The organism is Actinomycetota bacterium (genome assembly GCA_035640355.1).
GTDB lineage: Bacteria > Actinomycetota > UBA4738 > UBA4738 > HRBIN12 > CALGFI01.
On the sequence record DASQWI010000009.1, the window covers coordinates 115,344 to 173,014 of the forward strand.

A 57,671-nucleotide genomic window follows, 5' to 3' on the forward strand; every position below is an offset into this window, starting at 1 on the left:
CAGCGCCAGGACCAGTCCCAGCGCGCCTCTAGAGTCGCCACGCTGCTCACGCAGGAGCAGAACGCGGCGCTCGGAACCGACTTCAATCTGCTGCTTTGCGACGACCCTGACGATTTAATGTTCGATCAGGACAAGAACCAGTGTGCTGACGTGGACCAGGTTTCGGTGAGCGGAACACTCAAGTCCAACCTACGCCAGCTAATCAACGAGACCCAGAGCGCTTCGGGGTCACCGAGCGTGACCCAGGTCCAAGGAACGGCACCGACGACGGGCGGTCAGAACGGAACCGTTGACCATCTCAGTTCTGGCCTGGCGGCGAACGTCGCGGACGAGGACATGTTCCAGAGTCAAACGGCGGCCGGCGCCACGACGCTCTCCCAGACCAAGTTCACCGGTGACCCGCGATGCTGTCAGACACAGGGGACGAATACGGGCGACACATCGAGCATCGACCAGACGACGAATCAGTTCGCTTCCGATCCTGATGCGTTACAGAACGCGACATTGTCAAGCCACTGCGTCACGACTGGGAACTGCGACGTGATGCAGTCCTCCACGATCAACGGAGTGACCAATACGGAAGAGTGCACGGGATCCGTCTGTGAGGAGACGCTCACCTGCACGCAGGCCGGAGGCGAGGGCGGCTGCTCCACAACCGAACCGTCGCCGGGGCCCGACCTCACGTAGAAGATCGGTACACGAGGGGGCCGGCTCAGCCGGTCCCCTCGCCGTACGCGACGGCAGCCGCGTCGGCGAGAGCGATCAGGGTCCGGGCCTCCGTTCCTTGAAGGGAGGCCCGGACGTCGTTGAAGTGACGCCTCGCCTCGTCGGCCCGCCCCTGCTTGCCGAGGATCCTTGCGCACGAGATGCGAGCCTCGGCCAGCTCGATGGGCACGCTCTGTTCCGCCATGAGCTCGAGCGCTTGAGCCATCTTCGCAGTCGCCGATTCGTCGCCTTCCGCTGCGGAGATCAGAGCGGCCGACAGGAGCGACTCGGCCCTTGCGAACGCGTCTTCCTCGGGGACGGCTTCGGCCGCGACCGAAGCAGCAGCCCACGCGGCGTCCAACTCTCCGTCGAGCAACAAGACCTCGACGAGATACCGGTTGGTCTCGACGAGCAACCAGCCACCCACGTCGACAGCCATTGGTACTGCCTCCCGGATCCATCGCGCCGCCTCGTCAAGTGCGCCGCGGGTGAGCGTGAGCCTGCCGAGCAGCAGCAGGTTCTGGATCTGGAAGTACCGGTCGCCGGTGCGTTCGAGCCATTCGGCCGCGCGGGCCGCGAGCGGCTCGGCGTCCACCGGCCGACCGAGATAGTTCCTTACGTAGGCCAGGAGGTACGCAGCTCGAGCGTCGTCGCGAAGGCTGCCCGTCTGTTCGGCCAGCCGAGCGCATCGTTCGAGGTGGGCCTCTGCGTCGCGGAGCCTTCCCGCCGTCGCCAGGATCGTTCCGATCCGGAGGTGGCCCTCGATGCGAAGCGAGAGGTCGCCCAACTCGTCCGCGGTCTCGAGGCCCGACGAGAGATCGCCGACGGCGCCATCGACCTCACCTTCGAAATCTGCTCGGATCGCGGCGGACTCGTACGCGGTCCGGACCTTCAGCCATGGATCTGCGATCGCGTCGGCGATCGCGGCGGCCTCCGATACATGACCGCGGGCCTGCGTGGCCTGGCCGCGCTTCTGAGCCACGTTGGCCAGGCCGACCAGCGCACGACCTTGCAGGTCGAGACGACCGAACGAGACGGCCTCGTCGGCGACGCGGAGGAGGACTTCCGTCGCCTCCTTCGACTGACCGAGGGCGATGAGCGTTCGGGACCGGCGCAGACGAAGTTCGGTCACCGCTTCCTCGTGTTCCTCGCCGACCAGGTCGAGGGCTCGAGCGAAGAAGCGATCGGCTTCGGCGGTTCCCTCGCGACGCTCGGCTTTCTCAGCAGCCCGGGACAGCGCCTCCGCGGCGCGCCGGCGTGATTCCGCGGGTGCTCCCGGCCCAAGCTCTCGTGCCAGCGTGCACGCCGACTCGAGGTGGTACGCGACGATCTCGATCAGTTCGTCGTCGGTCCCCGAGAGCCGGGAGACCCAGTCGGCGCATCTGGCGTGGAGCTCCGATCGCCTCTTCTTCGGCAGTCGGCTGTACGCGACGTCCCGGATGAGTGCGTGCTTGAACGCGAACTCTCGTTCGTCGGCGATGCTCGACTCCGGATGCGGACGCACGAGATCGCGCGCCTCCAACCGGCCGATGGCGTCGAGGACGTCGCCGCCACCCCGCAGATCGCTCACCAGCCCAGACCAGAACACCAACCCCACCACAGAGGAAAGTTGCGCGACGCGACGGTCGTCGTCCGGCAGGAGATCCAGACGCGAGCCGATGAGTCCGTGGATGCTCCCGGGCACTGGCACGCTCTCCTCGAGATGAAGACCGCGTTCGTCGAGCAGCCCGGCGTCCGCGAGCATCCCCACCATCTCCTCGAGGAAGAGCGGGTTGCCCGCGGCAGCACGAAGGACCGCGTTGAGCGGCTCCCGCCCACTCACTCCCGCCGGGAGAAGCGTCCCGATCAACGACTCGCTCTCCTCGGTCGAGAGCGCGTCGAGCAGGATCAGCCGTCGATCTCCGTTGGCCCGGGCCGAGCTCCATGAGTCCGCGAGCTCCGGGCGTCCCGACCCGAGAACGAGGATGGCTCCGGTGGCATCGTCGGTCACGAGATCCAGCAGCTCGAGCAACGTCGGCTCCGCCCAGTGAAGGTCCTCGAACAGGAGGACGAGCGGGGACGCGGATGCCTTCAGCTCGAACAGCCGGCGGATCCCCCAATGAAGCTCACCGCGCGTGATCGTCGCGGCGCGATACGTGCCCCTTGGCGTCGCCGGAACCGCCAGCAACGACGAGAGCGCGGTGGCGATGGTCTGCAGTTCGTCGCGGTCCGTCGTCCGAAGCGCCTGGACGAGGCGCCCGAGCTTCGCCGACGTCGTGGCCTCGTCGTCGTCGTGCAGGATGCCGGCCGAGCCCATCACCATCTCGATGACCGGCCAGTACGTGATGCCCTCCCCGTACGGCAGGCAACGCCCGCGCAGCAGGCCGGCAGCCGTGCCCATCCGGTCGACGAACTCACCGAGCAGACGCGTCTTCCCGATGCCAGGAGGGCCGAGCACCAGCGCTCGAGCAGGCCGGGCTTTTCGCCGCACGCCGCTCCACAGATCCATGAGTTCGCCCAGCTCGGAGACCCGGCCGATGAGCGGGGTCGTGCCGATCGGTCGCTCCGTCGGAAGCGGCGAGACCTCGACGACCTCCCAGACAGTCAGGGGTTCGGACTTCCCCTTCGCCGTGACCGGGTCGGCAGGACGGCTCACGACGGCATTACGCGTGGCGCGGTACGTCTCCTTCGCCATGTAGATGAAGCCCGCCGGCGCGGCGCTCATGAGCCGCGCTGCGGTATTGGTCGTATCCCCCATGGCCGTGTAGTCGCGGGCCTCGTCCGGTCCGATCAGACCGGCCATCGTCTCGCCGGTGTTGATGCCAACGTGGAGCTCGAGTCTCTTCGGAGCTCCCTCGACTGCGGCGATGCGCTGCCGCATCGCGACGGCCGCTCGAACCGCGCGCTCGGGGTCGTCCTCGTGAGCGATTGGCGCTCCGAAGAGCGCCATGATCGCGTCACCCATCACGCTGGAAACGGTGCCACCGAACCGACGCACTTCCGCGCTCATCAGTCCGGCGCAGTGCTCTGCCAACGCTTTCACGGCTTCGGGATCCATGCCCTCGGACATCGAGGTGAACCCCGCGAGGTCGGCGAAGAGAACCGTCACCAGTCGCCGTTCCTCCTCCGCACGGGAAGGTGTCGTGGCGCCGACCGTGGCCGGCTGCATGCGGTCGGCCCGCGCGCCATCGTCGAGCTGAGCCCCGCACTGGCCGCAGAAGCGCTCGTCCGCCTCGTTCGAAGTGCCACAAACGGAGCAAAGGAGCGAGAGCGCCGCTCCGCAGCCCGAGCAGAACTTTCGACCGTCGCGGTTGTCCGTACCGCAGCTCGAGCAACGCATCACGGCCGCACCATAGCCTCATCGACCATCCCGTCTAGCGGCTACGCTTCGCCTCAGCCATGGAGCGTGACCGGTGACCGAGCTGCGTGTCGTCAGAGCCGAGGGCGATCCAAACGCGCGTGGGGTACGCATCGGCCGCGAGCTCCGGGACCTGATCAACGAGTCGCTCGACTTCTACCACGGCTACTTCGCCCGCCGAGGGGTCAGCTCGCGCGAGCTCCAGGAGCTGCTCACGCCGTTCCTTGTCGCCGCCGAGACGCAATTCCCGAACCACGTCGCCACGCTCAAGGGGATGGCCGCGGGCGCGACCGTCCCCGTGCTCGAGCTGTTCGCGGTCAACGCGTTCGAGGAGCTCGAGCCGATGCTGGAGACGCCGGAAGGCGGCATGCCGTTCCTTCAGAGGAAGGAGGGGCACGTGGTCGCGCCAAAGCGATCGAGTGGAACACCGGACCGATGCACGAGCTTCGCGGTGTGCACGCCGGAAGCGACGTTCGTCGCGCACAGCGAGCACTGGCTGGCCGGCGATCTTGGAAACGTGGCGGTTGTGATCGCCGTACCCAACGACCGGCCCGTGCGCGTCGCGTCGCCGACCGTCGCATGCTGCCTCCCCGCTGTCGGCGTCAACAGCCATCGCGCCGGTGTCGGAGTCACGTCGCTAACAGCTAATGACGACGGCATCGGCGTGCCGCGCGTGTTGGCGTCCCGTCACGTGCTCGACTCGGCGGACCGTTTGGACGCGATCGCCAGAGCCGACCTTCCGGGTCGGTCGGGCGGCTACGGATACACGTTCGCCTTCGCCGGCGGTGATGCGTTCACGCTCGAGACAACCGCGACAAGGATCTCGGTGCTCGAAGAGCGAACGCACACGAACCACTACGTCGACGCCGAGCTCGCGTCGATCGGCGCCGAGCCGTCGGCCGGCAGCCGCGCACGGCTCGACCGTGTCACGGAGCTCCTCGCCACCGACCCGAGAACGGTCGAAGACATCATGGAGATCCTTCGCGATCACGGATCGTCGCCGCAGGCGATCTGCCTCCACCCTGACCCGGCCGAGGGCGACGAGGCATCCGCGGTCATGTTCGCCATGGTCGCCGAGCTCGAACGGGGAAGGATGTGGGTCGCGCAGGGCAACCCGTGCCAGAACGACTTCGAGGAGATCGATATGGACGGAGTGCTCACGGGAGGGGCATGACCTGATGGCGTGGACGACTCCCCTTCTGTACGAGCGGCTCACGTGGCCCGAAGTGCGGCGCGCGGTCGACGAGGACCGCGTCTGCCTCATCCCGGCGGGGACCCTCGAGGATCACGGCCCGCACCTGCCGATCGACTGCGATACGCGCATCGCGTCCGAGATCTGCCTTCGAGCGGCTTCGGAGATCCCCGACGAGGTCGTCCTATTACCGCCGGTGACGCACGGCTACACGCCGCACCACATGGACTTCCCCGGCCCGATCACGATCGGCTGGGAGACCTTTACGAAGTACTGCGTCGACATCGGCACGTCGCTCGCGCGCCACGGGTTCAAGCGCATCCTGTTCCTGAACGGCCACGGCTCGAACATCCCGCTCGTGAACATGGCCGCGCGGCTGATCGGCCTCCAACACGCGGACGTGCTCGCCGCGGCGGCGTTCTACTTGACGAGCGCCGAGGGGGGTCGCGTCATCGCCGACGTCCGCGAGTCCGAGCAGGGTGGCATGGGCCACGCGTGCGAGCTGGAGACGTCGATCTACCTCGCCCTCGACCCGGACGCCGTATTCATGGACAAAGCCGTGGACGAGAACTCGTTCCCGGAGGGTCCTCACGCGTGGATGGACTGGTCCGACGGCCCGCTGCAAATCATGCCGTGGTGGAACGCGATCTCCAGGACCGGGGTGCACGGCGACGCAACGAAGGCAACCGCCGAGAAGGGGGCGCTTCTGCTCGACGCCGCTGTGAAGGAGTGCGTCGAGTTCGTCCGGGAGCTCCGCGAGAAGCCGCTCCCCGTTCGCTGGGAGCCGTCCGAGCGGCCACCCTCAGCGCTCTGAGGCTCGGGCGCTTGCCTTTCGCTCCCGCCGAGCACCGTGCTAGCGTTCGGCCAAGCTGAACCGCTGGTCAAATACATCATCTCGATGACCAAGGAGGGCGCGATGCGGCGCTGGCTCAGGCTCTTGGCGGCGACAACTGCGATCGCCGTGGCGGCGGGCATCGCCACGGCCGTTGGGGCGTTTGCGCAAGAGGAGTCGCCGTCCGGCGCGCAAGAGAAGGTGACGTTCACGGTCGGTTCGACCAACGACGCGATCACGTTCAACCCGATGTTCATGATCGAGACCCCCGAGTACAACACCGCGGACCTCGTCTACGACAAGCTCCTCAGCTGGTCGCAGGAGGACTTCAGCACGGTGCCCGATCTGGCGACGGACTGGGAGCAGAGCGACGACGGACTCACGTGGACGTTCACGATCCGCGACGACGCCACGTGGCATGACGGGACGCCGCTCACTGCTCGCGACATTGCGTTCACGTTCAACTGGATCATCGGGGAAGGCGCCGGCAACCTCCTCAGCTATTTCCCTTTCACAGAGGCGGGCGACATCACCGCGCCTGACGACACGACGCTCGTCTGGACGACCTCGACGCCAACGAGCGCGCCGGCTTACCCGCCGTACGTCTACGTGCTGCCTGAATCCGTCCTCAGCCAGTACGAGGACAAGGCCGACTTCCGGACATGGAAGGGCTTCCCGGACCCGGTCGGTTCCGGACCGTTCAAGCTCGTCGAGTGGCGGCGCGGTGACTTCTGGCGCCTGCAAGCCAACCCCGACTACTACGGCGGCGCACCGCACATCGATGAGTTCATCTTTCGCGTCTTCCAGAACGAAGACGCGATGATCGAGGCTCTCAAACAGGGCGAGATCGACTTCGCCGACGACGTCAGTTCGAACTTCTTCGAGTCGATCCAGAACGAACCCAACATCGCGACGAATGTCGGGAATCCAACGCGCTTCGTGCAGATGAGCTTCAACCAGTGCACGAACGAGGTGGATTACTGCCGTAGCGAGGGGTTCAACCATCACCCAGCGACGACCGATCCACAGTTCAGGCTGGCCGTCGAGTACGCGATCGATCGGGAGGCGCTGGTCGAGCGGGTCAAGCTCGGCTATGCCTCACCGAGCGTGACCGTGATTCTGGCACCGAAGTGGCATCACGATCCGCCCGAAGTCATCACGTACGACCCCGATGAAGCGAATCGGATCCTCGACGAGGCCGGTTACATCGATACGGACAACGACGGGATTCGCGAGACGCCTGACGGTCAACCGCTCGAGCTTCGGTTCATCGTCAGAACGGAGTCGCCGGAGACGATCACTGCCGGTGAGTTCATCGTCGAATGGCTCCGCGACGTCGGGATCCGTCTGAACACGGAGGCGATCAACGACAACAAGCTGACCGACGTCTGGTATGCCAACGATTACGACATGTACATCTGGGGGTGGGGCGTCGAGCCGGACCCGGACTTCCAGCTCTCGACGTACGCGACTTTCCAGTGCGGCGTGTGGAGTGACACGTGCTACTCCAATCCCCAATACGACCAGCTGTACAAGGACCAGCAGCGAGCGACATCCATCGAGGAGCGGGCACAGATCGTCGATCAGATGCAGCAGATCATCTATGAGGACCGCCCCGAGCTCGTCCTGTGGTACGACAACTACCTGCAGGCTTATCGACGCGATCTGTGGACGGGCTTCGTGAAGCAGCCCACCGAGGGCGGCTCGATCCTCTTCCAGTACGGCCACTACTCGGACCTGAACGTCCGGCCGACCTCAGCGGCGGCGGGCGGAGGAGATGAGGGCGGCGTCCCGGCCCTCGTGTGGATCGCTGTCGCCGCGGTCGTCCTCGTGGTCGTCGGCGTGGTCTTCAGTCGACGCCGGCGCGCCGAGGAGGAGGTCGCCTAGAAGGAGCCTGGTCGCGAGCGGTGGGAACACGGCAGTACGTCCTGCTGAAGATCGTCCAAGCGTTCATCACGCTGGTCGCGATCCTCGTGTTCAACTTCTTCTTGTTCCGCGTGTGGTCCCCTGGCGACCCGGTGTCGTTTCTCACCCGCGGCCAGGGCTTCAACATCTCGGTCGACGAACGAGCCGAGCTCATCCGGGAGTACGGTCTGGATAAGTCCACATGGGGTCAGTTCACCGAGTACATGACGGACACGTTCACGGGAAAGCTCGGCGCCTCGAGCTTCTACCAGGGCGAGGCGGTGAGGTCCGTCATCCTTCGATTTCTTCCACCAACCCTGCTGCTCGTCGGCATCTCCACCATCCTCTCGATGATCCTCGGGATCTGGATGGGGATCCGGTCCGGCTGGCGGCGTGGAAGCGCGTTCGACCGCGTCTCCATGTTCTCCTCGCTCGTGCTGTACTCGATGCCGGAGTTCTGGCTTGGCATGCTGCTTCTGCTGCTCTTCTCGACGGCGCTCGGATGGTTCCCAGTTGGTGGTCGGATCTCAACGAACGTCAGCGAGCTCGGAACACTCCAGTACGTCCTCGACGTGGCCGAACACCTCTTCCTTCCCGTGTTGACGCTGACGCTCGCGTATCTCGGCGAGTTCTATCTCGTGATGCGGTCGTCGCTTCTGGATGTCCTGGGCGAGGACTACATCACGACGGCTCGCGCGAAGGGGGTACCGGAGCGCCACGTTCTCAACCGGCACGCGGTCCGCAACGCGCTCCTGCCGACCGTCACGCTCGTCGCCCTGTCGTTCGGCTATGTCATCGGAGGCGCAATCACCGTCGAGGTCGTCTTCTCCTACCAGGGAGTCGGCCTGCTGACGTACACGGCGATCGTCGCGAAGGACTATTGGTTGCTCCAGTCGCTATTCCTGTTACTGACACTCGCCGTGATCGTGTTCAATCTCATCTCCGATCTCGTGTACGCCTATCTGGACCCGAGGGTCCGGGAAGCCTAGTCCGATGCAGACTCCACCGCTCCACGTCGGTGCCGAGGCACCGGTCGCGCCCGAGGAGGAGATCGGCCGGCCGCCGATCGGCTCACCCCGCCGCATCAAGTGGGACCGGCGCCGCCGATCGTTCCGCAGGTTCTGGAAGGCGTATCGGCGCGACCGGATGGGATTGGCTGGCCTCTTCATCCTCGGATTCTTCGTCGCTGTCGCGACCTTCGCGATCTTCGCGAACGACAGCGGGACGCGCATCACTGAGGCGACCGGACCCCGACTAGCATCTCCGAGCGCGGACTATCCGCTCGGTACGGACGACCAAGGGCGCTCGGTTCTTACGCTGACCATCCACGGCGCCCAGGTGTCCTTGCTCGTCGGCCTGACCGCCACCGCTATCACCATGGTGATCGGATCGGCGATCGGGCTCGTCGCGGGTTTCCGCGGCGGGTGGGTCGATCAGCTCCTCATGCGGATCACCGACTGGGGCTTGGTCATCCCTTGGTTGGTGTTGGCCATCTCGCTTGCGTCGATCTTTGGGCAATCGCTCTTCGTCATCATTCTGGTGATCGGTTTGACGACGTGGCCGAGCACCGCACGCCTCGTTCGCTCGCAAACGCTCTCTGTGAAGGAGCGGCCATACGTCGAACGAGCCCGCGCGCTCGGCGCGAGCAGCTGGCACCTCGTCACTCGCCACATCCTGCCGAACGTGATGCCGGTCATCATGGCGAACACGGTTCTGATCGTGGCGATCGCGATCCTGTCCGAAACGGCGCTGTCCTTTCTCGGCCTGGGAGATCCCTTCAGCATCTCGTGGGGTCAGATCCTCGAACAGGCGTCGAACGGCGGCGCCGCCACGCAGGGCGCGTGGTGGTGGTTGGGCGCGCCGGGCGTTTGCATCGTCCTCGTGGTCTTGGCGTTCACGATGATCGGGTTCGCGCTCGACGAAATCATCAACCCAAAGATCCGCGAGCGATGAGCGTTCTCGAAGCTCGATGAGCGTTCTCGAGGTCCGCGACCTCCACGTCACGTACCGGACGCAGGGCGGGGACGTCCCCGCCGTGCGGGGGGTCGACCTCGACGTCGCGCGCGGCGAGGTGCTCGGGCTGGCCGGCGAATCGGGGTGCGGAAAAACGACGATCGCCGGCGCGATTCTCCGCTTGCTCCCGAAGCGAACGAAGACCGAAGGGACGATCTCGCTCGATGGCGAGAACGTCCTCGAGATGAAGGCCAAGCGCCTTCGAGCGGTCCGATGGACAGGTGCGTCGATCATCTTCCAGGGGGCGATGCACGCGCTGAACCCGGTCCGGCGCGTGGGCGACCAGATCGCGGAGGCGATCGTCATGCACCAGCAGTCGAGCGAGCAGGACGCGATCGTCCGCGTCGGGTCGCTCCTCGAGGAGGTGGGACTGCCGCCCAGGAGGCTGCGCGACTATCCGCACGAGCTGTCGGGGGGTCAGCGTCAACGCGTGATGATCGCCATGGCCCTCGCGTGCGGCCCGAACCTCGTCATCGCCGATGAGCCGACGACGGCGCTCGACGTGATGGTGCAGGCCCAGGTCCTGGCGTTGCTCAAGAATCTCCAGCGAGAGCTCGGCCTGGCGATGCTGTTCATCACGCACGACCTGTCGGTCCTCGTCGAGGTTTCCGACCGTCTAGCGGTCATGTATGCGGGCAAGGTCGTCGAGCAGGGACCGTCGCGAGCGGTATTCCATGATCCGGCCCACCCGTACACCCGGGCGCTTTCCGCGGCGTTCCCCACGATCGGTGACGCGCGGTTCCGCCGGAACCCGTCGGGGCTCGGCGGGGATCCACCGGACCCGCAGGCGATCCCATCCGGGTGCCCGTTCCACCCGCGCTGTCCCGTGGCGTTCGATGCCTGCCCGACGATCGTTCCGGACCTCTACCCAGCCGGCGAGGGGCGGCGGGCGGCGTGCCTGCTCGTCGAGGGCGCGCTCGTCGACGCGCCCGGAGCAGTGGAATGAGCGTCGTCAAGGAGACTGGGACTATCGAGGGCGTCGTCCTGGAGATCCGCGACCTCGCGGTCACCTTCCAGGGCCGCGTCGGTGTCATCGGCGGCCTCTTCGGCAAGAAGGGGAGCGACGCGCGTGCCGTCGACGGCGTGAGCTTCGACCTTCGCAGAGGCGAGGTGCTCGCGCTCGCCGGCGAGTCCGGCTGCGGGAAGACGACGACGGCCCGGGCAATCATGGGTCTTCTCACGCCACAGCGCGGCCAGATCCTGTTCGAGGGCAAGCCCGTTCGAAACGTCCGGAAGTTCCGACGGCGCGTGCAGATGGTGTTCCAGGATCCGATGGGGTCGCTCAATCCGCGTCAAACCATCTACGAGATCGTCGCCGAGGCTCTGCGCATCCACGGGATCCATCGCGGATCTGGGGGCGAGTCCGAGGAGGAACTGGTGGCCCGCGCGCTCTCCCGCGCGGGGATGCGGCCGCCCGAGCGGTTCTTCCTGCTCTACCCGCACGAGCTGTCGGGTGGGCAGCGCCAACGTGTGGTGATCGCCGGTGCGCTGGTTCTGGAACCCGAAATCATCGTCGCGGACGAGCCCGTCTCCAACCTCGACGCGTCCGTGCGCGGCGAGATCCTGAGCCTGCTGATGCGGCTCCGCGAACGCGACCGCATCTCGATCATCGTCGTCACGCACGACCTCGGGCTCGCGTGGACGGTCGCCGACCGCGTCGCGGTGATGTACCTCGGGCGGATCGTGGAGATCGGCCCAGCCGAAGACGTGCTGACGAAACCGTTGCACCCGTACACACAGGCGCTGCTGAACGTCGTACCGGAGGCCGAAGGGATCGACCGGCCGATCCTGGCCGGTGAGCCGCCCGACCCGACGCGCATCCCACCGGGGTGCCGATTCCACCCACGGTGTCCGGAGCTAACGTCTGGAAGATCGGCGCAGCTCGGCGTGGAGCACAAATGCAGGGCTGACGATCTGGGGCTTCTCGAGCTACGGCCGGGTCACGCCGCCGCCTGTCACGTCGCGAACGTGATCCACGCGGGAACCGCTGTTCCGGCGCCGCCGCCGACCGCGGCACCAGCGCGTTAGAACGCCCGTTCAGAGTCCCCCGTCGCCGGTACGGCCTCGTCGTGTTCGGGTCGCTCCGGCGATCGAGCGCTCTCGCCGCTATCGCTGGGGGGTTCGCCTCCGCCCTTGAGAACGCCGAGGATGGCCTCCATCTCGGTGTCGCCGACCGGAGCGTCGCGGCTGGCGCCTTTCGCCGCCGTGAGAAGCGTTCGAAGGTTGCTCTCGGCCATCTCGGCGCGGGCCTCGAGCTCCTTGACCCGCGAGGCCAGCGTCGAAGCGCGCCGTTCAGCGCCGTCGCGGGCGGCCTGCGCGTCTCGTGCCTCCTCGCGGGCGGTTCGGACCGCGCCTCGAAGCGTCCCTACCTCCCGCCCCAGCTCGACAAGGCGCTCGACCGTCTCCCTACCGATATCCGAGTAGGTCGTCCGCCTGGACGTGGACGGCTCTGCAGTGGTGCCGGCACGGGGCCGCCCCCGCTTGATCCGGCGCGGCCGCGGGACCTGCTCCCGTTCGCCCACCTCGATCGGGCGTGGGTCGAGCAGCCGGTACCTGCCGTCGACCGCCTCGAGACGCCGGCGCGCCAACAGCGCGCGGATCGCCCTCGCCGCGGCCAGCGGCTCGTTCACGCCGATCTCACGCCCCAGCTCGGCCGGCGAGAGGTCGATCAGGTCACCTTCGCCCGCGCGAGACGCGACGGCCGCAAGGAACGCGTTCGCCCGCTCCAGGCTCTCCTGGTTCATGCCTCCCTATCGTGCTGTATCCGGCGATCCATTGCCACCCGACGTGTACACGTCCAGTTGCGTCGGCGGGAAAGAGCCACAAGACGCCGCTTCCGATTTGACCGCTCGGCCGCGATGGTGTTGGATGCTCAGTGGCGCCGCTGGAACCCTCGGGTTCTGGCGGCGCCGCTCTTTCACGTCACCGTGGGGAGGTAGCGGCTGGGCGGCCCATCCACGTCGAGGGAGCGGGTCGAACCCGAACCGACGGGTCTCCCCCTCGCCGGTATCCGAATCGCGGACTTTTCCCGCGTCCTCGCCGGACCGCTTGCGACGATGCTCCTCGCCGATCTCGGCGCCGACGTCGTCAAGTTGGAGCGCCCCGGCACCGGAGACGACACCCGCGGTTGGGGCCCGCCGTTCGTCGGCAGCGACGCCGCGTACTTCCTCTCGTTGAACCGGAACAAGCGGTCGGTTGTCGTCGACCTCGCGACGGACGAAGGCCGTGGCGTCGCACGGCGTCTCGCGCTCTCGTCGGACGTCGTCGTCGAGAACTTCCGGCCCGGGTTGATGGAGACGTTCGGACTCGACCACGCATCGCTCGTAGCGGCGCGCCCGGAACTCGTTTACTGCTCGCTCACGACGTTTCGTGACGAGGCGGATCGGCGACCGGGCTACGACATCATCGTGCAGGCGCTGTCGGGCCTGATGAGCTTCACCGGCCATCCCGGACGCGAGCCGACCAAGGTCGGCGTCGCGCTGCTCGACGTGATCTGCGGGTTGTACGCCGCGAACGCGATCCAATCGGCGCTCATTGCGCGGGCAGAGACGGGACGAGGCTCGCGTGTTTCGATCTCGCTGTTCGACGCGAGCGTCGCCGCCCTCGTGAATCAGGCGGCGAACTACCTGATCGGCGGCGTCGTTCCCCAACCACTGGGGAACGCGCACCCGAACATCGTCCCGTACCAGCTGTTCCACGCGTCGGATCGACCGTTCATCCTCGCGGCGGGCAACGACCGTCTCTTCCTTCGAACGTGCGAGACCCTCGGTCGCCGGGAGCTCGCGACCGACGACCGGTTCGCGACGAACGCGGCACGCGTTCGCAACCGGGACGTCATCGTCGCGGAGCTCGGCGAGGCCTTCGCCACGCGAACCGCCGCGCAATGGATCGCCGCGCTCGAGGCTGCGGGGGTGCCCTGCGCGCCGGTCCGAGCGCTCGACGAGGTGTTCGCTTCGGCGGAAGGTGCATCCGCGATCCAGACCGTCGACGATCCCCAACGCGGCGCGCTGCGTCTCGTCGTGTCGCCCATCCGGATCAACGGGGTGACGCCGTCGGTTCGGCGGCCGCCGCCGCTGCTCGGAGAGCACACTGAAGAGATCCTTCGCGAGCTGGAGCGGTGAGCTCGTCGCAGCCGGACCACCTGTTCGAGCGGTGGAGGCGTGAGCTCGACGGCTGGGGCATCCCCGCCGAGATCTTGGCTATGGCGCCCGAGTCGCCTTGGAGCTTCCCCGTCGAGCTCTTCCGCGTGCGAGAGGGGACCGCCGGGGAGGGGGAAACGTCGCCGTCGACGGCACGGGCGCGCGAGGCACTCCCGAAAGGCGGCTCCGTGCTCGACGTCGGCGTCGGCGGTGGCGCCGCGTCGTTACCGCTTGCCGACGGGGCGGGCCTCATCGTGGGGGTGGACCGCTCCGAGGAGATGCTCGCGTCGTTCCGCGATGCCGCGCTCGAGCGCGGCATCGCGGCCGAACAGATACTCGGCGGGTGGCCGGACGTCGAAGCGGATACGCCGGCCTGCGACGTCGTCGTGTGTCACCACGTCCTCTATAACGGGACCGATCTGGAACGCTTCGTGCCTCCTCTCGACGCGCACGCGGGCCGTCGGGTCGTCATCGAGATGACGCCGACACATCCGCTCGTGTGGATGGCCGACCTGTGGCTACGGTTCCACGGGCTCGAGCGGCCATCGGGGCCGACGGCCGATGACGCGCTGGAAGGGATCCGCTTGCTCGGATTCGACGCGGATCGCCAGGACCACGAAGTCGAAACGACAACCGGGTTCGCGCGCCGAGAGGACGCGATCGCGCTCGTCCGCCGACGCTTGTGCCTGCCGAAAGAGCGCGACAACGAGATCGCGGAGGCGATCGGCGGCCGGCTCGTCGAGCGCGACGGTCTGTGGTCGACGGGTCCTCCGCGAGAGACGCTCGTGACGATCTGGTGGAACGCCGCGCGATGAAGTTCGGTCAGCGCGGCCGCCGCGCGACGTAGTCGCGCAAGACGAAGTCCCCGATCTCGCGATCGTCCATCAGGAAGATCCGTCCCGCGGTGAGCTCCGCGAGCCGCTCCATGAACCGGATCAACCCCGGAGAGTCCTCGAGCATGAAGACGTTCAGCGTCACATCGCTCTTCGCGAGCTTCATCGCCTCGGCCAGCGTGAGGCGGATCGTCTCCGGAACGGGCGGCCAACTGAACTGCGCGTGCTCGCCTTCGAGATGCGCGGTCGGCTCGCCGTCGGTGACCATGATGACCTGCCGGGTCGAGCGCGGGTGCTGGGACAGGAGCCTCCCCGCCAGGTTGAACGCGTGCTGCATGTTCGTCCCGTAGACGCGCTCCCATCCGGCGGCCGTGAGGTCCTGCGGCTCCATGCGGCGGGCGTAATCGCTGAACCCGATCATGTACAGCCGGTCGTGGGGATATCGGCCCTCGATCAGCGCGTGCAACGCGAGGGCCATGCGCTTCGCGTGAACGAAATGTCCACGAAGCGGCATCGAGAACGACAGGTCGAGCAAGAGCGCCGTCGCCGTCTCCGTTCGCTGTTCCGCTTCGACCAGCTCGAAATCGTCGGGTCGCAGCCGAACGGCCTGCCCAGGCTCGCCTCTGACGACGGCGTTGAATACGGTGCGCTGCACGGCGATCTGACCGGCGTCTCCGAACCGCCACGGGCGCGTCGCGCCTGTCGGCTCGGCGAGTCCTCCGGCGTCGCGAGCGTCGTGCGCTCCCTCCCGGTCGCGTCGGAGCTCCTCGAACACCCGGACCAGCGCGCGCTCGCCGAGCTTTCGCGCGCCCTTCGGGGTCACGTCGAGGCGTCCGTCGCGACGCGAGACGAGACCGGCCTCCTCGAGCATGCGCTCGATCTGCTTCAGACGACGGAGATCGCGGACGGCGTCCTCACCGAGCGTATTCCGCAACGCCTCCTCGTCGACGTCGTCGATCGATGCGCCGGCGTAGTCGCCGCGGAGCGACCGGTCGAGCTCCTCGTAGTCGTGAAGTCGCTCCATCGCGTCGACGGTCGCCGACAGCGGCATGGCGTCCTCGCCGCCGGCGAGCGCCGGCTCACCCCACGGCATCTCGGGAAACATCGAGGAGAGGTTCGAGCCCAACCGATCGACCTCGAACGCGAGATCCATGTCCTGCATGACCTGCTCGGCCAGCGCCTGGAGCTCGGCGCGCTGCTCCGCCGACATCGAGGCGAGCAGGCGCGACATCGCAGCCATGCGCCGGGCCATCTGCTCGAGCAGCTCGTCCAGCGTTCGCGGCCGTTCCGGGAAGAAGTCGCCGTACCGGTCCATGAATCCGTCGAAGTCGTACGGCCCGCCGCGGTCGCGGCGCTCGATCATGTCGTTCAGCTCCGCGAGCATGTCGCGGAAGCGGGCCAGCTCCTCGCCGGACAGGCTCCGCATGCCCTGCGCCACGTTCCGGAAGTACGCGCCCATGACCTCCTCGCGCAGGCGATCCATCAAGGCGTCGAAGTCCTGCTGCGCGCGCCCGTCGACGAACCGATAGTCCGTGAGCTCCTTGACCTTGCCGGGCACGTCCGGAGGGAGCGCATCGAGGAACGTTTCACGCATCCGTGCGTCGTCGCCCGGCTCGAACGAGAGCGTGGTGCGTTCGCGCTCGATGATCTCCTCGAGCTGCTCCCGGATCTCTTCGAGCGGCCCCTGGAGGTTCAATGCGCCCTGCTCGCGGCGACGGCGTTCGCGAAGCCTCGCCCGGAGTGAGTCGAGCCCACTGAACCGTCCCTGCATTCCGCGGCGCATCAGTCTCGAAAGCGCGCCCTCCGCCCCCGCGCCGGAAAGGATGTCGTCAGAAAGCTCCTCGAGCAGCTCGGCTGCAGGGACGTCGGCGCCGAACGGATCCTGCGTGTCGTCCCAGCGCGAGTAGCGGAACCGCCGCATCGACTCAGCGTACGCGCCTCGCGACGAAAGACCGCGGGCGGGCTACCCGACGCCGAGGCCGGTCATGAGGGCGCGCAGGGTGAGTCCGAACGAGATGAACGACGCCCACGCGAACGGAACCCACGGCGCGATGCGACGCTCGGCCGCGAACCCGAGCATCGATGCGTTCCCCGCCCTGGCGATCACGTGCGCGACCACGAACAACAGGATCGGGAGCAGCCCGTAGACGTAGTGCAGGACGCCACCGAGCGCCCCGTCGGCTTCGACCGTCCGGCCGAGCAGCAAGAGAATGATCCCGAACACCGCCTGCAGCCCGGCGACGACCTGCGCCACAGGGAGCCACACCGCCCAGTACGCGTTGCCGGGGCCGCGGCGGGCGATCCACGCCCCGAGACCCCACAGCCATCCGATGGCAAAAATGCCGACGACGGCGAATCCGACGTAACCGTGGAGTTCGGACACCCCTTACGGGGCGGCGCCGCGATACCGGTACGCGCCGGTGCGACCGGTCTCGTCCTTGTTCAGCCGACGCGACAGGTGAAGCCCGTCGAGCGCGAACTCGACGGCCGACGCCGCGGCGCCCGGACTCTCTTCCTCGACGCCGAGCCGCTCGAGGAGCTTCGACAGCCCGGGCAACTCCCCGAACTGCGCGAGCAGCGCTGACGCCGGCATCAGGTCGGACGTCTCCGCCTCGAATCCCTCGGCGAACCGCGACAGGATCGGCTGGAAGTCGTAGCCGGAGAGCCGGCGGCGGAACACCTCGAGCTCGGCGGTCTTCGCGGCGCGGGCCAGGATCTCCTCCTCGCGACCTTCCTCGATCGTGTCGAACTCCACGCGTCCGAGGCTCGACGCCAAGACGGCTGGCAAGTCGCACACCCGCGGAACGGCCTCCGGCTCGCCTGTCCGCACCGAGCGACGAACCGCAGCCGCGGCCAGCGTCTCGAGGTTCCCGATCGAGTAGCGGACGCTGACGCCGCTGCGATGGTTCACGTGAGGCGACCGACGGAGCTCCGCGGTGAGCGCCGCGAGCAGCTCCTTCATGTACACCGGCACTCGGAGCGGAACGTCGCCCGCGGCGGAGCGCGCCTCCTGTTCCATGATCGCGATCTCGTCTGCGAGCGTTTCCGGATAGTGCGTTCGAACCTGCGTCCCGAATCGGTCCTTCAGCGGAGACACGATCCGGCCTCGATGCGTGTAATCGTCCGGGTTCGCCGTGACGACCAGCAGCAAGTCGAGTGGCAGACGGATGCGGTAGCCGCGGATCTGCACGTCGCGTTCCTCGAGGATGTTGAACAGCGCGACCTGGATCCGCTCGGGCAGGTCGGGCAGCTCGTTGATGGCGACGACCCCTCGGTTCGTCCGCGGGATGAGGCCGTAATGGATCGTAAGCTCATCGCCCAGATACCGGCCCTCGGCGACTCGGATCGGATCGACGTCCCCGATGAGGTCCGCGACGCTCGTATCGGGCGTCGCGAGCTTCTCCGCGTACCGCTCGTCTCGATCGATCCAGCGGATCGGCACGGCATCTCCGTCGTCGGCCACGAGCGCCCGGCACCTGGCGCAGATCGGTCGGTAGGGGTGATCGTTCACCTCGCACCCGGCGATCACCGGCGTCGTCTCGTCGAGGAGGTCCACGACACGACGGATCAGCCGGGTCTTCGCTTGTCCCCGTTCGCCGAGCAGGATGAGGTCGTGACCGGCCAGGATGCCGCGCTCGAGGCTCGGAAGCACGGTGTCGTCGAAGCCGACGATCGTGTCGAACAGCGCCTCGCGGCGTCCGAGCTTGGCGAGGAGGTTCGCTCGCAGCTCCTCCTTCACCGTGAGGTCGGGATATCGCGCGGCGTGAAGCTCGCCGATCGTGGTGGGCGCCGTCACGCGCTCAAGACTATCGAGGTTCTCGGATACGCCTATGCCAGGCCGCGCGACGCGAACGCCTCGCCGTAGCGGCTGGCGGTCACGCGGCGGGTGATCTCGGCCGTCAACACCAAAAGCAGCGAGGCGAAGAAGATCACCGAGGAGACCGCGACGAGCTGCGGCAGCTGGCTCGGCACGCGGAGCTGACCGAACAGGAACACCGGCCAGGTGGCCTGCGTACCGGCGAGGAACGAGGCGATCGCGTACTCGTCGAACGACAACGTGAACGCGATCAGGAACGACGAGAACAGCGCGGGCGTCAGCAGCGGAAGCGTGACCCGCCGGAACTTGTCCCACGGCCCCGCGCCGAGGTCCTGTGCCGCCTCCTCCAGGGAGATCGAAAGCCGTTCGAGCAGCGGGATGATCGTCAGCGCCGTATAGGGGAGTGACACCACGACGTGGCCGATCACGACCGCATGCAGCCCGAGACCGATCACGTAACCCGTCGAGTCGGCGAGGAACCGGTCGAACGCGGTCAGGAGCACCAGCAACGAGATCCCGAACACGAGATAGGGAACGACGAGCGGTGAGAAGAACAGCGCGGACGCGACCGACTTGCCGACGAATCGCCGCCGGACCAGCGCGAACGCCACCAACGTACCGAGCGCGACGGCGATCGCGCTCGACGTCGTCGCCACGATCGCGCTCCGCCGAAGGGCCGCGAGCAACGACGGGTTCGACAGGGACCGTGAGTACCACTCGGTCGTGAACCCCTGCAGGGGGAACGTGACGTCCCCGTCGTTGAACGAGAGAACCGCGAGGATCGCGATGGGAAGGTAGAGGAACAGCGCGAGGAACAAGAAGAACACGGTGAGGGCTCGGCGGGCGGAGGTGGAAGTGGCGACCTCCATGGCGCCTCAGCCGGCCGCGACGTTGCGGACCTGCAGGAATCGACCGAACAGCGCCATCAACCCGGCGACGACGGTCAGCATGAACAGGGCAAGCACGGATCCCGTCTGCCAGTCGAGCGCCCCCGTGAACAGGTTGTTGATCGCGTTCCCGAACATGTAGCCGCTCGGCCCGCCGACCAGGAGCGGCGTGACGAACTCGCCGATCGTGGGGATGAACACGAACAGGAACGCGGCCAACACTCCCGGAAGGCTGAGGGGCAACGTCACTCGGACGAACGTGCGCCAGCGGCTCGCGCCGAGATCGCCGGCGGCCTCGAGGACGCTGCGGTCGAGGTTCTCCAGACTGACGAAGATCGGCAGGGCGACGAACGGAACCCAGACGTACGCGAGCACCAACATCACCGCGAACTGCCCGTATAGCAGCCACGTTATGGGATCGTCCGGGCTACGCACGTGCGACCACGACAGGAACGAGTTCAAGACGCCCTGCTCGCCGAGGATCACCTTCCACGCGAGAACGCGGAGAAGGAAGCTCGTCAGGAACGGGGCGATGATCAGGAGCAGCAGCACGTACTTCCGTCGCCCGACGCACAGCGCAAGGTAGTACCCGACGGGGTACGCCAGCAGCACGACGACGAGCGACACAGTGAGGGAGATCCGGATCGACTTCCAGAACAGCCCCATGTAGATCGACCCTCCCCCGAGGAAATGCCCCCACTCCTGCAGGGAGAGCACGCCGCTGTCGGTGGGGAAGAGCGACACGGCGCCGACGCTGTACGCCGCGATGAACCCGACGGGGATGACGAAGAACAGCACCAGCCACACGAGCGGCCCCGACAGCAGCCCGAGCGTCGCGCGGCCGTCGCCACGGCGCGCGCGGACGGCGACCGGGCTGCCGGCCCCCTCCAGGGTGGCCACGGATCTAGTCAGCCGCCGGACGGATCAGGCGGCCAACACCTCCTGCCAGTACTGGTCGTAGACGTCCCGCCTGGGGATGTACGACTCGGGGATCGACCGCGGTGGCTCGAGGATGGACGGGTCGTCGAGGTACAGCGCCTCGACGACGCCCTCGGGCAGCTTCGACAGATCGATCTCCTCGTTCGTGTGGCCGTAGTAGTAGTAGGCCATCAGGAACTCTGCCGCCTTCTCGCTCGCCCACGAGTCCACGTACGCGTGCGAGTGGTGGTAGTTCTGCGTGTCGGCCGCGAGTCCCATGCCGCAGACCCACGTCACGAGCCCTTCCTTCGGCTCCATGTAGAGATAGTTCATGCCGCGGTTGGCCGCGTAGCCCACGGTGTCCGGCCACGCGTAGCCGATCCACACCTCTTCGGACTTGAAGGCCTGCCAGAAGTCGAACGATTGGTTCCACATGAACCGCACGAGGGGCTTCTTCGCGATGAGGAAGTCTCGCATCTCCCCGAGCTCGTCGTCGGTCATGTCGAACGGATCGGATACCTGGTGGTAGATCCCCGCGATGTAGAGCATGTTGACCGTATCGACCCACGAGATGCGACCGCCATACCGCTCGTCGAACAGGATCCCGAAGGACTGCTCGTTCGGCTCGACGTGATCGAGGTTCACCAGCGGCGCGATGAACCCCCAGTCCACCGGGACGAAGTATTGCTGACCGTCGACGACTCCCTGCTCCATGAGACTGGGGTTCAGCGCCGAGAAGTTTGGGATCAGCGAGGTGTCGAACGGCTGCACTAGCCCAGCGTCGACCCAATCCCGGTAGCGGTAGCCACACGGGTGGACGACATCGAACGACGTCCCCGAGACGGCCTTGGTGAACCCGGCGCTGTCGTTCTCGAACAGGATGAACTCGGGCGTGTCGCCCGTCTCGCGCTGGTACTGACTCCACAGGAACTGCTTCTCTTCCCGGGGGTAGTAGTCGCCGTTGCCGTAACCCGACCAGTCGAAGACCTGGAGGTTGCCCGGCTCTTCCTCGATCGAGGGACGCTCTCCGCCGGTGGCCCTTGGGCCGCCAGCGTCCTCCGCACGACGGCACGCGGCAAGAAGCGCAGCGCCCACGCCGCTCGCACCGGCAAGGCGGATGAACCCCCGGCGATTGAACCGTTCGGCCAACAGGCGATCCAAGTCCTGCATGCGCTCCCCCCTGACCAGCGGAATCGATCTCGAAGCCGCCGTATTATGCGCTGCGCGCCGCGACTCCGAAAGGTACGGGGAGGCACAACGCTCAGGGCACGCCTGGTGTACGGGGCGATCGTTCTGACACTGGCCGGGTGCGCCGGCTCGTCGCTGACACCTCCCGCCGAGCCGCCCTCCAACGTCGGGGGCCTGACGCCGACGACGACGACGCTCGTCACCGCCGAGGACGTGGCGGCGGAGGCCGTGGACGCGCAGGCGCTCTCCGGCATCCTTGACGTCGCCGGCTTCCAGGCCGGAGTCCGGCGCGCGTACGCCGGTGATGGTCGGGCGATCCGCCGCATAGACGTCGGTGTCTTCAGCTTCGACTCGAACGAGGGCGCGTCCACCTACCTCGCGTGGCTCCGAGCGAACGTCGCCGACCTCATCGGTGAGGTGCGGGGCCCGGACAAGACCCTCTTCGGCGACGTTCCGCTGGTCGTGCACCTACCCGACGGCTGCTGTCCTCGCGAACCGGCGGTCGCACTCGCGGCGTGGAGCCGGGGGCCGCAGGTCGTCCGCGTCCTGGTCGCCGGCGCGGCGGCGGACGGCCGGAAGGCGATTCGTCTTATTCGTGAGGTCCACAGCTCGACGTTTCCGAAATCCGATGCTTGAAGCGTTCGTGACCATCGCGACCGACCTCGACCATCCCGAATGTGTGGCCCTTGGGCCCGACGGCGCCCTCTACGCAGGTGGCGAAGCCGGCCAGATCTAAGGATCGACGGCGACGGGTCCGTGCGCGAGCTCGCCTCCACCGGCGGCTTCATCTACGGCGTGACGCTCGACCGCTCGGGGAACGTCTACGCGTGCGACTACGGAAACGCATCCGTGAAACGCATCTCGCCGAACGGAGACGTGACGACGTACACACCGGGAACGCCCGACCGGCCCATGCGGGTCCCGAACTTCGCAGCCTTCGACGATGCCGGATGGCTCTACGTCACGGACTCGGGCGAATGGGGAGACGACGACGGGGTCATCTATCGCGTGGCCCCCGGCGGTTCGACGACGTTGTGGACGGACCTCGCGCCGCGGTTTCCGAACGGCTGCTGCCTCGATCGAGACGGCTCCGCGCTCCTCGTCGTCGAGTCGCACGGCCGAGTGATCGTTCGGATCCCCATCGAGGACGACGGCGCGGCCGGTAAGCCGGTCGATATCGCGGACCTCACCGGCTCACAGCCGGACGGGCTCGCGCTCGCCGAGGACGGATCGATGTTCGTCGGCTGTTACCGGCCCGATCGCATCTACCGCGTGCAGCCCGACGGCAGCGCTGACGTCATCGCCGAGGATCCCGATGGAGTGGTCCTCAACCAGCCGACGAACCTCGCCTTTGCAGGCGACGATCTCCAGCGGCTGGTCGTCTCGAGTCTCGGGGGCTGGAGCCTCGTCGCGGCGAACGCCGGCATACGGGGGCTTCCCCTCCGCTACCCGACCACCTGAGACAGAGGCCGTTCGGCCATGAGGGCCAGGTTGTTCCCCTCTGGATCCGTGAAGAACGCCATCCAGAGCTCGGACGATTCCGTCTTGTTGATCAGGTGCGGCGCCCCCCGGAACGAGACACCTCGCTCGCGAAGCTCTGCGTATGCGGCGTCGATATCTTCGACGCTGAAATAGATCGTCGATCTCGAGCGGAACTCCTCGCTCTCCGGCACGCCGAGGTACAGGCGAACGCCGTCGCAGTCGAAGAAGGCCATCTGCTGGCCCGGAACGGCAAACAGGAACGAGACTCCCAGAACGTCTCGGTAGAAGGTGACCGAGCGGTCGACGTCGGCCACGCTGAGATGGATCTGTCCGATCTTGCCGAGGCCCTTGAACGCCACTGCAATCCCCCCTCTTAGGACAGGCGGGCGACGACGAGCGCGGTCGCAATAAGGGGCATCGCGAGCGAAAGCCACCGCAACGCTCGCTCGGGCGCGTCACGGATGGCCGACGCGTCGATCCGCTCGCGCGTGCCGTCGTTGAGCTCGACCTCGCCGCTGACGCCGACGACGTTCCGTCGAAGGCGACGAACGGGCGTCGACAGCGTTCGTTGCGCCGCCGAGATCGCTGCACACGACGCGGCCGCCAGCACCGCTTCGACACGGACCACCGCCGTTTGCGCGAAGTAGGCGGTTAGCACCGGGAACGCGCCCCAGGCCAGCGCGAACCACAGGTCCGAGTGGACCACTCCCCCGAACAGCTCCATGTTGTACGCGACGACGAGGAACGCGCCGGCCGCGATGAACGCCCACAGCCACGGCGAGACCTCGATCACTCCATGCACACCGAACGCGATCGCCCCACCCAGGCCGACGACGGCGATGGCGATCAGGACGCCGCCGGGGATGCGGGTTCGAAGCGGCCGCCCGTTGAGCTCGTCCAGGGCGTGGGCTGCCAGGCCCATCGCCAAGAAGAAGGCTGCGAGCGTCTCCAGGAGCCACCCGACGTGGAGGTCGGGAGCCAGCGCGGCCCCGATCGCGACGTACGAAAGGTGCCACACCGTGTACGGCGGATGCAGGAGCGACCAATAGTCGCGCCACCCGCCTGAGGGGAGCACGTAGAACGCGGGGCGTTGTCGAACATCAGTCATCGGTGAGCGGGTTGGCCTTGATCCCCCACGTTACGATGGCCGATCCCAGCGTCAGCTGCTTCGTTCGAACGCGCCGGATCCCGGCCTCCTGCCACATCCGCACCTGAACCGGAACCGGATAGCGCCGGTAGAACTCGCTGATGCTCGGGCCGAGGAACCGTCCCGTCCGATACCACGCGTTCGATACCGCGCCGCCGATCAGCGGGAGCGCGCCGCGCGTGTACGCGAACCAACCCGCCTGCACCCAGGAGTCCTGCGGCACGTGGAACTCGAGCGAGGCCATCACACTTCCCGGTCGGAGGACGCGGGCGAGCTCGCGAAGGGTCGCGGCCGGGTCATCGACGTAGCGGAGCAGGTACGTGAACGTGAGCGCGTCGAACGTCTCGTCCGGGAACGGCAGGGTCTGCGCCTGTGCCAGCACGAACCGAATGCGTTCGGCGAGGCCGTCACGTCGAACCGCGGCTTGGCCGCGCCTGAGCATCGCCGGGCTTTGATCGGCTCCCACGACACGGACGTTCCTCGCCGCGAGCTCGCGCGCGACGAGTCCGGTTCCCGTCGCCACGTCGAGCACCCATGAGCCCGGGATCGCGTTCACCCGCGAGACGAGAAACCGGCGCCATGAGGGATCTCGTCCGAAGGACAACACCGAGCCCATGCGGTCGTACTCGGGCGCGATGCCGGCGAAGAGCGCTCGCGCATGGCGCGTGCGTTCCGGGTCCATGAGGCGACGAGCCTACGACGTTCACGTGAGCGGGAACGGTGACTGCCACCACCAGGGCGTAGAGCTCACCTCGATGCGCTCGACCCACTTCACCCACCAGAACCCACGGCGCCCCGGCGCCACGAGTCGCAGTGGATGGCCGTGGCCCGGCGAGAGCATCTCATCGCCAACTCGCGTGGCCAGCCACATGTCGTGAACGTCTGCGATCGGGAAACGACGCGCGTATCCGGTAGCGGAGACCACGAGCACGCTGCGAACCTCCTCATGGGTCCCCTCGATCAGACGGTCGATACGGACGCCGGACCAGATCTGTTCGGCGAACCACCCTCCCGTGCAGTCGAGCGTGGTCCGTACCCGATCGTCGAACGCGTCGAGCTCCTCGAACGACAACGCGCTGCCCACGCCGTCGTTCTCGACGGCGCGAACGGCGAGCCGCCACGTCGACGAATCGATGACCGGAACCTCGTCGTCGAGCCACTGGGTCACGGGCATCTCGTCGGGCTCGAACGATCCACGCTCGTACGAACCGGTGAACCGCCGCTCCGAACCCCGCAGACCGGCAATCCGCACCAGGCCCTCCATGGCGCCGAGCGTCGCCACCGAACCGCCAGCAAGCGCCGCTCCCCGGATGAGCGCCCGCCGCGACAGGTCAGTTCGTCGCGGCCGGACCGGACGGGCAACGACGTGCCACACGATCAGCGGGATCGAGACCAGGGCGGAGCCCACATGGACCTGCATCGCGAGCGTGCCCGTCCACACTCCCGCCGAGTGCGCCACGCCGGATGCGACGACCACGATGACCAGACCTGCGAGCGAGACGGACGCGGCGGCTCCTGAGCGTTCCCTGCGTAGGCCGCGAGCCGAGATCGCCGCCTTCCACGGCGACAGGAGCACGAACGCGAGACCGGCCGCGCCGTGAGCGGCGAAGGCCCACCAGGCCCATGCGGAGCCGATGGCGAACGCGAGCGCGCCGGTCCCGATCGCGAAGACCAGAACAACCAGGAGCGCGAGGTTCGTCTTTCGACCGGCCCGAACGCGTTCGAGAGGGGCCACCCACCGAGCCTATGCCCGGCGCCCTCGAAGGGTTAGCTACTCGGCGCGATGAGATCCAGAACGCGCGCGATCGAGTCGATCGTGAAGTCGGGCTTGCGATCCGACCGATCGAGCACGTCCTGCCGGAACTTTCCCGACCTGACGAGCACGCCGATCAAGCCGGCATCCTGCGCGCCGATGACGTCACTCTCGAGATCATCGCCGACCATCGCCGTTCGCTCGGCCGACGCTCCGAGCCCGTCGAGCGCCGACATGAAGTACTCCCGCGCCGGCTTGCCACACACGACGGCGCGCGATCCCGTCGCGGCCTCGAGCGCGGCGACGTACGCACCGCCGTCGAGCTGCAACCCTTCGTTCGTTCGCCAGTACATGTTCCGATGCATCGCGACGAGCGATGCGCCGTCCGTGAGCATTCGGAACACGCGATTCATCGTCGAGTAGTCGAACCCTTCATACGCGCCTCCGAGCACCACGACATCCGCCTCGTCATCGACCACGTCGACCCCTTCGAGATCGGAGCGCGCGTCGCCGTCGGAGAGCACGAACACGCGGGCCCCGGGATGCGCCATCCGCAGATACGAGCCAGTCGCCACCACTGCAGTGACGATCTCGTTCGCCGAGACCGCGATCCCCGCGTCGGCGAGCGTCTTCGCGAGCGCCCCTCGCGTGTGCGTCGTCGTGTTCGTGATGAGCCGGAACGGAACGTCGTTCTTCCGGAGCCAAGAGATCGTCTCGACGGCGCCGGGCAACGGCTCCCAGGAAGTGACGAGCACGCCGTCGATGTCGAGGAGGACTGCCTCGACGTTCTGCATCGCAGACCTAACCCCGGAGGCTTCTCGTCCGGTCGAGGCGGATCCCGGCGCGCTCGCGTGAACGAGCTACGAGGCTCGGTTCCAGCCCTCGGCGCCGCAGCAGCCACTCCTGATACGGCGCGATGTACCGGAACTTCGGAGGGAGCAGGGGCCGCACCGCTCGCATCGCAGGGAAAGCGACGCGCATCGCCGCGCGGCGTGCCACCGTCAGCTCGATCCCGTACATCGTGCGTACTGTCGGCGGGAGCGTGCCGAACGCGAGTCTCGAGACGAGCCTCAGCACCGGGCGCCATTCCGCCTCCCTGGGAGGGTCGTGGAACAGGGCTGCGACGCGTTCGGCAGCGTCGGTCACGCGAAGGGTGCCCGACGCTTCGACCTCGCGAAGGTATTCGCGGAGCTCCGGCACGGTACGGGGAATCGCCTCGCGTGGGACGAGGAGCATCTCCGCGGCCAACATCTGCTCTTCGTGGAATCGCTGCCTTCCTTCGTCGTCGAGGCTGCCGACCGTCAGCCGTTCGTATAGCAAGGCGCTCTCGACCAGCGACGCATGGACATAGATCAGGAGCTGCGGGTCGAGGGCGTCGTACGGGCGACCCGTGACCTCGTCGACGCCCTTGACGCGTGAGTGAACCTCGTTGATCGCGTCGGCGGCGGCCTTGGCTTCGGCCTTCGTGCCGAACGTGATCGTGTAGGTGAGCAGCAGCGTGCGCTCCAGCCGACGCCACGGGTTCCGTTCATAGAATCGCGACTCGCGAGCTCCGGCGATGACCAGCGGGTGCGCCGCTTGCATCAGCAGAGCTCGCGCCCCGCCGAACAGCACGGTGACCTCACGGTGAACCTGCCACGAGACGGAATCTGGACCGAAGTACCCGAGGTCGTTTGATCCGCCCATCGGCCCACGGTAGCAGCGGTGTGCAGGTTGCTGGACACGCTGGGCGCGCTCGTGCGACGATCGGCCGCCCTCCGGGAGCCCTTCAACAGATGATTCTTTTCGTCGTCGTCGTCGGCTTGGCAGTTGTTCTCGGGTACCTCCTTGGCGGGCGCCTGAGCGCCTTCGAGAACCTCCGATTGCGATGGTGGGGACTGATCGTCGTCGGCCTGGCCATCCAGTTCATGCCATTGCCGGAAGGTGATGGCGGAACCGATCTCGTCGTGCGGACTGCAGCCCTCGCCGTCTCGTACACGCTGATCGTGGCGTTCGCGATCGCAAACGTTCGAGTGCCGGGGATGCCGCTCATCCTGATCGGGGTCGCCGCGAACTTCGCGGTCATCGTCGCCAATGGTGGGATGCCGGTGAGCGAGTCGGCTCTGATCAACTCGGGGCACGGGAACGACGTCGGTCAACTGCAACAGGAGGGCTTGGAAAAGCATCACCTGATGGACGACGACGACGTGCTCACGTTCCTGGCGGACGTCATCGGAATACCGAATCCGATCGGTCAGGCCATCAGCATCGGCGACGTGTTCGTGTATCTCGGGGTGACGTGGCTGACTGTCGCGGCTATGCGGGGACGGACTCCGTCGACCCCGAAGGAGCGGGGACCGTATCGGGGGCGGCACCGTCGCGGCTCGGCGCGGGTGGTTGATCTTGAGGTTGAGCACCCGGGCCCTGTGGAGCGTCTGGCTGGAGCCACAGGGTCGGGAACCGGACCTTGATGGTCGCGCCCTCGCCGGGCGCGCTCGACATCTCGAACGTTCCACCACCGACGGTGGCTCGCTCGCGCATCATCGTCAGGCCGAAATGCCCTTCGGGTTCAGGAGCGTCGACGTCGAAGCCGCCCCCGTCGTCACGGAGAAGCATCTCGACCTCGTCTCCGTGCTGCCTGACGGTGATCCACATGTTGTTGGCATGGGCGTGTTTCAGCGAGTTCATGACCGCCTCGCGTCCGATGTGATACATGAGCAGGGCGATCGGCGCCGGGAGCTCCACCTCGTCGATGTCGGCCGCGTGGAACCGAACGTCGGAGTTGTCGCCACTCACCTCCGCGATGAAGCTCCGGAGCGCTTCCGCCAGACCAGCGCGACCGAGCGGAGAACGGTGCAGGTCTCGAATCAGCGCGCGGATTCGGTCGGATGTACGGTTCTTGGTGTCCTTGATTTCTGCGAGCTGCTTCTCGACCTCGTCGATCTTGCCGCTCGAAACGTGACGCCGCGCCACGTCCACCTGGATCGATAGTCGGAATAGGAGCTGGGCGAGATCGTCGTGTAGGTACGACGCGATCTGCATCCTCTCGTCTTGGCGTTCCTCGGCCATCCGGTTCGACAGCGCGCGAAGGACGTGTTCTCGGTCTTGGAGCTCCTTGTGCGCTTCCTCGAGCGCTTTGCTGCGGAAGAACATCTGCCGCGCGAGAAGCAGAGGGATCACGAGAGCTGGAAGACTCCAGAAGACGATCTCTTCAACTATAAGAATCCTAGCCAAGATAACGCCGAACACAGACAGAAATAGGTAGCTGATGACGAATTCGCTCAAACGCCCTACGCGCAGCTCTCGAACTACTCGCAGCGGAGGCATCCGATAAAGGAAGCTCGCACCAAGTGTGACGAGCGAAGCATTCACGACATAGTCGGCAACCGCGGCTACCCCCGCAGCGCCAAGAAGGGCGAACGCGTTCGAATACGCCACGCCGTCTGCGATGAGTGCATGGAACGTCAGGCTAGCGGCGCCTACAGCCAGGGCGACTTGAGAACGATTGAACAGCGCATGTAGAAAATCGACTTCGCGGCGCAACTCTCGCGGATCCGACGCGGCGATGAATGCTGCAGCTGCTGCGACTGGAGGGTGGAACAGGAAGGCCACGACCATTAACAGAGGAAAGCCCATGGCTATGTGGGTTCCGCGCCACATCGGAACCGGAATCAACTCGACGAGAGCGACAATGAGGACTAAGGCGACCAGCTTCGCCCACTCGTCTGGTTTGAGGTCTGGCGGCTCCTGCAAGAGTGCGAGGCTCAATAAGGCAACGGTCGGAGTGACGACCCCAACGTAGAAAGCAATAAGTCCCCATGCCGTCGGAGCGGAGGCCGCCCCTTGTCTCGCTTGCGACAACCCTCGCCTCCCCACAGAACGTTTTGCTGCCGTCACATATTGACCCTTCTTGTCGCGCCGGCAACCACCACCTGGCCTGGTCGAATGCCGCTCAGATTCCTACAACGAATCCTGTAGGTAGCACGGAGGGCTTGTCGGCCACATGGGGTCCCCCGATAGTTCATGCGGCGTCCCCCGATCGGGGTGGCGCCGTGAGTTGGGGGTAGGTCAGGGGTCTCGGCTCCGCGAGGGGGTGGATGGGGATGAAGCTGATCAAGCGGCTCGCGATCGCGATCGGCTCGCTAGCGGCGCTTGCGCTGGCTGGCGGCGCCCACATGCGCCTCTAGCCCCGATCGCAAGGAATCGGGCTTCCGTAGGCTCCGAGCATTGGCTCGGAGCCTACGTTTTCGTATCGGCTGAAGGGAGCCGCACAGAAATCCGCGTCCCCATCCCGACTGCGCTATCAACCTGAAGAGCTCCACCGGCGAGCTCAATGCGTTCGCGAATCAACGCAAGACCAAAGTGCCGACTTGCGTCCACCAGGTGCGGCGAAAAGCCCGACCCGTTGTCATCAACGTCCAGTCGGATGTCGTCGCCATCCTGCCGTAGCGCGACCTTGATTCGCGAGGCGCCCGAGTACCTCATCGCGTTTCTTAAGGCCTCACGTGCAATTTGGTAGACGAGAAGCTCAACGACGGGCTTGCCTCTAACCTCCTCGATCTCGGTCTCAAACGAAACGGTAGATCTGCCTTCAAAGTCGCGCACCAACAGCTGAAGTGTGTGAGCAAGTCCTCCAGCGCCGAGCGGTGAATGACGAAGGTCTCGAATCACCGATCGCACTGTGTTGCTGGCGTCATCGGTAGCCCGAAGCAATTCGGGGAGGTCATCCTCCATCGCAAGAAGTTGGCCAGTCGACATCTCTTGCCTAAGGACTTGACCTAGTAGGTGAACCTTGAAAAGCGGAGGGAGGACGTCGTCATGTAGGCCTGACGCGACGGCAAGTCGCTCATCGCGCCTCTCGTCAGCGATTCGGTCGGTCGCTTCCTGAAGTGCGCGGCCTTGAATGCCCAGCCTCCTCTCCGCGCTATACAGACTCTGTCCTTGCTGGAAAGCCTCTCTGGCGAGAAGGATTGGCATGGCAAACAGGGCCAGGCCCCACGGTCCAACCGCGATGTACACCTCGGCAAGCAAGAGACTCTGAAAGCCAAACGCTGCATAGGCCATGACAGGGCCGAGGCGGAGCCTCGAAAGTGACGTCGAAGGCGTCACGTGATCATTCAGTGCCATTACAGCCGTTACAAGCCCCAAATTGATAACACTGTCGACAGCCACAGCAAGCAATGCTCCCGCGGCCGCGAGGGGCAACGCATTCAAATCGGGACTGACAAATGAGAAAACAGCTGTGGATGCCATGACACTGAGCGAAATCTGCGCCCGGTTGAACAAAGCTCGCTCAATAGAGATCTCGCCTCGAAATTCCCGGACGTCGACGTAACCGGCGAAAGCAACTATGCCTGCCGCGACGGGACCAAATATGTATCCGGCGGCCAAAACGACAAGATCAACTGCGGTGACTGCTAGCATCGCAAGACGCAACTCCAGTGAATGACTGGGCCTCTGCGATCGGCGGGGAAGTCTCTTTCGGGCGCCTGCGGAGCTCGTCGTAACAGACACGCAAGACCCCCTCTCGGAAACCTGGCGAATCATGGTGAGGGCTGATACCGACGGTCAAGACAGACAAAACGGCCATAGCATCGGTTCGTGAAGCTGCGCATCCTCGTCGTCGAAGACGAGAAGTCGATATCCGAGCCGCTCGCTGAAGGTCTCGGGCGCGAGGGGTTCGACACGGAGGTCGCCGCGACCCTCGAGTCGGCCAGGCAGGGGTGGCGACGCGCCCCCGATCTGATCCTGCTCGACGTCATGCTTCCCGACGGCGACGGCCGCGACCTCGCACGCGAGATCCGACGGGAGTCGGACGTGCCCATCATCATCCTCACCGCTCGCGGCGAGGAGATCGATCGCGTCGTCGGCCTCGAGCTCGGAGCGGACGATTACGTCGTCAAGCCGTTCTCCATGCGCGAGCTCACCGCTCGGATCCGAGCGATCCTGCGCCGCGGCCGGTCATCCGAACCACGCACACCGATCCAGATCGGCGAGATCCGACTCGACCCGGCGTCTCGAACGGTGACCAAGGATGGCCAACCGGTCGAGCTCGCCGCGAAGGAGTTCGATCTGCTCCAGATGCTGATGGCGAACGCGGGCCACGTTTTGCGCCGCGAGCAGATCATGGACGAGGTGTGGGACCCCCACTGGTTCGGCCCGACCAAGACGCTCGACGTGCACGTCTCGTGGCTGCGAAAGAAGATCGAGGACGATCCGGCGGTCCCGCGTTACATCACTACGGTTCGAGGCGTCGGCTTCCGGTTCCTGTCGCCGGAAGACTCGTAGGAGGTACGAACCACGAGGGTCCGAACGCGTCTGGTCCTCGCCTTCGCCTACATCCTCATCGTCGTCATCATCGGCCTCGGAGTCCCGCTCACCGTGAACCTTCAGCGACGCGCCGCTGCCGAGCTCGAGACGAACGCGCTCGTCACCGCGCAAGGCATAGCCGCGGCAATCGACCCGAGCCGGATCGATCGGACGGACGAGATGACCGAGCTCGTGCGCGACGCTGCGGCCAGGGCCAATGTTCGCGTGATCGTCGTCGACTCCGCCGGCATCGTGAGCGGCGACTCCGATGGCATCGCGGTCGGCGAGATGTACGCGGAACGCGGACGTCCGGAGATTCTTCGAGCGCTCGACGGGCAGCCGGAGTCGATCATCCGGATGAGCCAGGACCTGGGCCGAGACATCATGGCTACTGCCGTTCCCGTCGTCGACGAGGACGAGCAGCGGGTCGTCGGCGCGGTGCGGATCACGCAAGACGTCCAACAGGTGAGCGACAATGTTCGGCGGACGACGCTTGGCTTGCTCGCAATCGGCGCCGCTGGCCTGGTTGCCGGATTGATCCTCGCGTTCGGCCTGGCCGGTTCGCTGTCACGACCGCTGACCAAGCTCGCGGGAGCCGCTCGGAGGCTTGGATCGGGCGACCTCAGTGCGAGGACGGAGCTCGCGGGCGGCGCGAGCGAGATCGAAGAGTTGGCGCGGGCCTTCGACGAGATGGCGGACCGGCTCGAGCGAACCGTTCGCGCGCAGCGCGAGTTCGTGGCGAACGCGTCGCATCAGCTCAGGACGCCGCTCACCGGGATGAAGCTTCGTCTCGAGTCCGCCATCGCCGAGGCCGAGGACGACGCCGTCAAGAGGCGACTTCAAGCGGCAGAACGCGAGGTCGACCGGCTCTCCAAGATCGTCGCGCGACTCCTGGTGACGGCAGCGGCCGTCGAGGAGGGGCGGCCAACGCGCGTCGACCTGGACGACGCGATCGAGCGCGCCGTGGCCCGATGGGAGGAACGGGCGACGCGAGCGAGTGCGACGCTCGCCGCGACCGGCAACGCGGGCAGCGCGGAAGGGAACCCATCGGATGTCGACCAGATCCTCGACAACCTGCTCGACAACGCGATCTCATATGCGCCGGGAGACGTGATGATCGAGGCTGGACACCACAACACGTCCGCGTTCGTCGCCGTCGAGGACCGGGGTCCGGGTATCCGCGCGGAAGACGTCGCTCGGGTGACAGAGCGTTTCTACCGAGGGGGAGACGCTCCGCGCGGCGGTTCCGGACTGGGGCTGGCGATCGCAAGCGATCTAGCGGAGAAGTGGGGCGGTTCGATCGAGGTGACGAGTGAGGTCGGCCGGGGCACGCGCGTAGAGGTACGCCTCCGATCGCTGAAGACCTGACCCGCTTTACCTGGTCTTATCCAGCGCGTCGGTACCGTGGGGATCGTGAACAAGCGGATCCTCGTGTCCGTCGCCTGGGCCGTCGCCGGATTTGCGGTTGCAGTCGGAGTGATGGCCTGGGCGTTCGCGCTCGCGGGACAAGAAATCTCCGAACCGGCGACGCCGTCCCTCTTCTCGCTCTCCCCGACGCCGGACGAAGGGATTGACCGGTCGCCCTCGCCGACGCCCGACACGCCGACGCCTACGCCGTCTGAGCGCGACGACGACAACTCGGGGCCAGGCGCGGGTTCCGACGACAACTCGGGCCCGGGGTCGGACGACTCGGCTTTGGACAATTCCGGTCCCGGCTCCGACAACTCCGGACCCGGATCCGACAACTCGGGCTCGGGGTCGAGCAGTTCCGGTTCCGGTTCGAGTGGTTCGAGCGATCGCGACGACGACTAACCCGAATCCTTCACCTCTCCTTATCTCTCCTCTGGCCCGCCGGTAACGCTCTGCTTCCTACCGTTGAGACGTCGATCTGACGACCGACCAAAGGAGGTAGAGATGAGGAACGCGTTCCGGATCGCGTTGGTGATTGGCGCGATCGTGATCGTTGCCGCACTCGGGCTGACGGCGTTCGCCAGCGGCTCGAGCCCCACGCTGAGCTCGACTCCCACCTCGACGACGTCGCCCTCGGACGACGGTCCGTTCGACATCTCGGGGAACTGCGACGAACCTGAGCACTTCAACGACCCCGAGTGCGAGGGCATCACGCCCGGAGTAGGGAATGATGCGGACGACGATCGTGCCGACGACGATGTGGATGGGGTCGTCGCCGACGACGTGAACGACGACGACGCCGACGTGGATGGCATCGGAGATGACGACGCCGATGACGATGGCGATGTCGACGACAACTCCGGTCCGAGCGCGAACTCCGGACCTGGGAGTGTCGACGATGACGACGCCGACGTGGACAACTCTGGGCGTGGAAACGGCGATGACGACGCTGGCGCCGACGATTCCGGCTCGGGCAACGGAGACCATGACAACTCTGGTTCCGGCGGCGACGACTGACGCCGCTGAGCGTTGATGCAGTCGTGCGGCCGCGCCGTTCGGCGCGGCCGCATCACTTCGTACGAGCTCGCCAGTAGCATGGCTCCATGCCGCGGATCGCGCAATGGGTGTGGTTCCCGTTCGACGTAACGATCCGGTTCATCGCACGGAACGGCAAGCGGATCGCGGTCAGCGTCGTCGGGCTCCTCTTGCTCGCCGTCGGCCTCGCGTTGCTCGTCCTTCCCGGTCCAGGTCTCCTGCTGATCATCGCCGGGCTAGCCGTATTGGCGACGGAGTACGTCTGGGCGCAGCGCGCGCTCAACTACGCGAAACAGCGAGCCGAGCAGACGAAGAACAAGGTCCTACGGAGGAAACCGTCGCCCGACGCGACCATCGTCGGCGACGAGTAACGTCAGTCCTATGGGTCGGATCCTCATCGGAACGGCGAGTTGGACGGACCGAACCCTGATCAAGGATGGCCACTTCTACCCGTCCGAAGTCAGGAGCGCCGAGGCGCGGCTTCGTTACTATGCCGAGCAGTTCCCCATCGTGGAGGTTGACTCCACCTACTACTTCCCGCCCAGCGAGAAGAACTCGGTGCTGTGGATCGAGCGGACGCCGAAGGACTTCACGTTCAACGTCAAGGCGTACTCCCTGCTCACGAACCACCCCACCAGGCCCGACTCGCTGTATAAGGATCTCGAGCTGCCGGAGGAACTCGCGGACAAGAAGAACCTCTATCGCGAGCAACTCCCCGACACGGTCGTCGACGAGGTGTGGCAGCGGTTCCGTGACGCGCTGATGCCACTCCACTCCGCGGGCAAGCTCGGCGCGGTCCTGTTCCAGTACCCGCAATGGTTCGTGATCGGGCGCAAGAACAAGGACTACATCCTCGAGTGCGCCGAGCGCCTGAAGGAGTTCCGCATCGCCGTCGAATTCCGTCACAAGACCTGGCTCGAGGAGCGCAACGTCGACGAGACGCTGTCCTTCCTTTCCGATCACGACCTGCCGTACGTCTCCGTCGACATGCCGCAGGGGTTCGACTCGAGCCTGCCGCCGATCGCCGCGGCGACCGCCGATGACATGGCGATGGTCCGATTCCACGGCCGCGATCGGAAGGCATGGGCCAAGAAGAACGTCAGCGCGTCCGAGCGCTTCCGCTACGAGTACTCGGAGGCCGAGTTGAACGAGTGGGTCCCGAAGATCAAGGACGTCTCTGGGCAGGTGCGCGAGACGCACGTATTGATGAACAACTGCTACCGCGACTTCGCGGTCAACAACGCGCGCCAGCTGGGCGATCTGCTCGACCTCGAGGAGTAGGTCCGGCCCGGCCCCGCGGGCGCGCCCGCGTGGAAGGGAGGGTAGGCCGGGCCGGACGATCGCGACCGGAGTGCCTCCGGGTCTACGAACCAGGGTAACAGCGGACGGTTCTTAGGCCGCCGCCTAGGACGGCGACGTCGTCGCGGTCGTTCCGCCCGTCGGCACGGTATCCCCGGTCGCGCCGGTCACCGGCGCCGGCGTCGGCGTCAACACGAGCTCGCCGTACTCCTCCGACACGGTGATCCGCTGCACGGTGAGGCTTGCCGACTCCGGGTCCTGCTCTATGACGTCGTACGCGATGAGCTCGGGCGATACACCGCGGGAGAAATAGAGAACCTCGGCGCTGAACGGGACGTCGGCGAGGTCACGGAAGACACCCGCGCCCGACGCGCCCGTCGTCCCGACGCGCAGATAGAGCGTTCCGTTCACGACGAGAGCGCGCGTCTCGTGGAAGTGCCCTGAGACGACCACCGGGACGAGTCCTGCGACTGTCTCCGCCATCCGGTCGTCGTGGACGGCGACGACCTCTACCGGGTCGGTCGCCGCCTCCACGTCCGTGGCGATCCGCGGGCCGACGGATCGCGCGAGCGCCGCAAACTCCTCGGCGTCGACGGGGATGCCACGCGCCGGCGTGAACGCCGGGTGCCCGAGCCCATAGATCGTCAGCCCCTCGATGGTCACGGCGCGCCCGTCGAGCACGAAGGCGTTCTGAAGGCGCGCGATCGCCGTCTGTAGGCCGATCGAGTCATGATTCCCGCGAACGAACAGGTACGGCCGCCCGAACTCCGGGATCCGAGACACGATGAGGTTCTCGACGGGGGTCGCGAACGACGTGATGTCGCCCGTGTCGAGCACTAGGTCCACGTCGAACCCGAGGGCGACCTCGCGCGCGAAGTCCATTCCGAGCGGCGACGCGTGGATGTCGGAGATGTGAAGCACGCGGATCGCGTCCTCGCCGACGGGCGTCTCCTGCAGCGTCGAGTAGGCCCGAACTGTTCCGTCGACGATCTGCTCGAGCCCGGCACGAAGGTCCTCGATCCTGTCGGTCGCCTGGCGCACCGGACCGATCAGGCGCGGCGCGAGCGCGAGCGTTCCCGAGTACGTCGGCTCGGTGAACGCCGCGGGTCGGAACGTCACGAGGAGGAGTACCTCGCACGCCGCCACACTGAGCACTGCCGAGATCAGTGCCGTCGTCACGAGCCGCCATTTCGTGCGGAACACGAGGCCACCTACGACGGCCGCTCCGACCCCAGACAGCACAAGCAAGCGCCACACGAGCGTTTGCACGCGGTCCAGGGCGTCGCGTTGGATCTGCGTGACGAGTCCGTCGATGCCCACGTCGTTCACGACGCGAGTGAGGCGCTCGACGCCGACATCGCTGAGCGTCGCAGTGATCGAGATCGGAGATGTGTGTGTGTCGGCGGTCAGTGCGCCGAATGGCGGCAGCTCGAGTCTCGTCACTCCGAAACCGAACCCGCCGTCGAGGGCGACGCGGAACGGTCCCATCGGCACCGTCGTTCGCGCCAGGAGCGCCATCCCGATCCACGCCCCGATCAGGCCGACCGCCGCGGCGCCCGCGATCGCGCCGATACGATGGATGCGACGCCGGCGCCGTTCGTTCATCCGGGACACTGTCGCACAGCGTTTGCGCGTGCTCGGGTACCCTCGGTGGATGTTCGGACGTTCGTTCCGCATCGCCACGATCGGCGGCATCCCCGTCAACGTGGACTCGTCGTGGATCTGGATCGCGGTCATCGCCGTGTACTCGCTGTGGACCCGATTCGAGCGCAGTTACCCCGGGCTCGGCGACGGTCAGGCGATCGCGTACGCGCTCGTCGCGGCGGCGCTGTTCTTCGGGTCGGTCTTCCTGCACGAGGTCGCGCACGCCGTGACCGCCCGCCTCGCGGGCATCCGCGTCGAGGGCATCACGCTCGTTTTCTTCGGTGGGTTCACCGCCGCGCGTTCGGAGGAGCGCGGCCCCGGCCCAGCTTTCGCGATCGCGCTCCTCGGGCCCCTGACGAGTCTCACGCTCGGCGGTCTGTTCTGGGCCGCGTCGAGTGCCGACGACGGGGGCGGTCCGCTCTCGACCATGTTCGGGTACGTCGGCTACATCAACCTGTTCATGGCGATCTTCAACGTCCTTCCTGGATTGCCCCTCGACGGCGGACGCGTCCTGCAGGCCGTGGTGTGGGGCGCCACGCGGAACCGAGCGACCGGCACGCGCATCGCCGCGAAGGCCGGGCTAGGTGTCGGAATCCTCTTGTTCGTCGCCGCGGCCTATGAGATCTCGCGACAGAACGTCTTCTCCGCGATCTGGCTCGGGCTGATCGGGCTGTTCATCTTCCAAGGCGCACGTGCGTCGGAGCAGCAGGCCGGGGTGGCGGATCGGCTCGCCGCGGCGACCGTCGCCGACGCGATGGATCCGCCGCCGCCCGCCGTTCCTGCGGACATGACGCTGTCGGAGACGCTCGATCGGTTCCTGCGCGGCCGCGAGGGCGACGTCTTCCCCGTCATCGAAGTAGGTGGACGAGTGATCGGCGTCATCTCGTTCGATTCGGCGCGCGCGATCGGCTCGGTCGACCCGCTCAGGCCCGCGCGCGATGCCGTGGTGCCGCTCGAGCACGTCGCAGTCCTCGGACCCGATGAGCGCCTCGACCAGGCCGCATCACGCCTCGGCTCGACGAATTCCGCACTGGTGCTGCGCGACGGGACGCTCGTCGGTTCCCTCACCGGCGGGGCGGTGTACCGCTGGGTTCGATCGCACGCCCGCTCGACGTCGTAGTTCGCCAATACCAGCCGATCGCGGAAAGGCTGTCGGTGACCGGCGGTACCATCGCGCCGCGATGGCCCCCTACTCGCCAGATGCCCAGCAGCAGTGCGTCCTCGAACACGCCTCAGGACCGCTGCTCGTCACAGGTGGGTTCGGCTGCGGCAAGACGTGGGTCCTTCGCGAACGGTTCCTGAACCTGATCGCGCGCGGCGCGGATCCTGACCGTGTCGCGCTCGTCGTCGGATCCCGCCACGCGCGAGACGAAGCCCGTCGCGAGCTGTTGTCACGACTACCGGGATCGCTTCCCAGCCTGCGCGTCGTCACCGTCCACGGGCTCGCCTATCAGGTCGCGAGCGAGCGCTACCGGGACCTCAAATACGAGACGCCGCCGACGATCCTCGCCGCGGCCGAACAATTCGGGAAGGTCCAGGAGTTGCTCGCAGGTGAGGACCCCGCCGAGTGGCCGGCGTACGGCCGCCTGCTCCAACTGCGCGGCTTCGCCGACGAGGTTCGCCAGTTCGTCCTCCGCGCTCAGGAAGCGCTCCTCGGTCCGGACGAGATCGAGGCCGCTGCCGCCGAGCGTTCGCTCGGCGGATGGCCGGAGCTCGCGCGCTTTCTTCGTCGCTACCTGCACCAGCTCGACGTCGAATCGGCCGTCGACTTCGCCGGACTCGTCGAGCAGGCGGCCGTCGCGGCCGAGATCGGCGACTCGTTGTTCGACCACGTCCTCGTCGATGACTACCAGGACGCGACGTTCGCGGCCGAACGGCTCCTCGTGGCGCTCCGCCCGGCGAGCATCGTCGTCGCCGGGAACGCCGGCGCGCACGTCTTCTCGTTCCAGGGAACGAGCGTCGTGCCGCTCGAGCGATTCCACGAACGATTCCCGAACGCGGTCCGCGTGGAGTTGTCGACCGATCACCGTGGTCGCGGCATGGTTCGCGAAGCGTGGTTCGCCGCGCACACGTCCGAAGAGCACGAGTCGGTGGCCCGCGAGCTCCGTCGGATCCACGTCGACGACGGCGTTCCGTGGCGTGAGCTGTGCGTCGTCGTACGCCGTCAGAGCACGCGTCTCGGCGCGCTGCTCCGCGCCCTCGACGACGCGGGCGTGCCGAGGCACGTCCCCGAGAGCGGACTTGCCCTTGCCGCGGAGCCCGCGACGGTTCCGTTCGCGCTCGCGCTGCGGTGGATCGCCCGGCCGGCCGAGCGCGACGTGTTGGTCGAACCCGTACTGACGTCGGAGCTCGGAGGGCTCTCACCCGCTGAGGCCCGAATGGTCCTTCGCGCCACCCGCGCGTCGGCACGTCCGCCCGCCGAGGCACTCTCGTTCGCGGCGACCTTGGAGGAACCCGAGCGGACGAATCTCGAGCACGCACGGTCGGTTCTCGCGGATGCCGAACGTGCCGCCTCGTCCGTGATCGAGGCGTTCAGGATCTTGTGGGAACGGCTTCCGTACTCGCGCCGGCTCGTCGACGACGGCGACGACCGTGCGCGACGCCACCTCGACGCAGTCGTCGCCTTCGCCAAGGCGATCGAACGCATCGGTGGGTCGGCCGACGCATCCGTCGCGGCGTTCGTCGACCTTCTCGACGCCGGCGAGGGCGGACCCGGGCTCGCGGGGATCGGCGATCCGCACGCCGACGCCGTCCAGGTGCTCACCGCGCACGGAACGACCGGGGCGGAGTTCGACACGGTCGTCGTGGTCGGAGCGGTCGAGGGCGACTTCCCGAGCGCCTCTCGACCCGAGCCGATGTTCGACCTCACGTCGCTCGAACGGACGTGGACGAGGTCGGAACGCATGCGCGCCCGCCTCGCCGACGAACGCCGGCTGTTCCGATCCGTCGTCGGTCGAGCCGGGCGCCGTGTCCTTCTCACCGCAAGCGATCCGGCAGCCGGCCAGGAGGGTGCGAGGTCACGCTTCGTCGTGGAAGCGGGCATCGAGTGGTCGCCGGCGCCGGCCGTCGCGCGTGAGCCCGTCTCGGTTCGAGAGGCAACGGCCGTGTGGCGCCGAACGCTCGGGGACATGACGGCTCCGGGAATCGAGCGCCTGGCGGCGCTCGACGGCCTCCTCGCCCTCGGAGTGGACCCGACTCGCTGGTGGTTCCAGCGCGACTGGACCGATACCGGCCGTCCCCTCCACGAAACGCTCCGCCTGTCGTTCTCCCGTCTGGAGAAGCTCGAGAACTGCGACCTGCAGTTCGTCCTGGGCGAAGAGCTCGGTCTATCGCGGCGTGGCGGACATCATGCCTGGGTAGGCAAGCTCGTCCACCAGCTGATCGAGCAGTGCGAGAAGGGGGAGATCGAGCGGAACCTCGAGGCGCTCGTCGCCGAGCTCGACCGGCGGTGGGACGAGAGCCGGTTCCCGTCGAAAGCGGTGAGCGCGGCGTTCCGCAAGCTCGCCGTGGAACGCATGCTGCCGAACTGGGTCGACAACTACGGCCGCCTCGCTGCCGACGCGACCGAGGTCGAGTTCACCTTCGGGTTCGAAGATGCCGTCCTGAAGGGCAAGATCGACCGCATCGGCCCACACGAGCAGGGGTACCGCATCACCGACTTCAAGACCGGCAAGCCCGAGAAGGCGCCCAAGGCTGCCGAGAGCCTCCAGCTCGGCATCTATTACCTCGGCGTGATGCTCTCGCCGGAGCTCGAGCGGTACCGGCCCGTTCGCGCCGTGGACCTCTCCTTCCTCCGCGGCGACTGGCGAAGCGGCCAGATACCGCCGCACGCGTGGCCGGTGTCGCCGGCAGGCGAAGACGAGTACCAGGCACGGATGCGCGAACGCCTCTCGGAGCTCATCACCCGCATCCGGGAGCTCGACGACTCGGGCACGTACCGTCCGAACCCCGCGGCCGACTGCTTCTTCTGCGACTTCAAGTCGCTGTGCTCGCTGTACCCGGAAGGTCAACCCGTCTTTCCGGTTCCCGAAACGGAACGCGCTCCCGCGCAAGGAGTCGCGACGACGTGACACGCACGGAACACGACCTGATCCCGCGCGAGATCGTCGAGTTCATCGGCGCGGAGCCGACGCACGAACAGTGGCGCGCCATCTCGTGGCCGCTCGAGCCGTGCGTCGTCGTTGCCGGCGCCGGTTCGGGCAAGACGTCGGTGATGGCCGCGCGCGTGATCTGGCTCGCGCTCCGGTACGCCGAGAGCGACGGAACCGATGGGGCACTCCCCGGCAACGTGCTGTGCCTCACGTTCACGAACAAGGCCACGGAGAACCTCGTCTTCCGGATCCGCAAGGCGCTCTCGACGCTGCAGCTGGAGGAGGGTGAGGAACCCGAGGTCACCAACTACCACGGGTTCGCTCAGCAGCTGCTCGAACGCTACGGCATGCTCGACGGCATCGAGCCGGGCCAGCGCGTGCTGACGCCGGCACAGCGAGTCGAGCTGTGCTCGCGTGTGCTCGATCTATTGCCGTTCGAACACTTGTCGAGCGAGTGGCAGCCCACGATCGTCGGCAACATCCTCGACCTGGCCGACCAGGCGCAGAATCACCTTGTCGAGCCCCACGAGATCGTCGAGTTCAACGAGGAACGGCTCGAAGCACTGTCCCAGCACCGTTCCGATCGCGCCTACCGGGCGGCGCAGGAACGCGTCGAGCTCGCGAACGCCGTCGAGCGGTTCCAGGAACTGAAGCGGGAGCTCGGCGTGATCGATTTCGGAGACCAGATCGCGCTCGCCGCCGGCGTCGTCCGGAACCATCCCGAGGTCGGCGAGGAGTACCGGCGGCGCTTCTCGGCCGTTCTGCTCGACGAGTACCAGGACACGAATGTCGCGCAGGCACGACTGCTCGAAGGTGTCTTCTCGGCGGGGCACCCGGTCACGGCGGTCGGTGACCCCGACCAGAACATCTACGCGTGGCGCGGTGCCAGCCTCTACAACCTGCTCGAGTTCCCCACTCGCTTCCGAAAGGCCGACGGCGCCCCCGCGGAGAAGCTGCCGCTGTACACGAACTTCCGGTCCGGTCGCCGGATCCTGGAGACGGCAGACACGCTGATCGCGCCGCTTCCGCATCACCAGCGACCCGACCCGGGGAAGCGACTCGACCCGTGGCCGGAGAACGGAGACGGGCGCGTCGAGATCACTCGCCATCGCGACGAGGTGACGGAGGCGCACGCGATCGCCGGCCGGATCCTCGAGCTCCACGACGCGGGGGTTGCGTGGCGTCAGTTCGCGATCCTGTGTCGTTCGTCGCGGCTGTTCCCCACGATGCAGCGGGTTCTCTCCGAAGCCGGGGTGCAGTTCGAGATCGTGGGGCTCGCGGGTCTGCTCCGGACCCCCGAGGTCGTCGAGGTGCTCGCGTACGCGCGCGCGGTGGCCAGTCCGCTCGGGAGCGTCGCGCTCGGGCGGGTCCTGCTCGGACCTCGGTACCGAGTGGGGTTTCGAGACCTGGCCCGCGTCGCCGCGTGGGCCAAGGGGAAGACTTACGAGCTCCGCGACGAGGACGAGGACCTCTCGGAGGACATCCCGTTCCTCGTCTCCGAGGCGCTGGATCACCTGGACGAGGTCACGGAGCTGTCCAACGAGGGGCGTTCCAGGTTGGAGGAGTTCCGGGACGAGTTGGCGACGCTCCGGGTTGAGGCACGACGCCCGGTCGGCGAGTTCCTCGCCGAGGTGATCCGCCGGATCGGCCTGCTCCAGGAGCTCGACGCGTCGCCGGACGTGGCGATGGCGACGTCTCGCAGACGGAACCTCGCCGCGTTCCTCGACGAGGTGCATGCGTTCTCACCCCTCGAGGGCGAGCTGACGTTGCAACGCCTCCTCGACTACGTCGAGACGGTCGAAGCGGGTGAGCGAGAGGAGTGGTCTCCGGTTCAGCCCTCGGACGACGACTCGGTGAAGGTCATGACGATCCACGTCGCGAAGGGCCTGGAGTTCGACACGGTGTTCGTGCCGGGACTGGCGAAGGGAATGCTTCCGAACGACCGGATCCAGCACAACCCGGCCGAGCGCGCCAGGTCGCTCGACTTCGAGCTCCGTGGCGACTCGATCATCCTGCCGCGCTACGACGGCAATCTGTCGAAGTTCAAGGAAGAGCTGCGCCGGCAAGAGACGATCGAGGAACGGCGCACGTGCTACGTCGCGCTGACGCGTGCGCGCCGGAACCTGTTCGTTTCCGGCGCGCACTGGTACGGCGAGACGCAGAAGCCGAAGGAGCCCGGAGCCTTCCTCGAGGAGCTGTGCGACTGGGGCGAACTGTCGGGGATCGCGTCGGTGGATCGAGGACCCCACGTCGACGACGAGAACCCGCTCGCCGGCTATCGGCAGGCGTTCGTGCGGGACTGGCCGGGCACTGCTCGCCCACAGCCGGCGGAGCCGCTTTTTGCCGATGGATGGCGCCGCGCCGCGATCGACGCAGCGGAGGTCGGTTCGGTGCCGCCATCGCTGCTCGACGCGCTCCATCCCGACGAGCGGGGACGGTTCGCCGAGCTCTCAGCGGAACGGCGTAGCCTCGCATCGCACCTCGTCGAGATGGAGGCCCGCGTGCAGGTGGAACGGCCGCTCCCGGCGACGATCTCGGTCGGTGGGATCGTCGACTACGGGCGGTGCCCGAAGCGCTACTACTGGAGCAGCGTTCGGCCGCTCCCTCGGTTCGCCGGCCCGGCCGCGCGCATCGGAAGCGAGATCCATCGGTGGATCGAACTCCACTCGCACGGTCAAGGATCGCTCCTCGAGGACGATGACGGCCCCGACCTGACCGTGGAGGAGCTCGCGGGCCGGCCGGGACGCATCGAGGACCTTCGCCGAGCGTTCCTGTCGAGCAGGTTCGCGTCGATGGTGCCGCGGTTCGTGGAGCGTTCGTTCCTGCTCCCGATCACCGGGTTCGTCGTCGCGGGACGGATCGACGCGATCTACGGCGCGGACGACGACGGGCCGTGGGAGGTCGTCGACTACAAGACGGGCAAGCGTCCGCGCGACGACGATCCACTCGCGCGTGTGCAGCTCGACGTGTACGCCCTCGCCTGCATCGACGTGTGGCGCAAGCGCCCGGAAGATCTTCGGCTCACGTACCTGTACCTGTCGAGCGGCGAGGAGGCGTCGTACGTCGTCGACGACATCGTCGGCGTCCGCGACCGCGTGCGCGCGTGGTTGGGCGGGATCGCCGAAGGGCAGTTCGAGCCGACGCCGGGCGAGCAGTGCCGGTGGTGCGACTTCCAGACGTTCTGCGACCCGGGCACGGCGTGGGTCGCGGCGAACGCGAGCGACGACTAGGAAGACGCCAGGCGCTCGGCCTGCTCGCGGAACCGCCGGTAGTTCGCTGCTGGATCCCAGCCGTTACGAACATCCTCAGCGACGAACCGCACGGATAGCCCGAGCGCCTCGACCCGAGCGATCATCGCCGCGCGGAACCACTCGAGCGAGTCGGGCTGAAGAACGGACTCGCCACTCGACCCCTGCGGGAGTAGCGACGGATCTCGAGCCACGACCGGCGTTCGACGCAGCAGTTCGTCGAGCCCCCCGACGTCGGTGGCCGCGACGTCGAGCGTCGATCCACCACCGCGCGACCAGCGCCCCGTGGCAAGCACGCGGTCCACTTCATCCGGGCGGTAGATCTCGGCGCGCACGGAGAAGCTCAGCCCGCGGCGGGGCGTTCGAGACGGCGAAGCATCGACGCCGCGTGGTTCAGGAGCCGAACTGCGACCGCGGGTTCGCCCCGAACGGTCTTCAGGAACGAGCTACGTGAGAGCGTGAGCGTGGTCAGGTGCGTCTCGGCCACGACGGTCGCCGTGCGCGGTCCGCCGTCGAGGAGGGAGATCTCGCCGAAGTACTCGCCCGGCAACAGGCGACTGAGCACGCGGCCGCTCGGTCCGAGGACCTTCGCCTCGCCTTCCAGGATCACGAAGAAGGCGTCGCCGGAGTCGCCCTGCCGGACGACCTTCGCGCCCTCCATGAAGCGGCGCTCCTCGGTGAGGTCACTGAGGCGCTTCAGGTGCCTGGGCGGAAGTCCCGCGAAGAGCGGCACCTGCGCGAGCGCGTCGCGTTCTCGCCTCCCCACTTCGCCTCCTCCCCTCGACCGGGAGCCTACCGCGACCAGGCGTTCGGACGCTGGGGCCCTGGAATGTCGGTGGCACGGGATAGCGTCCCGGCGATGACGTTTCGCGACGATATTCGCGGTGCTTCGTGGGCCGGCCGTCCCTGGCGCCTGGAACACGGCCACGTGATCACGCGCCAGGGGGACATCGGCGAGACGCTCTACCTGGTCACGGCGGGCGCGGTTCGGCTGGCGTCCGTGACGGCTGACGGCCGCGAGGTCGTTGTGGCGCTGCTTGGCACGGGCGACATGTTCGGCGAGGGTGCGCTGCTCGAACGGCCCTCGCCAGTCGAGGCCCGCGCGGTCGGGCTGGCCGACGTCGTGGCGATCCCCGTGCCGTTGCTCGGCGAGATCGTCGAGCACCGTCCCGCAATCGCACAGCAACTGTTGCGGCTCGCCGCGTCGCGGCTGCACCGGACGTCCCGTGCGCTCGAGCAGGCTCTCGTCGAGGACGTCCCGACGCGGGTATCGCGGCGTCTGCGCGATCTTGCGGAGGAACACGGAACCCGCGGCGACAACGGCGTCACGATCGGCGTCCCGTTGACGCAGGAAGAGCTGGGCAGGATGGTTGGCGCATCGCGTGAGACGGTGAACCGGACGCTCCGAGGGCTGACCGCGCGCGGTCTGATTCGAACGTACGAGCACACAGTCGTCATCCCGGATCCGAAAGCGCTCGAACCCGAACCTGAGCCCGTATCGTCCTGACGGCTCGCTTGACACGCGCGCGCCTCGCACGGTCAGCTTGCGCATGGACGACTACGGCCCATCCACCTACGGCGAGCGCATCGCTGAGGCGTACGACGACAGGTACGGCGAACTTGCGTTCGGCGGTGATCTGCCAACGACCGTCGCGTTTCTGAAGGAGCTTGCTGGAGGCGGCGCGGCACTCGAGCTCGGGATCGGTACAGGCCGCGTGGCGCTCCCGCTCAGTGCGACCGGAGTGCGTGTGCACGGCATCGACGCGTCACAGGCGATGGTGGCCCGGCTTCGCGCCAAGCCCGGCGGCTCGGAGATCGCCGTGACGATGGGCGACTTCCGCGATTTCATCGTTCCCGAGCGCTTCTACCTGATCTACGTCGTGTTCAACACGTTCTTCGGCCTGCTCGAGCAGGACGACCAGATCTCCTGCTTTCGGGCGGTCGCGCGGCACCTCACGGACGACGGGGTGTTCGCGATGGAGGCGTTCGTCCCGGATGCGACGCGATGGGACCGCGGTCAACGCGTCTCGGCGACACGCGTCGAGCTCGACGAGGTGGAGATCGAGGTGTCCCAGCACGACGCGCTCGCGCAGCGCACGCATTCGCACCACCTCATCGTGCGAGGGGACGGCATCAAGCTGTTTCCCGTGCGGATCCGTTACGCGTACCCGTCCGAGCTCGACCTCATGGCCCGCCTCGCCGGGATGCGCCTGCGCGAGCGGTGGGCCGACTGGGATCGGTCTCCGATCGCGGCGACGAGCCAGAAGCACATCTCGGTGTGGGAGCTCGATCGCGCCGGCACTTGATCGAGGCGATGTCGCTCGTCGTTCAGCCGGATTCCTGGAGCGCTTCGACCGTGCACTTACTGCACAGGGGGCCCTTGCCGCGAACCGGACGACCGCATCGCGCACACGCTCTTGGCTCGATCGAACGGTACGTCGTGCCGTCGCCGCGCGTGACGCGTTCGACGCGCCCCTCGGCGTGAAGCTTCAACAGGTGTGCGGTCACCGATCGTGCCGCCAGCTCGTGGACGTCCGCCGGGTACTCGCTGTAGATGGTCTGAACGAGCTCCTTGACCGACCGCGCCCCTTCTGCGAGCGCCGCGAGGATCTCGCGCTCGCGCATCGCTCGATGCTCGATGTACTCGTCGAGCTTGCGCGCCGGGTCGAACACGATCGGCCCGTGTCCCGGATAGATCGTCCGCGGATCGAGCTCCTTCATCCGGTTGAGGGAACGCAGATACGCGACGAGGTCGCCCTCTGGCGGGTCGATCAGGCTCGTTCCGCGACCGAGCACCGCGTCGCCGGTGAACAGGGCTCGAACGGTCGCGTTCCAGAACGCGACGTGATCCGGGGTGTGACCGGGGGTCGCGATAGCAGTCAGCGACACGCCGTCGCACGAGACGGCGTCGCCGTCGCGTAGCCGCGAGCCGCCCGTGGGCGGTCGGAACGCATGGATCGTCGCCCCGGTGAGCGCGGCGAGGCGAACGGCACCGGGCGCGTGATCGGGATGGTCGTGTGTGAGCACGATCGCCCCGACGCGGGCGGCACTCCCTCGGACCTCCTCGAGATGACTCTCGTCGTCCGGTCCGGGATCGACGACGATGGCCGAGGTCTCGCCCACCACGTACGTGTTGGTTCCTTCGAGCTCACGAACCCCCGGATTCGGCGCAAGCACGCGGGCGACGCGGAGCAACTGATCAGTCCTGCCAGAAGACGGACCGAGGCAGACGTTCGAGCTCGTCCGCGTCGGGCTCCCGCGTGGCGATGCGGAGCTCGAGCAGTTGCTCGACGCTGGCGCACGCCGAAATGGCAACCACCGTGTAGTACGTCGGCCAGTAGAGCTTCCGGCGACCCGTCCGCCACTCCTCGAGGAGACTGCGCGGCGACACCCACCAAACGTCCGAGGCCTCGACGCCGTCGGCAACGGGGCGCAGCGCGTGGTCCGCGCGCGCTGCGAAGAATCGCGCGTCGAACCGCGTGGGGACCTGCGGCGGTGCGACCCAGTGCGCGACCTCGCGGAGCTGTTCCGCCTTCGGCGGAGAGGACGAGATGATTTCGAGGCCGAGTCCGTTCGCTTCCCGAAGGCCGCTCGAGGTCAGGGCGAGGCCGACCTCCTCGAGCAGCTCACGAACCGCGCACGCGCGGTCGACCTCGTCCGTCGATCCGAACCAGTCGTGCGACAGGCGGGCGTCGACGTCGTCGGTGGAGCCGCCGGGGAACGCGACGTATCCGGCGAGAAAACGGCTGCTCGAGCCGCGCTCGAGGACGAGCACCTCGAGCTCGCCGTCGCCGTCGCGCGCGACGATCGCCGATGCGGCCTTGCGCAAGGGTTTCACGCACGAATCCTCGCACGCGGTCATCCGGCCGACACCTCATCGTTCGGGCCCGCACACCGGCCACATCGCTCGCTGCGCACCCCGCGCCCCCCGTACGCTTGGTGGCGATGAGCAGCGACGTCGCCGAACGCATCCGCCGCCGCATCCTGGCCGACGGACCGATCACGTTCGCCGAGTTCATGGAGGAGGCCCTCTACGGCCGAGGCGGGTTCTACGATGCGACACCGATCGGGTCGAGCGGCCACTTCGTGACGAGCCCGCACGTGCATCCGGTCTTCTCGCGACTCGTCGGTGCGGCCCTCGAGCAGATCTGGGTGAACCTCGATCGGCCGATCCCTCTCCGCGTGGTCGAGGTAGGGGCTGGAGACGGAACCATGGCGCGAGAGATCGTCACCGGGTTCGAACGCGCCGCCATCGAGATCTCGTACGAGGCGGTCGAGGCGAGCACCGCCGCGCGGGAGGCCCTCTCCGCGATCACGCCGCACGTGGCCGGATCGATCGTGGAGATCGAGCCGCTCGATCCTGGTCTCGTCGTCGCAAACGAGTTGCTCGACAACCTCCCGTTCCGTCGGATCCGCCAGCGGGGCGGTACGCCCGTCGAGATCCGAATCGCCGCCGACGGCGACGGGTTCGTCGAGGTCGAACAGCCGGTCGAGGACGAGCAGCTCAACGGGTTGTCACTCGGCGACGGCGAAGAAGCCGTCATCCCCACCGGAGCGCTCGGGTTCGTCGACGCGCTCGGAAGAACCATCCAACGCGGCTACGCGCTGCTGATCGATTACGCCTCGACGGACACGGGAACGGAACGGGTTCACGGCTACCGAGATCATCGGGTTGTCGCCGACGTCCTCGACGCTCCCGGCTCTGCCGACATCACCGCCGGAGTCGACCTCGACGCGATATCACGGCGCGCTCGCGAGACGGGGCTCGTCGCGTTCGAGACGGTCTCACAGCGCGACGCGCTCACGGCGCTGGGCCTCGCCGACTGGCTCGGCGAGGAGCGCCGCTACCAGCAGGAGATGCTGGACTCGTCGAGCGGCGACGAAGCCGTTCGCGCGTGGGGAAGCCGAAGCCGCGCGCAACTGCTCGCAGATCCCGCCGGGCTCGGCCGCCTTCGCTGGCTGGTGATCGGGACCGCCGGTCTGGCCGAACCACCGTGGCTCTCACGAGCTCGGGAGAGCGGCGGGTCGCGATCCGACCCCGCTGTGTAGACCGCAGCGGAGCGGTCCCGGGAGGTTCAGCCGCGAGCCGTGGACCGCTTCGAACGTGGGGAGGTCGCTCGCCTACGCGTGCGCTTTTCGCCGCTCGGACGCCGCTGCGGTCGCGCGGCTTGCTGGTCCAAGAAGCGCTCGATGAGGCCGCGAACGACGCCCGCCATCGAGAATCCCGCATCCGTCGACCATTGGCGGAGCCGTTCGTGCAGTTCGGGTGGGAGCCGAACCGGAAACATGGCCACCGGCCCGGTCATCTCGATCGGGGGCGTCCCATGCGAGAACACCACGTCCGCCGGGATCGACGGCCCGGGGAGGCTTCGCGTAAAGGTGCCCGGCGGCGCGAACTCCGTCCCCTCCGGAACGCAGCGGAACAGCGCGATCAGAACCTGATCCTGCTCACGTTGGGGAAGCGATCGAACCGCCTTCAACAGAAGTTTCGCGGCGCGCTCCTCCACGGCGACCTCCTCGGCGAGATACCGGTGCGATATCGGTGAGCGATATCGTCCACGGGACGAGCCCCGAGTGCAAGAGGCGTCAGCGGTCGATGTCGCCGACGACGAAGAAGACCGAGCCGAGGATGGCGATCAGGTCGGGAACAAGGGTCCCGGGGAGCATCGCCGGCAGGACGGACACGTTCGAGAACGATGCGGTACGCATCTTCAGGCGGTACGGCTCCACCTTTCCGTTCCCGACCATGTAGTACGCCATCATGCCGAGCGGGTTCTCCGTGCGGACGTACACCTCACCGTCGAGCTTCAGCGTCTTGGGGAGCTTCGCCGCCCGGAACTCGCCGGCGGGTAGCTTCTCCATGCACTGCTCGATGATGTTGCAGGACTGCCGCATGCGCTGGGCCAGGACCCACAGACGGTCGTACGAGTCGCCGTTCCGGCCGATCGGGATGTCGAACTCGACCTCGTCGTACTTCTCGTACGGCTCGTCCTTGCGCGGGTCCATCGGCACGCCGGATGCCTGGAGCACGGGACCCGAGCAGCCGTAGGCGATCGCGACGTCCGGCGATAGCACGCCGATCCCCTTCGTCCTGGCGAAGACGATCTCGTTGCCCATGACGAGGTTGTCGAACTCGTCAAGCTTCTTCCGCACGTGCTTGAGCACCTCGGCCGACTGCTTCAGCCACCCGCGCGGAAGGTCGTCCTTCAGCCCGCCCGGTCGCACGAAGGAGAAGTGCATGCGCGCGCCTGTCGCGCTCTCCATCAACGCCTGGATCATCTCGCGCTCGATGAACGCGTAGAAGATCGGCGTCATCGCGCCGAGCTCGAGCGGGTACGACCCCATGAACATCAGGTGGCTCAGGATGCGGTTCCACTCGGCGAGCATGGTGCGGATCCACTTGGCACGGTCAGGAACCTCGACGCCAGCGAGCTTCTCGACCGCCATGATGAAGCCGAGCTCGTTGTTGAACGCCGACAGCCAGTCGTGCCGGTTCATCAGGACGAGCGTCTGCCGCGAATCGCGGTGCTCCGCGAGCTTCTCAGCGGCCCGGTGCATGTAGCCGATGACCGGCTCTGCTCGCGTGATCACCTCGCCGTCGAGCTCCAGGACGAGGCGCAGGACCCCGTGCGTGGCCGGGTGCTGCGGCCCGATGTTGAGGATCATCTCCTCGGTCCGAAGCCCGCCGGGCCCCACGACTTCGATGTCGATGCCGCCGCCGCGGACCATCCAGTGTTCGCCGGCGGCGGTGAAGTGCGCGCGCTCTTCGGTGTCCACCGCAGGCCATCCTACCGTCGCGTCGCGGAGCGTCGGCCGGGCATCGACGGGCCCGGCCTCGCGCAGGGGCTACGCTGAGGGAGACATGGCGAGGGCGGGGGTGCGGGGGCTCGAGAAGTGAGCGAGCGCCAGCGAGCGAACGTAGCCTCCGCGATAAGCGGGGTGCGGGGACTCGAGAAGTGAGCGAGCGCCAGCGAGCGAACGTAGCCCCCGTAATGAGAGGCTCCGAGCCGCGACGGCGCATCCCGTCGGTCGACACGCTGCTCCGATCCGATCCGGCGCGACGCGCCAGCGAGTTGTTCGGCCGGGCAGTCGTGAAGCGTACGTTGACCCGGACGCTCGACGACGTCCGCGGCTCAGCCGAACGCGGTCTGCCCGTCCCGAGCGACGACGTGATCCTTGCGCGGGCGATCGGCCTTGCGTCGTTCGCGGCGAACGGCCTGTCGCCCGTGATCAACGCCACCGGCGTCGTCCTCCACACGGGGCTGGGTCGCTCGCCGCTGCCGGGGCCCGCGGCCAAGACGGCCGCGAAGGTCGCGACGGGGTACTCGGACCTCGAGCTCGATCGCGAAACGGGTGCGCGCGGACGCCGGAGCGGGAGAGCGGAGATCCTACTGACCGCGCTGACGCGGGCCGAGGACGCGCTCGTCGTGAACAACGGCGCCGCCGCGATGTTGCTCGCGCTCTCCGCTCTTGCGCGGGGACGGCACGTGCTCGTCTCACGCGGCGAGCTGATCGAGATCGGCGGCGAGTTCCGGATCCCGGAGATCGTCGCAGCGTCGGGCGCGCGGATGGTCGAGGTGGGAACGACCAATCGAACGCGCGTGGACGACTTTCGCGCCGCGCTCTCCGACAAGACGGCGGCGATCCTCAAGGTCCATCCGAGCAACTACCGGGTGATCGGGTTCACGGCCGAGCCGACGGCGGGCGAGCTCGCGACACTCGCTCGAAAGGCCGAATTGCCGTTCGTGTACGACCTCGGATCGGGACTGCTCGAGGGCGTCCACGGGATTCCCCCGGGGGAGCCCAACGCCGTCGACGCGTTACGCGACGGCGCCGATCTCGTCCTTTTCTCCGGCGACAAGCTCCTCGGTGGTCCGCAGGCCGGCATCGTGCTCGGTCGGCCAGACCTCGTGACGAGGCTTCGCCGACATCCCATCGCGCGCGCGGTGCGCGTGGACAAGATGCAGGTCTCGGCGCTCGAGTCGGTGCTCGCGATGTACGCGACCGAGCGTCGAGCGGACCTCCCACTGTGGAAGATGCTGCGAGAGCCCGCGGAGGCCATTCACCGCCGTGCCGAGAAGCTGGCACGCGCGCTCGACGGCGAGCTCTCCGGTGCGCACGTCACATCGTGTACCTCGGCGGTCGGCGGTGGGTCGCTTCCGGGATTCGCGATTCCGTCGTACGGCGTCGAGGTCCGCTCTCGCGACCCGAACGCGATGGCGGCACGGCTCCGAACGGGATCGCCTCCTGTGTTCTGCCGGGTCACGGAACGCGGCGTACTGTGCGACCTGCGGACGGTCGACGACGAGCAGCTCCCAGATCTCGCGCGGGCGATCCAGTACGCGCGCGAGGGCGACGAGTTCGTCGACGACGACGGCTGAGCGATCGAAGCTCGGTTCGAGAGCGAGCAGCGCGCGATGATCGATCGGGTCGAACCCCTCCAGGTCGTGGCGACCGCCGGGCACGTCGATCACGGCAAGTCGAGCCTCATCACACGCCTCACCGGTATCGACCCCGACCGGCTGGCCGAGGAGAAACGGCGGGGTCTCACGATCGATCTCGGTTTCGCCTGGGCCACGTTGCCTTCCGGCCGCGAGGTCGGCTTTGTCGACGTACCGGGGCACGAGCGGTTCGTGCGCACGATGCTCGCCGGCGTCGGCCCGGTTCGGCTGGTGCTGTTCGTTGTCGCCGCCGACGAGGGTTGGCGACGACAGACCGAGGAGCACCTCGCCATCATCGACGTGCTCGGGGTCACGGGCGCGGTCGTGGCGCTGACCAAACGCGACCTCGTCGACGCGGATCGCCTCGAGGACGCACGGATGGAAGTCATCGAACGCGTTCGCGGCTCGGCGCTCGAGGGCGCGACGGTCGTGTCGTGCTCGTCCGAAACCGGCGAGGGCGTGAACGAGCTCGTCGGCGCGCTCGACGACATGGTCGCGAACGCGTCAGCTCCGCCGACGGACGGGCGGACACGCCTGTTCGTCGATCGCGTCTTCCCGGTCGCCGGTGCGGGGACCGTCGTCACCGGAACGCTGACCGGCGGACCGCTGGCCGTCGGCGACGAGGCTGAGGTGTTGCCGACCGGTGTTCGCGCGCGTATCCGATCGCTGCAGACGCACAAGAGGCAGATCGAGGTGGCGAGGCCCGTTTCCCGCGTTGCGGTAAACCTGGCGGGGGTCGACCGCTCGCGGCTGACGCGCGGCGACGTGCTGGCGCATCCCGAACGGTGGCACCCGACGAGCCTGATCGAGGCGAAGATCCGACCCGTGCGAGGCCTCGCGCACGAGCTCACCTCCCGAGGCGCGTTCTCGTTCCACGCCGGAGCTGCCGACCGTGACGCGAAACTGCATCTGTACGCCGTGAGGTCCGTACCAGACGACGGCGCGTTCGTGCGGATCTACCTGTCGGCGGCGGTGGTCCTGGACGTGCACGACCGGTTCGTTCTTCGCGAGTCGGGACGAAGCGAGACCGTGGCCGGCGGTGTCGTCCTCGACACGTTCCCGCCGCGCCGCGCCGGCGCCACGGCGATCGATCGCCTCACCGTTCGGGAGCAGGCGACGCGCGACGAGCTTGCCGAACTGCTCGTGTCCGAACGCGGCGCGGTGCCGGTTGCCGATGTCCGCATCGTCGCCGGAACCGACCCGTCGGATATCGCGAACGCCCGTCGGGCCCGAGACTGGTGGGTGCACGATCGCGTCGCCCACGTCGTTCGCGACGGCGTGACGGCGGCGCTCACGGCGTTCCACGACGCGTCGCCCCACGCCGAGGGTCACGAGATGGCCGCCGTGCGACGCGACATCGTCGCCGCGCTGCGCCGCGCCGGTGCGCCGAGCGACGCGGAGCTCGCCGACGCGCTCCTCGCCCGTCTCGTCGACGACGGCACGATCGAACGAGCGGGTTCGCTGTTCCGTCTCCCCGGACGAACCTCAGGTATCGCGACGGAGGAGGTCGAAGCGGTGGCGCGCGCCGTCGCGGACGCCGAGCCGACGCCGCCGACGGTTGCCGAGCTTCAACAGCGGGGTTTTTCCAGCGACGCGATCGACGCCGCGGTTCGCCAGGGCGTGCTGGTCCGGATCGCGCCGGACCTCGTCCTCACACGATCGATGGTGGACCGCGCGATCGAAGTCGTTCGCGAAGCCGGCGCCGAAGGTTCGACCGTGAGCAAGGTGCGCGAGCGCCTCGGCACGTCGCGCCGGTACGCCGTTCCGCTGATGGAGCATCTCGACAGGACGGGAGCCACGCGCCGATCCGGCGACCTGCGATTCGCGCGCGGGACGTAGCCTTTCGCTGCGCCGCACAACGCTCGCTTCGCTCGCTGTGCTACCCCCGTCCCCCCGCGACGCGTGCGATCAACGCGACCTCGACGGACGCCCCGAGCGGAAGCTCCGCCACACCGACCGCCGCGCGAGCGTGCTTTCCGTCCTCGCCAAAGATCTCGACGAGCAGGTCGCTCGCCCCGTTCGCCACCTTCGGCTGATCGCCGAAGCCCGGGGCGGACGCGACGAACACGTCGAGCTTCACGATGCCCTTCACTCGATCGAGCGAACCGAGCTCCTGGCGCAACATGGCAAGCGCCTGGAGCGCGCACCGACGGGCCGCTTCCTGCCCCTGCTCGATGGACACCTCGGCTCCGAGCTTGCCGGTCGAGAGCACCTTGCCGTCCTCCATCGGGATCTGACCGGAGACGAACGCTTGGTCCCCCGACACCCGAACGGGGATGTACGACGCGAGAGGAGCGACAGGCGCCGGCAGCCGGATACCGAGGTTCGCCAAGAGCTCCTCGACCACGGTTACGAACGGCCCTCCGCGAACCTCACGTACGCCATCCTCGCAGAGCGCTCACCGATGCGCTCGCCTCGCGTCGGAGAGGTGACTGTCCGGACTTCGATGCCTCAGCCGGCGAGCGCGCGCCGCCTCACCAATTGTCTGCGTTCGAATTCGTTCAGGCCGCCCCAGATCCCGTGTGTCTCGCGGATCCGGATCGCGTACTCCAGGCAGACGTCGCGAACGGAGCACCGCGCGCAGATGGCCTTCGCCTTCGCCTCGCGCCCATCCTTCTCGTCGCGTTTCTCGAAGTAGTTCGGGGCGAAGAACAGCGAGGCGTCCTCGCCACGGCACGCGGCGGCGAACTGCCATCCCCACGTCCAGTCCGCGTACATCCGTTCGGCCACGCGGGCACTCCCCCTGGAGCGGGACCTCGCGTCCCTCGAAAGATGGTTCGTATCTGGACGGCAACGGGATTCAGCAGCCCGGATGTTTCCGCCGCGTTGCGCCGAAACGTCACGGCTCGTCGTGCTCGGGATTCGCCTCGACCTCGGGCTGAACGCGCAGGGTGAGCCCGTCGACGCCCCGAACACGAACGCGCGTGCCGGCCGGGATCGGACCGTCGACGCCCCGAGCGCGCCACAGCGTTCCCTTCACGTGGACCGGCCCCTCCGGACGAAGCTCCCCCTTCGTCTCGCCCACCAGCCCGACCAGCGCCGTCTGCGTTGCCGTCATCCGATCCCGCGACTGCGTGGCCACGGTCAGCCCGAACGCCCAGTACAGGAGCGCCGCCACCGTGGCCGACCCGATCAACCACGGAGACAGGTCGATCTCGTCGGAGACAGCGGAGAACAGGAGGATCGATCCCCCGACGAACCCGCCGAGTCCGACTAACGTCGGAGCGCCGAGCGACCGCGCTCGCACTTCGAACGTCATCAGCGCCACGCCGCCGAGCAGCAGAGCGAGGCCGAGCCACGAAAACGGCACGACGGTCAGTCCGTAAACCGCGAGTGCCAACATCAGGACGCTCGCGATTCCCGCGAAGCCCAGCCCCGACTGCGTAAGCTCGAACGCCAGCCCCGCCAACCCGAGCACCATCAACACGTAGATCCACGTCGGCGATGCGGCCGCGTGGAGGGTCCGGTCCCACGGGCCGAGGTCGACGAACCGGACGTCGACTGGATCCTCGCTCTCCTCGCGCGCGATCCTGGTCTGCAACGTCTCGTCGCCGGTGGCGGTGGAGACGGTCCTCTCGTCGATCTCCTCGAGGAGCTCGACCACCGAGACGGCGGCCACGTCCGCGATCCCACGATCGAGCGCCTGCTGCGCGGGAAGGGGCTCCGCCGGGAACGGCTCGGTGACGGAGCGGCCACGTTCGGTCGTCCACGTGTCGATGAGGTCGACCAGCTCGGCGCGCGTCGGGTCCGCGCGATCAGCCAGGTCGAGGGGCGTGAGTGGTCCGGCTCCTGCACCGGGGGCCATGGCGCCGAGGCTCGCGGCGTACATGAACAGGAGTGCGGCGCCGCGGGCCTTGGCAGGCGCCGGACCGATCCACACGATTACCGGCACGGACGCTTCGTGGATCCTCTCGGCGAGCCCGACGGCGTCTTCGTCGAGCGTGCCCGCGCTGTCGAGCTGCAGCACGAGGGTCGCGCCGTTCGTCTCGGCCTCGGCGATCACGTCACCGAGGTAGTCGGCGACGGTCCGGTCCATCGACCCGTCCACCTCGGCCACGACCACCGAC

Annotated in this window: 52 protein-coding genes and 1 pseudogene (2 of these 53 cut by a window edge); 27 read left to right on the forward strand and 26 right to left on the reverse strand. The window is 67.4% G+C overall.

The annotated features are described in order from the left end of the window. Positions 1 to 687 carry the 3' portion of a hypothetical protein gene (locus tag VFA08_05020; GenBank protein HYZ12952.1) on the forward strand. Its footprint begins 684 nt before the window's first position, so the window shows 687 of its 1,371 coding nt (coding positions 685-1,371); its start codon lies beyond the left edge, outside the window; its stop codon occupies positions 685 to 687. Between the two features lie 25 nt (positions 688 to 712). On the opposite strand, the gene VFA08_05025 is transcribed toward VFA08_05020, so the two are convergent. Beyond that, positions 713 to 3,793 carry an adenylate/guanylate cyclase domain-containing protein gene (locus VFA08_05025; GenBank protein HYZ12953.1) on the reverse strand — a complete coding sequence of 1,027 codons (3,081 nt, stop codon included), beginning with the start codon at positions 3,791 to 3,793 and terminating at the stop codon, positions 713 to 715. 304 nt (positions 3,794 to 4,097) lie between these two features. Here VFA08_05025 and VFA08_05030 point away from each other — a divergent pair, with 304 nt between their 5' ends. The 7 genes from VFA08_05030 to VFA08_05060 all read left to right on the forward strand — a co-directional run bounded on the left by VFA08_05030 (position 4,098) and on the right by VFA08_05060 (position 12,012). Beyond that, positions 4,098 to 5,216, forward strand: a complete 1,119-nt coding sequence (locus tag VFA08_05030; protein ID HYZ12954.1) for a C45 family peptidase — start codon at positions 4,098 to 4,100, stop codon at positions 5,214 to 5,216. A gap of 4 nt (positions 5,217 to 5,220) precedes the next feature. Further along, entirely contained in the window at positions 5,221 to 6,048 is an 828-nt protein-coding gene (locus tag VFA08_05035) for a creatininase family protein (protein HYZ12955.1), read from the forward strand. Positions 6,049 to 6,132: 84 nt separating this feature from the next. Next, positions 6,133 to 7,953, forward strand: coding sequence for an ABC transporter substrate-binding protein (locus tag VFA08_05040; protein HYZ12956.1), 1,821 nt, complete (start codon positions 6,133 to 6,135; stop codon positions 7,951 to 7,953). 20 nt (positions 7,954 to 7,973) lie between these two features. Continuing rightward, complete coding sequence (locus VFA08_05045; GenBank protein HYZ12957.1) at positions 7,974 to 8,960, forward strand: ABC transporter permease; 987 nt, start codon at positions 7,974 to 7,976, stop codon at positions 8,958 to 8,960. Between the two features lie 4 nt (positions 8,961 to 8,964). Continuing rightward, positions 8,965 to 9,924, forward strand: a complete 960-nt coding sequence (locus VFA08_05050) for an ABC transporter permease (GenBank protein HYZ12958.1) — start codon at positions 8,965 to 8,967, stop codon at positions 9,922 to 9,924. Positions 9,925 to 9,940: 16 nt separating this feature from the next. Further along, the gene (locus tag VFA08_05055) at positions 9,941 to 10,930 is read left to right on the forward strand and encodes an ABC transporter ATP-binding protein (protein ID HYZ12959.1); all 990 of its coding nucleotides are present in this window, start codon (positions 9,941 to 9,943) and stop codon (positions 10,928 to 10,930) included. Then, positions 10,927 to 12,012 (forward strand): ABC transporter ATP-binding protein, encoded by a 1,086-nt coding sequence (locus tag VFA08_05060; protein ID HYZ12960.1) that lies wholly within the window; start codon positions 10,927 to 10,929, stop codon positions 12,010 to 12,012. Before VFA08_05055 ends, VFA08_05060 begins: the two co-directional genes overlap by 4 nt. Here the strand turns inward: VFA08_05060 and VFA08_05065 are convergent. Next, positions 12,009 to 12,728: a hypothetical protein gene (locus VFA08_05065; protein ID HYZ12961.1), complete on the reverse strand. Its 720-nt coding sequence runs from the start codon at positions 12,726 to 12,728 to the stop codon at positions 12,009 to 12,011. The two genes, VFA08_05060 and VFA08_05065, sit on opposite strands and share 4 nt — an antisense overlap. A 264-nt stretch (positions 12,729 to 12,992) precedes the next feature. Between VFA08_05065 and VFA08_05070 the strand changes: the two genes are divergently transcribed. Further along, complete coding sequence (locus VFA08_05070) at positions 12,993 to 14,105, forward strand: CoA transferase (GenBank protein HYZ12962.1); 1,113 nt, start codon at positions 12,993 to 12,995, stop codon at positions 14,103 to 14,105. After that, positions 14,102 to 14,938, forward strand: a complete 837-nt coding sequence (locus VFA08_05075) for a methyltransferase domain-containing protein (GenBank protein HYZ12963.1) — start codon at positions 14,102 to 14,104, stop codon at positions 14,936 to 14,938. Before VFA08_05070 ends, VFA08_05075 begins: the two co-directional genes overlap by 4 nt. A gap of 7 nt (positions 14,939 to 14,945) precedes the next feature. Here VFA08_05075 and VFA08_05080 read toward each other — a convergent pair whose 3' ends face one another. From VFA08_05080 to VFA08_05105, 6 genes are read right to left on the reverse strand one after another with little or no spacing between them, the layout of a single operon-like run. Next, complete coding sequence (locus tag VFA08_05080; GenBank protein ID HYZ12964.1) at positions 14,946 to 16,877, reverse strand: hypothetical protein; 1,932 nt, start codon at positions 16,875 to 16,877, stop codon at positions 14,946 to 14,948. A gap of 42 nt (positions 16,878 to 16,919) precedes the next feature. Next, on the reverse strand, positions 16,920 to 17,339 hold the full coding sequence (locus tag VFA08_05085; protein HYZ12965.1) for a hypothetical protein: 420 nt from the start codon (positions 17,337 to 17,339) through the stop codon (positions 16,920 to 16,922). A gap of 3 nt (positions 17,340 to 17,342) precedes the next feature. Next, on the reverse strand, positions 17,343 to 18,752 hold the full coding sequence (locus VFA08_05090) for a sigma 54-interacting transcriptional regulator (protein ID HYZ12966.1): 1,410 nt from the start codon (positions 18,750 to 18,752) through the stop codon (positions 17,343 to 17,345). 32 nt (positions 18,753 to 18,784) lie between these two features. After that, positions 18,785 to 19,642, reverse strand: a complete 858-nt coding sequence (locus VFA08_05095) for an ABC transporter permease (GenBank protein HYZ12967.1) — start codon at positions 19,640 to 19,642, stop codon at positions 18,785 to 18,787. 6 nt (positions 19,643 to 19,648) lie between these two features. Next, a complete protein-coding gene (locus VFA08_05100) occupies positions 19,649 to 20,560 on the reverse strand; it encodes an ABC transporter permease (GenBank protein ID HYZ12968.1) in 912 nt (303 codons plus the stop codon). Positions 20,561 to 20,584: 24 nt separating this feature from the next. Continuing rightward, positions 20,585 to 21,748, reverse strand: coding sequence for an extracellular solute-binding protein (locus VFA08_05105; protein HYZ12969.1), 1,164 nt, complete (start codon positions 21,746 to 21,748; stop codon positions 20,585 to 20,587). 105 nt (positions 21,749 to 21,853) lie between these two features. Here VFA08_05105 and VFA08_05110 point away from each other — a divergent pair, with 105 nt between their 5' ends. From VFA08_05110 to VFA08_05120, 3 genes are read left to right on the forward strand one after another with little or no spacing between them, the layout of a single operon-like run. Continuing rightward, positions 21,854 to 22,402: a hypothetical protein gene (locus tag VFA08_05110; protein HYZ12970.1), complete on the forward strand. Its 549-nt coding sequence runs from the start codon at positions 21,854 to 21,856 to the stop codon at positions 22,400 to 22,402. Continuing rightward, the gene (locus tag VFA08_05115) at positions 22,395 to 22,502 is read left to right on the forward strand and encodes a hypothetical protein (protein ID HYZ12971.1); all 108 of its coding nucleotides are present in this window, start codon (positions 22,395 to 22,397) and stop codon (positions 22,500 to 22,502) included. Before VFA08_05110 ends, VFA08_05115 begins: the two co-directional genes overlap by 8 nt. Before the next feature lie 20 nt (positions 22,503 to 22,522). After that, complete coding sequence (locus tag VFA08_05120) at positions 22,523 to 23,227, forward strand: SMP-30/gluconolactonase/LRE family protein (GenBank protein HYZ12972.1); 705 nt, start codon at positions 22,523 to 22,525, stop codon at positions 23,225 to 23,227. Here the strand turns inward: VFA08_05120 and VFA08_05125 are convergent. Genes VFA08_05125 through VFA08_05150 form a run of 6 tightly spaced genes read right to left on the reverse strand, consistent with a single transcriptional unit; the run spans position 23,212 to position 27,834 of the window. Then, on the reverse strand, positions 23,212 to 23,607 hold the full coding sequence (locus VFA08_05125) for a VOC family protein (protein HYZ12973.1): 396 nt from the start codon (positions 23,605 to 23,607) through the stop codon (positions 23,212 to 23,214). The genes VFA08_05120 and VFA08_05125 overlap by 16 nt on opposite strands. A 14-nt stretch (positions 23,608 to 23,621) precedes the next feature. Next, entirely contained in the window at positions 23,622 to 24,356 is a 735-nt protein-coding gene (locus tag VFA08_05130) for a hypothetical protein (GenBank protein HYZ12974.1), read from the reverse strand. Further along, positions 24,349 to 25,077 (reverse strand): ubiquinone/menaquinone biosynthesis methyltransferase, encoded by a 729-nt coding sequence (locus VFA08_05135; GenBank protein HYZ12975.1) that lies wholly within the window; start codon positions 25,075 to 25,077, stop codon positions 24,349 to 24,351. The genes VFA08_05130 and VFA08_05135 overlap by 8 nt, the downstream gene beginning before the upstream one ends. Before the next feature lie 21 nt (positions 25,078 to 25,098). After that, on the reverse strand, positions 25,099 to 26,130 hold the full coding sequence (locus VFA08_05140; GenBank protein ID HYZ12976.1) for a molybdopterin-dependent oxidoreductase: 1,032 nt from the start codon (positions 26,128 to 26,130) through the stop codon (positions 25,099 to 25,101). A 32-nt stretch (positions 26,131 to 26,162) separates the two neighbouring features. Next, the gene (locus VFA08_05145; protein HYZ12977.1) at positions 26,163 to 26,942 is read right to left on the reverse strand and encodes a TIGR01458 family HAD-type hydrolase; all 780 of its coding nucleotides are present in this window, start codon (positions 26,940 to 26,942) and stop codon (positions 26,163 to 26,165) included. Between the two features lie 7 nt (positions 26,943 to 26,949). Next, complete coding sequence (locus VFA08_05150) at positions 26,950 to 27,834, reverse strand: oxygenase MpaB family protein (protein HYZ12978.1); 885 nt, start codon at positions 27,832 to 27,834, stop codon at positions 26,950 to 26,952. 89 nt (positions 27,835 to 27,923) lie between these two features. On the opposite strand from VFA08_05150, the gene VFA08_05155 reads away from it, so the two are divergent. Continuing rightward, positions 27,924 to 28,598, forward strand: a complete 675-nt coding sequence (locus VFA08_05155; GenBank protein HYZ12979.1) for a DUF5317 domain-containing protein — start codon at positions 27,924 to 27,926, stop codon at positions 28,596 to 28,598. A gap of 43 nt (positions 28,599 to 28,641) precedes the next feature. Here VFA08_05155 and VFA08_05160 read toward each other — a convergent pair. Both VFA08_05160 and VFA08_05165 read right to left on the reverse strand, forming a co-directional pair. Continuing rightward, a pseudogene (locus VFA08_05160) lies at positions 28,642 to 29,787 on the reverse strand (histidine kinase). 579 nt (positions 29,788 to 30,366) lie between these two features. Then, the gene (locus VFA08_05165; protein HYZ12980.1) at positions 30,367 to 31,551 is read right to left on the reverse strand and encodes an ATP-binding protein; all 1,185 of its coding nucleotides are present in this window, start codon (positions 31,549 to 31,551) and stop codon (positions 30,367 to 30,369) included. A gap of 183 nt (positions 31,552 to 31,734) precedes the next feature. Here VFA08_05165 and VFA08_05170 point away from each other — a divergent pair, with 183 nt between their 5' ends. The 5 genes from VFA08_05170 (at position 31,735) to VFA08_05190 (ending at position 36,162) form a co-directional block, all read left to right on the forward strand. Continuing rightward, positions 31,735 to 32,415 carry a response regulator transcription factor gene (locus VFA08_05170; GenBank protein HYZ12981.1) on the forward strand — a complete coding sequence of 227 codons (681 nt, stop codon included), beginning with the start codon at positions 31,735 to 31,737 and terminating at the stop codon, positions 32,413 to 32,415. A 93-nt stretch (positions 32,416 to 32,508) separates the two neighbouring features. Continuing rightward, the gene (locus VFA08_05175) at positions 32,509 to 33,804 is read left to right on the forward strand and encodes an ATP-binding protein (GenBank protein HYZ12982.1); all 1,296 of its coding nucleotides are present in this window, start codon (positions 32,509 to 32,511) and stop codon (positions 33,802 to 33,804) included. A 546-nt stretch (positions 33,805 to 34,350) separates the two neighbouring features. Next, positions 34,351 to 34,863, forward strand: a complete 513-nt coding sequence (locus VFA08_05180; GenBank protein HYZ12983.1) for a hypothetical protein — start codon at positions 34,351 to 34,353, stop codon at positions 34,861 to 34,863. Between the two features lie 86 nt (positions 34,864 to 34,949). After that, positions 34,950 to 35,252 carry a PGPGW domain-containing protein gene (locus VFA08_05185; protein ID HYZ12984.1) on the forward strand — a complete coding sequence of 101 codons (303 nt, stop codon included), beginning with the start codon at positions 34,950 to 34,952 and terminating at the stop codon, positions 35,250 to 35,252. Positions 35,253 to 35,262: 10 nt separating this feature from the next. Further along, a complete protein-coding gene (locus VFA08_05190; GenBank protein ID HYZ12985.1) occupies positions 35,263 to 36,162 on the forward strand; it encodes a DUF72 domain-containing protein in 900 nt (299 codons plus the stop codon). Between the two features lie 123 nt (positions 36,163 to 36,285). Here the strand turns inward: VFA08_05190 and VFA08_05195 are convergent, their stop codons facing one another. Then, on the reverse strand, positions 36,286 to 37,785 hold the full coding sequence (locus tag VFA08_05195; protein HYZ12986.1) for a metallophosphoesterase family protein: 1,500 nt from the start codon (positions 37,783 to 37,785) through the stop codon (positions 36,286 to 36,288). A gap of 49 nt (positions 37,786 to 37,834) precedes the next feature. On the opposite strand from VFA08_05195, the gene VFA08_05200 reads away from it, so the two are divergent. The 3 genes from VFA08_05200 to VFA08_05210 all read left to right on the forward strand — a co-directional run bounded on the left by VFA08_05200 (position 37,835) and on the right by VFA08_05210 (position 45,145). Continuing rightward, complete coding sequence (locus VFA08_05200; GenBank protein ID HYZ12987.1) at positions 37,835 to 38,944, forward strand: site-2 protease family protein; 1,110 nt, start codon at positions 37,835 to 37,837, stop codon at positions 38,942 to 38,944. Between the two features lie 61 nt (positions 38,945 to 39,005). Further along, on the forward strand, positions 39,006 to 41,894 hold the full coding sequence (locus tag VFA08_05205; protein HYZ12988.1) for an ATP-dependent DNA helicase: 2,889 nt from the start codon (positions 39,006 to 39,008) through the stop codon (positions 41,892 to 41,894). After that, positions 41,891 to 45,145, forward strand: coding sequence for an ATP-dependent DNA helicase (locus VFA08_05210; GenBank protein HYZ12989.1), 3,255 nt, complete (start codon positions 41,891 to 41,893; stop codon positions 45,143 to 45,145). The genes VFA08_05205 and VFA08_05210 overlap by 4 nt, the downstream gene beginning before the upstream one ends. On the opposite strand, the gene VFA08_05215 is transcribed toward VFA08_05210, so the two are convergent. Together VFA08_05215 and VFA08_05220 are read right to left on the reverse strand one after the other, a co-directional pair. Then, positions 45,142 to 45,498: a hypothetical protein gene (locus VFA08_05215; GenBank protein ID HYZ12990.1), complete on the reverse strand. Its 357-nt coding sequence runs from the start codon at positions 45,496 to 45,498 to the stop codon at positions 45,142 to 45,144. The two genes, VFA08_05210 and VFA08_05215, sit on opposite strands and share 4 nt — an antisense overlap. 8 nt (positions 45,499 to 45,506) lie before the next feature. Continuing rightward, positions 45,507 to 45,929 carry a cyclic nucleotide-binding domain-containing protein gene (locus VFA08_05220; GenBank protein ID HYZ12991.1) on the reverse strand — a complete coding sequence of 141 codons (423 nt, stop codon included), beginning with the start codon at positions 45,927 to 45,929 and terminating at the stop codon, positions 45,507 to 45,509. 93 nt (positions 45,930 to 46,022) lie between these two features. Between VFA08_05220 and VFA08_05225 the strand changes: the two genes are divergently transcribed. Next, positions 46,023 to 46,670 carry a Crp/Fnr family transcriptional regulator gene (locus VFA08_05225; GenBank protein HYZ12992.1) on the forward strand — a complete coding sequence of 216 codons (648 nt, stop codon included), beginning with the start codon at positions 46,023 to 46,025 and terminating at the stop codon, positions 46,668 to 46,670. Between the two features lie 43 nt (positions 46,671 to 46,713). After that, entirely contained in the window at positions 46,714 to 47,469 is a 756-nt protein-coding gene (locus tag VFA08_05230; GenBank protein ID HYZ12993.1) for a class I SAM-dependent methyltransferase, read from the forward strand. A gap of 22 nt (positions 47,470 to 47,491) precedes the next feature. Here the strand turns inward: VFA08_05230 and VFA08_05235 are convergent, their stop codons facing one another. Together VFA08_05235 and VFA08_05240 are read right to left on the reverse strand one after the other, a co-directional pair. Further along, positions 47,492 to 48,358 carry an MBL fold metallo-hydrolase gene (locus tag VFA08_05235; protein HYZ12994.1) on the reverse strand — a complete coding sequence of 289 codons (867 nt, stop codon included), beginning with the start codon at positions 48,356 to 48,358 and terminating at the stop codon, positions 47,492 to 47,494. A gap of 4 nt (positions 48,359 to 48,362) precedes the next feature. Beyond that, the gene (locus tag VFA08_05240) at positions 48,363 to 49,001 is read right to left on the reverse strand and encodes an NUDIX domain-containing protein (protein HYZ12995.1); all 639 of its coding nucleotides are present in this window, start codon (positions 48,999 to 49,001) and stop codon (positions 48,363 to 48,365) included. Positions 49,002 to 49,108: 107 nt separating this feature from the next. Between VFA08_05240 and VFA08_05245 the strand changes: the two genes are divergently transcribed. Continuing rightward, on the forward strand, positions 49,109 to 50,212 hold the full coding sequence (locus VFA08_05245; GenBank protein HYZ12996.1) for an SAM-dependent methyltransferase: 1,104 nt from the start codon (positions 49,109 to 49,111) through the stop codon (positions 50,210 to 50,212). Positions 50,213 to 50,238: 26 nt separating this feature from the next. Here VFA08_05245 and VFA08_05250 read toward each other — a convergent pair whose 3' ends face one another. Both VFA08_05250 and VFA08_05255 read right to left on the reverse strand, forming a co-directional pair. Next, entirely contained in the window at positions 50,239 to 50,670 is a 432-nt protein-coding gene (locus tag VFA08_05250; GenBank protein ID HYZ12997.1) for a hypothetical protein, read from the reverse strand. A gap of 79 nt (positions 50,671 to 50,749) precedes the next feature. Next, positions 50,750 to 51,940 carry an NADH-quinone oxidoreductase subunit D gene (locus tag VFA08_05255; GenBank protein ID HYZ12998.1) on the reverse strand — a complete coding sequence of 397 codons (1,191 nt, stop codon included), beginning with the start codon at positions 51,938 to 51,940 and terminating at the stop codon, positions 50,750 to 50,752. 215 nt (positions 51,941 to 52,155) lie between these two features. On the opposite strand from VFA08_05255, the gene selA reads away from it, so the two are divergent. Together selA and selB are read left to right on the forward strand one after the other, a co-directional pair. Continuing rightward, a complete protein-coding gene (gene selA, locus VFA08_05260) occupies positions 52,156 to 53,544 on the forward strand; it encodes an L-seryl-tRNA(Sec) selenium transferase (protein ID HYZ12999.1) in 1,389 nt (462 codons plus the stop codon). Positions 53,545 to 53,580: 36 nt separating this feature from the next. Then, positions 53,581 to 55,443 carry a selenocysteine-specific translation elongation factor gene (gene selB / locus VFA08_05265; protein ID HYZ13000.1) on the forward strand — a complete coding sequence of 621 codons (1,863 nt, stop codon included), beginning with the start codon at positions 53,581 to 53,583 and terminating at the stop codon, positions 55,441 to 55,443. 40 nt (positions 55,444 to 55,483) lie between these two features. Here selB and VFA08_05270 read toward each other — a convergent pair whose 3' ends face one another. The 3 genes from VFA08_05270 to VFA08_05280 all read right to left on the reverse strand — a co-directional run. After that, complete coding sequence (locus VFA08_05270) at positions 55,484 to 55,951, reverse strand: RidA family protein (GenBank protein HYZ13001.1); 468 nt, start codon at positions 55,949 to 55,951, stop codon at positions 55,484 to 55,486. 104 nt (positions 55,952 to 56,055) lie between these two features. Further along, on the reverse strand, positions 56,056 to 56,322 hold the full coding sequence (locus VFA08_05275; GenBank protein ID HYZ13002.1) for a WhiB family transcriptional regulator: 267 nt from the start codon (positions 56,320 to 56,322) through the stop codon (positions 56,056 to 56,058). A gap of 121 nt (positions 56,323 to 56,443) precedes the next feature. After that, positions 56,444 to 57,671: the 3' portion of an NfeD family protein gene (locus tag VFA08_05280; protein HYZ13003.1), read on the reverse strand. Its footprint extends 83 nt past the window's final position; 1,228 of the gene's 1,311 nt are visible here — the last part of the coding sequence; its start codon lies off the right edge, out of view; its stop codon occupies positions 56,444 to 56,446.

What these genes read in the sequence shown, in the direction of transcription:
- VFA08_05040 (HYZ12956.1), top strand. Translation starts at nt 6,133, where the DNA reads ATGACCAAGGAGGGCGCGATGCGGCGCTGGCTCAGGCTCTTGGCGGCG.
- VFA08_05035 (HYZ12955.1), top strand. Translation starts at nt 5,221, where the DNA reads ATGGCGTGGACGACTCCCCTTCTGTACGAGCGGCTCACGTGGCCCGAA.
- VFA08_05135 (HYZ12975.1), bottom strand. Translation starts at nt 25,077, where the DNA reads ATGGACCCGGAACGCACGCGCCATGCGCGAGCGCTCTTCGCCGGCATC.
- VFA08_05145 (HYZ12977.1), bottom strand. Translation starts at nt 26,942, where the DNA reads ATGCAGAACGTCGAGGCAGTCCTCCTCGACATCGACGGCGTGCTCGTC.
- VFA08_05230 (HYZ12993.1), top strand. Translation starts at nt 46,714, where the DNA reads ATGGACGACTACGGCCCATCCACCTACGGCGAGCGCATCGCTGAGGCG.
- VFA08_05165 (HYZ12980.1), bottom strand. Translation starts at nt 31,551, where the DNA reads ATGCTAGCAGTCACCGCAGTTGATCTTGTCGTTTTGGCCGCCGGATAC.
- VFA08_05050 (HYZ12958.1), top strand. Translation starts at nt 8,965, where the DNA reads ATGCAGACTCCACCGCTCCACGTCGGTGCCGAGGCACCGGTCGCGCCC.
- selA (HYZ12999.1), top strand. Translation starts at nt 52,156, where the DNA reads ATGAGAGGCTCCGAGCCGCGACGGCGCATCCCGTCGGTCGACACGCTG.
- VFA08_05155 (HYZ12979.1), top strand. Translation starts at nt 27,924, where the DNA reads ATGATTCTTTTCGTCGTCGTCGTCGGCTTGGCAGTTGTTCTCGGGTAC.
- VFA08_05190 (HYZ12985.1), top strand. Translation starts at nt 35,263, where the DNA reads ATGGGTCGGATCCTCATCGGAACGGCGAGTTGGACGGACCGAACCCTG.
- VFA08_05245 (HYZ12996.1), top strand. Translation starts at nt 49,109, where the DNA reads ATGAGCAGCGACGTCGCCGAACGCATCCGCCGCCGCATCCTGGCCGAC.
- VFA08_05060 (HYZ12960.1), top strand. Translation starts at nt 10,927, where the DNA reads ATGAGCGTCGTCAAGGAGACTGGGACTATCGAGGGCGTCGTCCTGGAG.
- VFA08_05195 (HYZ12986.1), bottom strand. Translation starts at nt 37,785, where the DNA reads ATGAACGAACGGCGCCGGCGTCGCATCCATCGTATCGGCGCGATCGCG.
- VFA08_05200 (HYZ12987.1), top strand. Translation starts at nt 37,835, where the DNA reads ATGTTCGGACGTTCGTTCCGCATCGCCACGATCGGCGGCATCCCCGTC.
- VFA08_05055 (HYZ12959.1), top strand. Translation starts at nt 9,941, where the DNA reads ATGAGCGTTCTCGAGGTCCGCGACCTCCACGTCACGTACCGGACGCAG.
- selB (HYZ13000.1), top strand. Translation starts at nt 53,581, where the DNA reads ATGATCGATCGGGTCGAACCCCTCCAGGTCGTGGCGACCGCCGGGCAC.
- VFA08_05185 (HYZ12984.1), top strand. Translation starts at nt 34,950, where the DNA reads ATGCCGCGGATCGCGCAATGGGTGTGGTTCCCGTTCGACGTAACGATC.
- VFA08_05150 (HYZ12978.1), bottom strand. Translation starts at nt 27,834, where the DNA reads ATGGGCGGATCAAACGACCTCGGGTACTTCGGTCCAGATTCCGTCTCG.
- VFA08_05080 (HYZ12964.1), bottom strand. Translation starts at nt 16,877, where the DNA reads ATGCGGCGGTTCCGCTACTCGCGCTGGGACGACACGCAGGATCCGTTC.
- VFA08_05095 (HYZ12967.1), bottom strand. Translation starts at nt 19,642, where the DNA reads ATGGAGGTCGCCACTTCCACCTCCGCCCGCCGAGCCCTCACCGTGTTC.
- VFA08_05105 (HYZ12969.1), bottom strand. Translation starts at nt 21,748, where the DNA reads ATGCAGGACTTGGATCGCCTGTTGGCCGAACGGTTCAATCGCCGGGGG.
- VFA08_05205 (HYZ12988.1), top strand. Translation starts at nt 39,006, where the DNA reads ATGGCCCCCTACTCGCCAGATGCCCAGCAGCAGTGCGTCCTCGAACAC.
- VFA08_05225 (HYZ12992.1), top strand. Translation starts at nt 46,023, where the DNA reads ATGACGTTTCGCGACGATATTCGCGGTGCTTCGTGGGCCGGCCGTCCC.
- VFA08_05180 (HYZ12983.1), top strand. Translation starts at nt 34,351, where the DNA reads ATGAGGAACGCGTTCCGGATCGCGTTGGTGATTGGCGCGATCGTGATC.
- VFA08_05065 (HYZ12961.1), bottom strand. Translation starts at nt 12,728, where the DNA reads ATGAACCAGGAGAGCCTGGAGCGGGCGAACGCGTTCCTTGCGGCCGTC.
- VFA08_05275 (HYZ13002.1), bottom strand. Translation starts at nt 56,322, where the DNA reads ATGTACGCGGACTGGACGTGGGGATGGCAGTTCGCCGCCGCGTGCCGT.
- VFA08_05115 (HYZ12971.1), top strand. Translation starts at nt 22,395, where the DNA reads ATGCTTGAAGCGTTCGTGACCATCGCGACCGACCTCGACCATCCCGAA.
- VFA08_05130 (HYZ12974.1), bottom strand. Translation starts at nt 24,356, where the DNA reads ATGACTGATGTTCGACAACGCCCCGCGTTCTACGTGCTCCCCTCAGGC.